57 protein-coding genes, 1 tRNA gene, 1 other RNA gene and 1 pseudogene (2 of these 60 cut by a window edge) are annotated in these 54,806 nt (G+C 67.3%); 27 read left to right on the top strand and 33 right to left on the bottom strand.

Annotated elements, in window-relative coordinates:
• Positions 1-354: the end of a TonB-dependent receptor domain-containing protein gene (locus AC5QAB_RS03840; protein WP_197561634.1), read on the top strand. It extends 2,565 nt beyond the left edge of the window; 354 of the gene's 2,919 nt are visible here — the last part of the coding sequence; its start codon lies beyond the left edge, outside the window; the stop codon is at positions 352-354.
• A 189-nt stretch (positions 355-543) separates the two neighbouring features.
• Here the strand turns inward: AC5QAB_RS03840 and AC5QAB_RS03835 are convergent, their stop codons facing one another.
• On the bottom strand, positions 544-801 hold the full coding sequence (locus tag AC5QAB_RS03835) for a DUF2789 domain-containing protein (protein ID WP_006390068.1): 258 nt from the start codon (positions 799-801) through the stop codon (positions 544-546).
• A gap of 106 nt (positions 802-907) precedes the next feature.
• Between AC5QAB_RS03835 and AC5QAB_RS03830 the strand changes: the two genes are divergently transcribed.
• The 5 genes from AC5QAB_RS03830 to AC5QAB_RS03810 are packed head-to-tail and all read left to right on the top strand — an operon-like array spanning position 908 to position 3,863.
• On the top strand, positions 908-1,495 hold the full coding sequence (locus AC5QAB_RS03830) for a biliverdin-producing heme oxygenase (protein ID WP_032956006.1): 588 nt from the start codon (positions 908-910) through the stop codon (positions 1,493-1,495).
• A 31-nt stretch (positions 1,496-1,526) separates the two neighbouring features.
• Positions 1,527-1,994: a YbaN family protein gene (locus AC5QAB_RS03825; RefSeq protein WP_014648319.1), complete on the top strand. Its 468-nt coding sequence runs from the start codon at positions 1,527-1,529 to the stop codon at positions 1,992-1,994.
• Complete coding sequence (exbB, locus tag AC5QAB_RS03820) at positions 1,981-2,709, top strand: tonB-system energizer ExbB (RefSeq protein ID WP_197561633.1); 729 nt, start codon at positions 1,981-1,983, stop codon at positions 2,707-2,709. Before AC5QAB_RS03825 ends, exbB begins: the two co-directional genes overlap by 14 nt.
• Positions 2,710-2,718: 9 nt before the next feature.
• Complete coding sequence (exbD, locus tag AC5QAB_RS03815; RefSeq protein ID WP_049407692.1) at positions 2,719-3,144, top strand: TonB system transport protein ExbD; 426 nt, start codon at positions 2,719-2,721, stop codon at positions 3,142-3,144.
• The gene (locus AC5QAB_RS03810; RefSeq protein ID WP_164110844.1) at positions 3,141-3,863 is read left to right on the top strand and encodes an energy transducer TonB; all 723 of its coding nucleotides are present in this window, start codon (positions 3,141-3,143) and stop codon (positions 3,861-3,863) included. Before exbD ends, AC5QAB_RS03810 begins: the two co-directional genes overlap by 4 nt.
• Positions 3,864-3,941: 78 nt before the next feature.
• Here AC5QAB_RS03810 and AC5QAB_RS03805 read toward each other — a convergent pair whose 3' ends face one another.
• Entirely contained in the window at positions 3,942-5,969 is a 2,028-nt protein-coding gene (locus AC5QAB_RS03805) for a sodium-translocating pyrophosphatase (RefSeq protein ID WP_032956016.1), read from the bottom strand.
• A gap of 355 nt (positions 5,970-6,324) precedes the next feature.
• On the opposite strand from AC5QAB_RS03805, the gene AC5QAB_RS03800 reads away from it, so the two are divergent.
• The gene (locus AC5QAB_RS03800; protein ID WP_014648314.1) at positions 6,325-6,828 is read left to right on the top strand and encodes a hypothetical protein; all 504 of its coding nucleotides are present in this window, start codon (positions 6,325-6,327) and stop codon (positions 6,826-6,828) included.
• A gap of 74 nt (positions 6,829-6,902) precedes the next feature.
• On the opposite strand, the gene AC5QAB_RS03795 is transcribed toward AC5QAB_RS03800, so the two are convergent.
• Entirely contained in the window at positions 6,903-7,292 is a 390-nt protein-coding gene (locus AC5QAB_RS03795; protein ID WP_014648313.1) for a DUF488 domain-containing protein, read from the bottom strand.
• A 117-nt stretch (positions 7,293-7,409) separates the two neighbouring features.
• Complete coding sequence (locus AC5QAB_RS03790; protein ID WP_014648312.1) at positions 7,410-8,666, bottom strand: 6-phosphofructokinase; 1,257 nt, start codon at positions 8,664-8,666, stop codon at positions 7,410-7,412.
• A 136-nt stretch (positions 8,667-8,802) separates the two neighbouring features.
• Between AC5QAB_RS03790 and AC5QAB_RS03785 the strand changes: the two genes are divergently transcribed.
• The 3 genes from AC5QAB_RS03785 to AC5QAB_RS03775 all read left to right on the top strand — a co-directional run bounded on the left by AC5QAB_RS03785 (position 8,803) and on the right by AC5QAB_RS03775 (position 11,637).
• Entirely contained in the window at positions 8,803-9,366 is a 564-nt protein-coding gene (locus tag AC5QAB_RS03785) for an adenylate kinase (RefSeq protein ID WP_032956019.1), read from the top strand.
• Between the two features lie 331 nt (positions 9,367-9,697).
• A complete protein-coding gene (gene mpl / locus AC5QAB_RS03780) occupies positions 9,698-11,062 on the top strand; it encodes a UDP-N-acetylmuramate:L-alanyl-gamma-D-glutamyl-meso-diaminopimelate ligase (protein ID WP_164110842.1) in 1,365 nt (454 codons plus the stop codon).
• Entirely contained in the window at positions 11,059-11,637 is a 579-nt protein-coding gene (locus AC5QAB_RS03775) for an LON peptidase substrate-binding domain-containing protein (RefSeq protein ID WP_495233164.1), read from the top strand. The genes mpl and AC5QAB_RS03775 overlap by 4 nt, the downstream gene beginning before the upstream one ends.
• Before the next feature lie 177 nt (positions 11,638-11,814).
• On the opposite strand, the gene AC5QAB_RS03770 is transcribed toward AC5QAB_RS03775, so the two are convergent.
• Positions 11,815-13,812, bottom strand: coding sequence for a bifunctional DedA family/phosphatase PAP2 family protein (locus AC5QAB_RS03770; protein WP_495233163.1), 1,998 nt, complete (start codon positions 13,810-13,812; stop codon positions 11,815-11,817).
• An 85-nt stretch (positions 13,813-13,897) separates the two neighbouring features.
• On the opposite strand from AC5QAB_RS03770, the gene AC5QAB_RS03765 reads away from it, so the two are divergent.
• The 6 genes and pseudogenes from AC5QAB_RS03765 to AC5QAB_RS03740 form a co-directional block, all read left to right on the top strand.
• Entirely contained in the window at positions 13,898-14,560 is a 663-nt protein-coding gene (locus AC5QAB_RS03765) for a serine/threonine-protein kinase (protein WP_032956028.1), read from the top strand.
• Entirely contained in the window at positions 14,557-15,063 is a 507-nt protein-coding gene (locus AC5QAB_RS03760; RefSeq protein WP_032956030.1) for a DUF2867 domain-containing protein, read from the top strand. The genes AC5QAB_RS03765 and AC5QAB_RS03760 overlap by 4 nt, the downstream gene beginning before the upstream one ends.
• Before the next feature lie 766 nt (positions 15,064-15,829).
• Complete coding sequence (locus AC5QAB_RS03755; protein WP_032956031.1) at positions 15,830-16,177, top strand: DUF6984 family protein; 348 nt, start codon at positions 15,830-15,832, stop codon at positions 16,175-16,177.
• Position 16,178: 1 nt separating this feature from the next.
• Entirely contained in the window at positions 16,179-16,742 is a 564-nt protein-coding gene (locus AC5QAB_RS03750) for a hypothetical protein (protein ID WP_032956033.1), read from the top strand.
• Between the two features lie 153 nt (positions 16,743-16,895).
• Complete coding sequence (locus AC5QAB_RS03745) at positions 16,896-17,219, top strand: hypothetical protein (RefSeq protein ID WP_495233162.1); 324 nt, start codon at positions 16,896-16,898, stop codon at positions 17,217-17,219.
• Positions 17,220-17,252: 33 nt separating this feature from the next.
• A pseudogene (locus AC5QAB_RS03740) lies at positions 17,253-17,474 on the top strand (DUF4288 domain-containing protein); the annotation flags it as partial.
• Positions 17,475-17,660: 186 nt separating this feature from the next.
• On the opposite strand, the gene AC5QAB_RS03735 reads toward AC5QAB_RS03740, so the two are convergent.
• Positions 17,661-18,344: a hypothetical protein gene (locus tag AC5QAB_RS03735; protein WP_069117940.1), complete on the bottom strand. Its 684-nt coding sequence runs from the start codon at positions 18,342-18,344 to the stop codon at positions 17,661-17,663.
• A 108-nt stretch (positions 18,345-18,452) separates the two neighbouring features.
• Between AC5QAB_RS03735 and AC5QAB_RS03730 the strand changes: the two genes are divergently transcribed.
• Positions 18,453-19,271, top strand: coding sequence for an SDR family oxidoreductase (locus AC5QAB_RS03730; RefSeq protein WP_014648303.1), 819 nt, complete (start codon positions 18,453-18,455; stop codon positions 19,269-19,271).
• 93 nt (positions 19,272-19,364) lie between these two features.
• Positions 19,365-20,357, top strand: coding sequence for a YiiG family protein (locus AC5QAB_RS03725; protein ID WP_100450565.1), 993 nt, complete (start codon positions 19,365-19,367; stop codon positions 20,355-20,357).
• Positions 20,358-20,412: 55 nt separating this feature from the next.
• Here the strand turns inward: AC5QAB_RS03725 and AC5QAB_RS03720 are convergent, their stop codons facing one another.
• Entirely contained in the window at positions 20,413-21,285 is an 873-nt protein-coding gene (locus AC5QAB_RS03720) for an ion transporter (protein ID WP_014648300.1), read from the bottom strand.
• Positions 21,286-21,348: 63 nt separating this feature from the next.
• On the opposite strand from AC5QAB_RS03720, the gene AC5QAB_RS03715 reads away from it, so the two are divergent.
• A complete protein-coding gene (locus AC5QAB_RS03715) occupies positions 21,349-22,575 on the top strand; it encodes an acetylornithine transaminase (RefSeq protein WP_134966335.1) in 1,227 nt (408 codons plus the stop codon).
• Positions 22,576-22,721: 146 nt separating this feature from the next.
• Here the strand turns inward: AC5QAB_RS03715 and AC5QAB_RS03710 are convergent, their stop codons facing one another.
• The gene (locus AC5QAB_RS03710; RefSeq protein WP_495233161.1) at positions 22,722-23,324 is read right to left on the bottom strand and encodes an HAD-IA family hydrolase; all 603 of its coding nucleotides are present in this window, start codon (positions 23,322-23,324) and stop codon (positions 22,722-22,724) included.
• A 123-nt stretch (positions 23,325-23,447) separates the two neighbouring features.
• On the opposite strand from AC5QAB_RS03710, the gene azu reads away from it, so the two are divergent.
• Positions 23,448-23,897: an azurin gene (azu, locus tag AC5QAB_RS03705; protein ID WP_032956045.1), complete on the top strand. Its 450-nt coding sequence runs from the start codon at positions 23,448-23,450 to the stop codon at positions 23,895-23,897.
• A gap of 73 nt (positions 23,898-23,970) precedes the next feature.
• Here azu and hemL read toward each other — a convergent pair whose 3' ends face one another.
• Both hemL and thiE read right to left on the bottom strand, forming a co-directional pair.
• A complete protein-coding gene (gene hemL / locus AC5QAB_RS03700; protein WP_049407023.1) occupies positions 23,971-25,260 on the bottom strand; it encodes a glutamate-1-semialdehyde 2,1-aminomutase in 1,290 nt (429 codons plus the stop codon).
• Between the two features lie 16 nt (positions 25,261-25,276).
• Positions 25,277-25,903 carry a thiamine phosphate synthase gene (thiE, locus tag AC5QAB_RS03695; protein ID WP_126411326.1) on the bottom strand — a complete coding sequence of 209 codons (627 nt, stop codon included), beginning with the start codon at positions 25,901-25,903 and terminating at the stop codon, positions 25,277-25,279.
• A gap of 34 nt (positions 25,904-25,937) precedes the next feature.
• Between thiE and AC5QAB_RS03690 the strand changes: the two genes are divergently transcribed.
• Entirely contained in the window at positions 25,938-26,162 is a 225-nt protein-coding gene (locus AC5QAB_RS03690) for a rubredoxin (RefSeq protein ID WP_075076014.1), read from the top strand.
• A 40-nt stretch (positions 26,163-26,202) separates the two neighbouring features.
• Here AC5QAB_RS03690 and AC5QAB_RS03685 read toward each other — a convergent pair whose 3' ends face one another.
• From AC5QAB_RS03685 to AC5QAB_RS03650, 8 genes are all read right to left on the bottom strand, one after another.
• On the bottom strand, positions 26,203-27,048 hold the full coding sequence (locus AC5QAB_RS03685) for a SirB1 family protein (RefSeq protein WP_024957828.1): 846 nt from the start codon (positions 27,046-27,048) through the stop codon (positions 26,203-26,205).
• A 158-nt stretch (positions 27,049-27,206) separates the two neighbouring features.
• Positions 27,207-27,653: a DUF192 domain-containing protein gene (locus AC5QAB_RS03680; protein WP_014648292.1), complete on the bottom strand. Its 447-nt coding sequence runs from the start codon at positions 27,651-27,653 to the stop codon at positions 27,207-27,209.
• 21 nt (positions 27,654-27,674) lie between these two features.
• Positions 27,675-28,322, bottom strand: a complete 648-nt coding sequence (gene rpiA, locus AC5QAB_RS03675; RefSeq protein ID WP_014648291.1) for a ribose-5-phosphate isomerase RpiA — start codon at positions 28,320-28,322, stop codon at positions 27,675-27,677.
• 22 nt (positions 28,323-28,344) lie between these two features.
• A complete protein-coding gene (locus tag AC5QAB_RS03670) occupies positions 28,345-28,824 on the bottom strand; it encodes an EVE domain-containing protein (RefSeq protein ID WP_014648290.1) in 480 nt (159 codons plus the stop codon).
• The gene (locus tag AC5QAB_RS03665; RefSeq protein WP_049440492.1) at positions 28,821-29,414 is read right to left on the bottom strand and encodes a 5-formyltetrahydrofolate cyclo-ligase; all 594 of its coding nucleotides are present in this window, start codon (positions 29,412-29,414) and stop codon (positions 28,821-28,823) included. The genes AC5QAB_RS03670 and AC5QAB_RS03665 overlap by 4 nt, the downstream gene beginning before the upstream one ends.
• A gap of 83 nt (positions 29,415-29,497) precedes the next feature.
• A non-coding RNA gene (gene ssrS / locus AC5QAB_RS03660) (6S RNA) lies at positions 29,498-29,683 on the bottom strand.
• Positions 29,684-29,836: 153 nt separating this feature from the next.
• Positions 29,837-30,133 carry a cell division protein ZapA gene (locus AC5QAB_RS03655; RefSeq protein ID WP_005410899.1) on the bottom strand — a complete coding sequence of 99 codons (297 nt, stop codon included), beginning with the start codon at positions 30,131-30,133 and terminating at the stop codon, positions 29,837-29,839.
• Positions 30,130-30,351, bottom strand: coding sequence for a TIGR02449 family protein (locus AC5QAB_RS03650; RefSeq protein ID WP_005410898.1), 222 nt, complete (start codon positions 30,349-30,351; stop codon positions 30,130-30,132). The genes AC5QAB_RS03655 and AC5QAB_RS03650 overlap by 4 nt, the downstream gene beginning before the upstream one ends.
• 154 nt (positions 30,352-30,505) lie before the next feature.
• Here AC5QAB_RS03650 and AC5QAB_RS03645 point away from each other — a divergent pair, with 154 nt between their 5' ends.
• A complete protein-coding gene (locus tag AC5QAB_RS03645; protein WP_014648288.1) occupies positions 30,506-31,054 on the top strand; it encodes a YecA/YgfB family protein in 549 nt (182 codons plus the stop codon).
• A 5-nt stretch (positions 31,055-31,059) separates the two neighbouring features.
• The gene (locus AC5QAB_RS03640) at positions 31,060-32,382 is read left to right on the top strand and encodes an aminopeptidase P N-terminal domain-containing protein (protein WP_180886890.1); all 1,323 of its coding nucleotides are present in this window, start codon (positions 31,060-31,062) and stop codon (positions 32,380-32,382) included.
• Positions 32,383-32,867: 485 nt separating this feature from the next.
• On the opposite strand, the gene pepQ is transcribed toward AC5QAB_RS03640, so the two are convergent.
• The 7 genes from pepQ to rph all read right to left on the bottom strand — a co-directional run bounded on the left by pepQ (position 32,868) and on the right by rph (position 40,116).
• Complete coding sequence (gene pepQ, locus AC5QAB_RS03635) at positions 32,868-34,199, bottom strand: Xaa-Pro dipeptidase (protein ID WP_053494771.1); 1,332 nt, start codon at positions 34,197-34,199, stop codon at positions 32,868-32,870.
• A gap of 75 nt (positions 34,200-34,274) precedes the next feature.
• Positions 34,275-34,649, bottom strand: coding sequence for a PilZ domain-containing protein (locus AC5QAB_RS03630; protein ID WP_014648285.1), 375 nt, complete (start codon positions 34,647-34,649; stop codon positions 34,275-34,277).
• Positions 34,646-36,925 (bottom strand): DUF1631 family protein, encoded by a 2,280-nt coding sequence (locus AC5QAB_RS03625; RefSeq protein ID WP_032956058.1) that lies wholly within the window; start codon positions 36,923-36,925, stop codon positions 34,646-34,648. Before AC5QAB_RS03625 ends, AC5QAB_RS03630 begins: the two co-directional genes overlap by 4 nt.
• 201 nt (positions 36,926-37,126) lie before the next feature.
• Positions 37,127-38,353: a radical SAM family heme chaperone HemW gene (gene hemW / locus AC5QAB_RS03620; RefSeq protein WP_495233160.1), complete on the bottom strand. Its 1,227-nt coding sequence runs from the start codon at positions 38,351-38,353 to the stop codon at positions 37,127-37,129.
• Between the two features lie 58 nt (positions 38,354-38,411).
• Positions 38,412-39,008 (bottom strand): RdgB/HAM1 family non-canonical purine NTP pyrophosphatase, encoded by a 597-nt coding sequence (gene rdgB / locus AC5QAB_RS03615; protein WP_134809243.1) that lies wholly within the window; start codon positions 39,006-39,008, stop codon positions 38,412-38,414.
• Entirely contained in the window at positions 39,005-39,394 is a 390-nt protein-coding gene (locus AC5QAB_RS03610) for a VOC family protein (protein WP_032956062.1), read from the bottom strand. Before AC5QAB_RS03610 ends, rdgB begins: the two co-directional genes overlap by 4 nt.
• Positions 39,391-40,116 (bottom strand): ribonuclease PH, encoded by a 726-nt coding sequence (rph, locus tag AC5QAB_RS03605; RefSeq protein WP_014648280.1) that lies wholly within the window; start codon positions 40,114-40,116, stop codon positions 39,391-39,393. The genes AC5QAB_RS03610 and rph overlap by 4 nt, the downstream gene beginning before the upstream one ends.
• A 124-nt stretch (positions 40,117-40,240) precedes the next feature.
• On the opposite strand from rph, the gene AC5QAB_RS03600 reads away from it, so the two are divergent.
• Complete coding sequence (locus AC5QAB_RS03600) at positions 40,241-41,101, top strand: YicC/YloC family endoribonuclease (RefSeq protein WP_005410888.1); 861 nt, start codon at positions 40,241-40,243, stop codon at positions 41,099-41,101.
• A 57-nt stretch (positions 41,102-41,158) separates the two neighbouring features.
• On the opposite strand, the gene selD is transcribed toward AC5QAB_RS03600, so the two are convergent.
• The 8 genes from selD to fdnG all read right to left on the bottom strand — a co-directional run bounded on the left by selD (position 41,159) and on the right by fdnG (position 51,596).
• On the bottom strand, positions 41,159-42,238 hold the full coding sequence (selD, locus tag AC5QAB_RS03595) for a selenide, water dikinase SelD (RefSeq protein ID WP_197562080.1): 1,080 nt from the start codon (positions 42,236-42,238) through the stop codon (positions 41,159-41,161).
• Between the two features lie 26 nt (positions 42,239-42,264).
• Positions 42,265-42,360 (bottom strand) — tRNA-Sec (locus tag AC5QAB_RS03590).
• Positions 42,361-42,384: 24 nt separating this feature from the next.
• On the bottom strand, positions 42,385-44,316 hold the full coding sequence (selB, locus tag AC5QAB_RS03585) for a selenocysteine-specific translation elongation factor (protein WP_197562079.1): 1,932 nt from the start codon (positions 44,314-44,316) through the stop codon (positions 42,385-42,387).
• Positions 44,313-45,737, bottom strand: a complete 1,425-nt coding sequence (gene selA / locus AC5QAB_RS03580; protein ID WP_197562078.1) for an L-seryl-tRNA(Sec) selenium transferase — start codon at positions 45,735-45,737, stop codon at positions 44,313-44,315. Before selA ends, selB begins: the two co-directional genes overlap by 4 nt.
• A 3-nt stretch (positions 45,738-45,740) precedes the next feature.
• On the bottom strand, positions 45,741-46,724 hold the full coding sequence (gene fdhE, locus AC5QAB_RS03575; protein WP_197562077.1) for a formate dehydrogenase accessory protein FdhE: 984 nt from the start codon (positions 46,722-46,724) through the stop codon (positions 45,741-45,743).
• Between the two features lie 231 nt (positions 46,725-46,955).
• Positions 46,956-47,603: a formate dehydrogenase subunit gamma gene (locus AC5QAB_RS03570; protein ID WP_049440476.1), complete on the bottom strand. Its 648-nt coding sequence runs from the start codon at positions 47,601-47,603 to the stop codon at positions 46,956-46,958.
• The gene (gene fdxH, locus AC5QAB_RS03565; RefSeq protein WP_014648273.1) at positions 47,600-48,517 is read right to left on the bottom strand and encodes a formate dehydrogenase subunit beta; all 918 of its coding nucleotides are present in this window, start codon (positions 48,515-48,517) and stop codon (positions 47,600-47,602) included. Before fdxH ends, AC5QAB_RS03570 begins: the two co-directional genes overlap by 4 nt.
• A 10-nt stretch (positions 48,518-48,527) precedes the next feature.
• Positions 48,528-51,596, bottom strand: coding sequence for a formate dehydrogenase-N subunit alpha (gene fdnG, locus AC5QAB_RS03560; protein WP_197561789.1), 3,069 nt, complete (start codon positions 51,594-51,596; stop codon positions 48,528-48,530).
• 290 nt (positions 51,597-51,886) lie between these two features.
• On the opposite strand from fdnG, the gene gmk reads away from it, so the two are divergent.
• The 3 genes from gmk to AC5QAB_RS03545 all read left to right on the top strand — a co-directional run.
• Positions 51,887-52,552, top strand: coding sequence for a guanylate kinase (gene gmk, locus AC5QAB_RS03555; RefSeq protein ID WP_032956072.1), 666 nt, complete (start codon positions 51,887-51,889; stop codon positions 52,550-52,552).
• A 110-nt stretch (positions 52,553-52,662) separates the two neighbouring features.
• Complete coding sequence (gene rpoZ / locus AC5QAB_RS03550) at positions 52,663-52,962, top strand: DNA-directed RNA polymerase subunit omega (RefSeq protein WP_005410877.1); 300 nt, start codon at positions 52,663-52,665, stop codon at positions 52,960-52,962.
• Between the two features lie 106 nt (positions 52,963-53,068).
• On the top strand, positions 53,069-54,806 hold the 5' portion of the coding sequence (locus AC5QAB_RS03545; RefSeq protein WP_005418955.1) for a RelA/SpoT family protein. It continues 425 nt past the right edge of the window; only the first 1,738 of its 2,163 coding nucleotides appear in the window; the start codon lies at positions 53,069-53,071; its stop codon lies beyond the right edge, outside the window.

Genomic DNA, 54,806 nt, shown 5'->3' with positions numbered 1-54,806 from the left:
GGCTTCGAGGGCTCGTACACCAATACCCAGAACCCGCCGCGCTACATGGTCAACCTGACCCTGGGCTCGCGCCTGTTCGAGGAGCGCCTGACCTTCGGCACCCGCGTGGTCCACAACGCTGGCCCGATCAGCAAGCTGGACAAGGACTGGAACGTGGGCCTGTCGGCGATCCAGCAGCTGTACCGGCCAACCACGCTGGTGGACCTGTTCGCCAGCTGGAGCTTCAACGACCAGCTCTCGGTGGAAGCCGGCGTGGACAACCTGACCGACCGCTACTACCTGGACCCGCTGGCCCTGGGCGTGATGCCGGCACCGGGCCGCACCGCGCGGCTGGCGCTGACCTGGAAGTACTGATCGGTCGCGGATGAGCGCTGGGGTCGGATCCCTTTCCTGCGGAAAGGGCGAGCGGCAGGGTCGGATCCCTTTCCTGCGGAAAGGGCGAGCGGCAGGGTCGGATCCCTTTCCTGCGGAAAGGGCGAGCGGCGGGGTCGGATCCCTTTCCTGCGGAAAGGGCTCTGACCCCAACAGCGCGGGATACCCCGCTTACAGCCCCGTCGCCGCCTTCACCGCGTCCTCGTGCAGCGACTCGTTCAGCTCATCCACCACGGTGGTCCATGCCGCATCGGCCTGCAGCGACTCGGACAGGAACTGGCGCTGCGCATCGTTCCAGTACGGCGCCTCGACCACTTCCACATCGGTGGCCAGCTGGTGCTCGCGGATGAAGCGGGCGATGCCCTCGGCGCTGGCGTCCAGGCCCAGCTGCAGGAACAGGTTGGTCATGCGCGGTTCGGTGGTGATCATCGTCGGTTCCTGCGGTAAGAAGGGATGCGCCATTATCGGCGCACATAGCCTTGGGGAAAGCCCCGTGGCGAACGTCTACAGCAGGACGACCCCCTTGGCATCCCCCATGAACGCACACATCGCCCCTGAAGACAGCCGCAGCCTGCGGCTCAAGGCCGCCACCCGCGACAGCCATGGCGCCCTGGACAAGCGCATCATGGCCGGTGACATCTTCGCCGACCGCAGCAACTTCGCCCGGTTCCTGCGCGTGCAGTACCGCTTCCATCGCAGCATCGATGCGCTGTATGCCAACCCTGCGCTGGACGCACTGCTGCCGGACCTGGGCGAGCGCCGCCGCTTGGCCCAAGTGGCGCGCGACCTGCAGGATCTGGAGCAGACGCTGCCCGGGGCCGACATCGCGGCGTTGCCGTCCGATCTGGAACTGCCCGCCGCGTTGGGGTGGCTGTATGTGGCCGAAGGGTCCAACCTCGGCGGCACCATTCTGTACAAGATGGCCGCCAGGCTCGGCCTGGATCGTGATTTCGGCGCCCGCCACCTGGCCGCGCATCCGGATGGCGCGGCGCGCCACTGGCGCGAGTTCACCGCTGCGCTGGACGCGGTACCGCTGAGTGCCAGGCAGGAGCAGCAGGTGATCAATGCGGCCGACGCCGCGTTCCGCAGCGTGCACGGCCACGTCGAAGTGGAATTCGCCTGATGCCTGGTGCCCGCCTGCGGATGCAGCGCTGATGCGTTGGCTCTGGTTCGCGCTGGGGTGGTTGATGGTCGTCCTCGGGGTGATCGGCGCGTTGCTGCCGGTGATGCCGACCACCATCTTCCTGATCCTCGCCGTGGGCTGCTTCGCACGCAGCTCGCCGAAGTTCGAGCAGCGCCTGCTGGCGCATCCGCGCTACGGCCCGTCACTGCGGCTGTGGCGTGAGCAGGGTGCGGTGTCGCGCAAGGGCAAGGCGTTCGCCAGTGCCGGCATGGCCGTGGGTTTTGCGCTGTTCTGCTGGGGAGCGCACCCGTCGTGGCGCCTGCTGCTGGGCGTGGGCCTGTTCTTCGCGGTCAGCGCCGGCTACGTGCTCAGCCGACCCGCGCCGCGGCTGCAGCCCCATCCGGTCGTGGAAGTGGACGACGCCAATGATCCGCGTGCGACCCGCCGTCGCGCAGCGACCCCTGATGCTGATGGAAACCGAGACGATGCTGCCTGCTGACCTGGCCCCTGTGGCCGCCCCCTCATTGACTCCGTGGGGCATGTACCTGGCCGCCGACGTGGTGGTGAAGGCCGTGATGATCGCGCTGGCACTGGCGTCGCTGGCCACCTGGACCGTGCTGCTGGCCAAGGGCTGGGAGCTGGCGCGGCAGGCCCGGCAGCTGCGTGCGGCACGCGCGCTGTTGCTGCAGTCCGCACAGCTGCCGACGCAGAGCGAAGAAGCGACCCTGCAACAGGGCGCCGCACTGACGATGCTGGATGCTGCACGCACCGAACTGCGCCTGTCGCAGGAGCTGGACAGCCACGACGGCATCAAGGAGCGCGTCGCCTCGCGCCTGGAGCGCATCGAGCTGGAAACCGCGCGCGTGCAGCGGCGCGGTATCGGCGCGCTCGCCAGCATCGGCGCGGTGGCGCCGTTCGTCGGCCTGTTCGGTACGGTGTGGGGCATCATGAACAGTTTCATCGGCATCGCCCACAGCAACACCACCAGCCTGGCGGTGGTTGCGCCCGGCATCGCCGAGGCCCTGTTGGCGACAGCGCTCGGCCTGGTCGCGGCGATTCCCGCGGTACTGGTCTACAACCATTTCAGCCGCGTGCTGGCCGGCCTGCGGGGGCTGCTCGGCGATCTGTCGGCGGCCGTGCAGCAGCTGGTGTCGCGCGATCTTGATCGTGCCGTCCCGCGTGCCGCTGCGGCGCCGCTGCGCGCGGTGCACTGAGGCGCGACGATGGCGATCAGGACCGCGTCCGACCGCGACGATGCCCCCGAAGAAGCGCACGAGATCAATGTCACGCCCTTCATCGACGTGATGCTGGTGCTGTTGATCATCTTCATGGTGGCCGCACCGCTGGCCACCGTGTCGGTGCCGGTGCAGCTGCCGGCCAGCAGCGCCAATGCCGCGCCGCCGGAACAGGCACCGGTGTACGTGACCGTGCAGGCCGACCTGTCGCTGCGCGTCGGCGAACAGGCGGTGGCGCGTGACGGGCTGGCGGCTGCACTGCAGGTGGCCACCCACAGCGATACCGCGCAACGCATCTTCCTGCGCGCCGACACCCGCGTGCCCTACGGCGAACTGATGGCCACTCTGGATGCGCTGCGTGCGGCGGGCTACCTGAAGGTGGCACTGGTCGGCCTGGAGCAGGGCACGCAATGAGCGGACTGCGGCGCTGGGCGACCAGCCTGGCGATCGTACTGCTGGTGCACGCGCTGTTGATCGGCGCGGCCTGCTGGTGGGTGGCCCGCGCACCGGTGCAGGCTGCTACGGCTCCCCCGGCAGCGCTGACGCTGGAGCTGGCGCCGATGGCGCAGGCACCGCCGGCGCCGCCGCGCGAGGTCGCCACCGGGCCGCTGCAGCAGCAACAGCAGCGGCAGCAGGCGCCAGCGCCAGCCGTGCGTGAGCAACCCAAGGCACCCGTGCAGCCGCAGGGTGAGCTGCCTCCGCCAGAAGCGCCGGAACCAGCGCCCGCGCCGGACAGCGCCGATGCCAACGTCGCGCAGACCAGCGCACCGCCGCAGGTGGCCGCCGACGCTGCCGCACGCTACACCGCGCCGCAGACCACGGCGGGTGAGCGCAGTCGTGCCGAGGCGACCTGGGAAGGACGCCTGCTCGGGCACCTGCAGCAGCACCGGCGCTATCCACGCCAGGCCGAGCGGCTGCGCCAGCAGGGCGTGGTCTACGTGCGCTTTGCCGTGGCCCGCGACGGTGTGGTTTCGGCGGTGGTGCTGGGCCGCAGCAGCGGCTTCGCGTTGCTCGACCAGGAGACGCTGGACACCGTGCAGCGGGCCAGCCCGGTCCCGGCGCCGCCGGCCGAGGTGGCTGGCGACCCGGTGCAGGTGATGGTGCCGGTGTCATTCTTCCTGCGCGGGCGGTGACCGCCATCGGGGTCGGATCCCTTTCCGCAGGAAAGGGCTCTGACCCCATCGAGGCCGTCATCCACGCATGGCGCGGATCTACAGCAGCGGCACCAGCAGCAGCGCCACGATGTTGATGATCTTGATCAGCGGATTGATCGCCGGGCCGGCGGTGTCCTTGTACGGGTCACCGACGGTATCGCCGGTCACCGCGGCCTTGTGCGCCTCGCTGCCCTTGCCGCCGAAGTGGCCGTCCTCGATGTACTTCTTGGCGTTGTCCCAGGCACCGCCGCCGGTGGTCATCGAAATGGCCACGAACAGGCCGGTCACGATGGTGCCGATCAGCAGGCCGCCCAGCGCGCGTGGCCCCAGCAGCAAGCCGACCACCACCGGCACCGCCACCGGCAGCAAGGACGGCACGATCATTTCGCGGATCGCCGAGCGGGTCAGCATGTCCACCGCCTTGTCGTACTGGGGCTTGCCGGTGCCCTGCATGATGCCGGGGATCTCGCGGAACTGGCGGCGCACTTCCTCCACCACCGCACCGGCGGCGCGGCCGACCGCTTCCATCGCCATCGCACCGAACAGGTAGGGAATCAGGCCGCCGATCAGCAGGCCGATGATCACCGTGTGGTCGCTGAGATCGAAGCGGAACTCCTGGCCGGGATTGGCCGCCTGCAGGTTGTGGGTGTAGTCGGCGAACAGCACCAGTGCGGCCAGCGCCGCCGATCCGATCGCATAGCCCTTGGTCACTGCCTTGGTGGTGTTGCCCACTGCATCCAGCGGATCGGTGATGTCGCGGATCTCCGAGGGCAGCTCGGCCATTTCGGCGATGCCACCGGCGTTGTCGGTGATCGGGCCGTAGGCATCGAGGGCGACAATCATGCCGGCCATCGACAGCATCGCAGTAGCGGCGATGGCGATGCCGTACAGGCCGCCCAGCGCGAAGGCTCCCCAGATCGCCGCACACACCGCCACCACCGGCAGCGCGGTGGACTTCATCGAAATGCCTAGGCCGGCGATGATGTTGGTGCCATGGCCGGTGGTCGAGGCCTGCGCCACATGCTGCACCGGCTTGTACTGGGTGCCGGTGTAGTACTCGGTGATCCACACGATCAGCCCGGTCAGCACCAACCCGATCAACGCGCAGCCATACAGCGCCATCGGCCCATGCACGTTGTCGGACATCAGCCCGGTGGTGATCGGATAGAACGCAATCGCCGCCAGCACGCCGGAGACGATCACGCCCTTGTACAGCGCACCCATGATCGAGCCGCCTGGCTTCACCTTGACGAACAGCGCACCGATGATCGAGGCGATGATCGATACGCCGCCCAGCACCAGCGGGTAGAGCACCGCGTTGGCGCCGGCCTCGGCCAGCATCAGGCTGCCCAGCAGCATGGTGGCGATCACGGTCACCGCGTAGGTCTCGAACAGGTCGGCGGCCATGCCGGCGCAGTCACCGACGTTGTCACCGACGTTGTCGGCGATCACCGCCGGGTTGCGCGGATCATCTTCGGGAATGCCGGCTTCGACCTTGCCGACCAGGTCAGCGCCGACGTCGGCTCCTTTGGTGAAGATGCCGCCGCCCAACCGCGCGAAGATCGAGATCAGCGACGAACCGAACGCCAGCCCGACCAGCGCGTGCAGCGCCTGCTCCATCGGCAGGCCCATGCGCAGCAGCAGTGCGTAGTAGCCTGCCACGCCCAGCAGGCCCAGCCCGACCACCAGCATGCCGGTGATCGCGCCGCCGCGGAAGGCGACGTCCATCGCCGCGCTGATGCCCTGGCGCGCCGCCTCCGCGGTGCGCACGTTGGCGCGCACCGACACGTTCATGCCGATGTAGCCGGCGGCGCCGGACAGCACCGCACCGACCGCGAAACCAATCGCGGTGTACCAGCTGAGGAACACCCCGACCAGCACGAACAGCACCACGCCGGCGATGCCGATGGTCAGGTACTGACGGTTGAGGTAGGCACGCGCACCTTCCTGGATCGCGGTGGCGATCGCAACCATGCGCTCATTGCCGGTGGGTTGGCGCAGGATCCAGCGCGCCGAGACGATTCCGAACAGGATCGCGAGAATGGCGCAGCCCAGCGCCAGTGACAGCCCGTGACGTTCCAGCATTAGACCCCTCCGCAGAATGGATGTAGGCATCCAGTGGCGATGAACGGCACCACGAGGGGGACGACGGGCTGCAGCCTGGAACCAACCCGTACCGACCTTGGTGGTCGTCCGACGTATGGCGGTGTTCAGCATTCCCTGGTGCCCGCAGTATGCGTGCCGCTCTTTGTAGAGTCGAGCCATGCTCGACTGGCCCGTGGGAGCCGCGCCGCATGACCCGTGGGCGCCCTGCCAATGAACGCGTCGACATGCGCGCGGACCCGCCGCCAGGCAAGGGCATGATTTGCGAGCCACCGGCCTTTGCACCCCGTTAAGCCAGCCTCTGCAAGCCTGCGCGGAGTCCCGATGGAGATCCCCCATGCGCCTGTCCCTGTTGATGCTCGCCGCCCTGGCCCCGGCCGTGCCGGCACTCGCTGCGGAAACCCCGGAGCTGCAGCGTGCCGTGGGCGCACCCCAGGCGGTGGGCGCGGTGCATACGCTGCGGCAGATTCCCGAGGCCTGCGCACGCCTGGAAGGTGCGTTCACCGGCGATGCCGCCGCCCCGTACCGCTTCTCCGCCGTGCGTACCAGCGAGCAGTGCCAGCCACGTGCGCGCTTCGTCGACTACACCAAGGCACAGCCGAGTGCCGACAAGGGCTGGAAGCTCAACGATGTGATCCGCGTGCCCAACGCGGCATGCCCGGCGCAGCAGGCGGTGGTGCGGGTGTGGCGCCTGCCGTCGAGCAACAAGGTCGAGCTGGATGGGCAGGGCCAGTCGCGCATCTATCTGGAAGAGGCCAAGAAGCAGGCGGCAGCCGGCCAGATTCCGCAGGTGACGATGTTCGCCGCGCAGCTGCAGATGGAAGGCAAGGCCTGCAATTGAGATGATGCGTGCGCTGCGCCCACGCAGTCGTCCACGGGTGGTAGTGCCGGCCGCTGGCCGGCATCCGGCTGATCTCACTCCGCCAGCGTCGCCCCGCGCGCCACCAGCAGCTCGCGCAACGCCCTGCGATGGCAGTGCGCTTCGTCCTCGCAGTAGCAGCCCACGCTGAGGTCGCTGTGCTGCGACATCGCGGCCAGCAGGTCCAGCGCGTGCGCGGCATCGGGCGCTTTCATCTCGGCCTTGTAGTGGCGGAAGAACGCAGTCCAGTCGGCGGCGGTCTTCGCCTCATGGGCCTGTTTCACCAGCTCCGCGCTGGGTGACAGAGTCGGGAACCAGACGTCGTACCAGTCCCGTTTCGCGAATTCGCTGCGGGGCACGCCGCGCGGTGGTCGCCGCACGGTGCCGATGCGCAGGCCCTCACCGGGTTGGCGCGGGCTGCCGAGACGAACAACACGCAGTGCCATGATGACCTCCATGAAAAGGGGACGGAGGGGATTAAGTCGTATCCGACCCACTGCTGATGCTGTTGGAGATGACAGAGGGGCGTATGCGACTTAATCCCCTCCGTCCCCTTTTTCAGGTCAGCCCTCGAAGGCCGGCAGCTTCTGCTTCACCGCCACGTTCTTCAGTGTCACGTACTTCGGCAGGCCGTCGGTGCCATAGGGAAGCGGCGCTTCGCCCTTGATCAGCGGCGACAGGTAGGCGCGCGCCTTGGCGGTGATGCCGAAGCCATCGCGGCGGATGAAGCCGGCTGGCATCTTCTTCTCGTGGTTGGCGATCTTCGACAGCGGGGCCGCTTCGATCTTCCAGCGATAGGGCGCATCGCTGCTGCGCACGATCACCGGCATCACGCCGTTCTGGCCCTTCAGTGCCAGCTGCACGGCGGCCTTGCCGACCGCCTGTGCCTGCTCCCAGTCGGTCCTGCTGGCCAGGTGGCGGGCCGAGCGCTGCAGGTAGTCGGGCAGCGCCCAGTGCACCTTCAGGCCCAGCTGGTCCTTGACCCGTGCAGCAAGGTGCGCGGCCACGCCGCCCAGCTGCGAGTGACCGAACGAGTCCTTGCCGCCGCCTGCGTCGGCGACGAAGCGGCCATCTGCGGTCGCGATACCTTCCGACGCCACCACCACGCAGTAGCCGACGCGCTCGACCACGGCCTTCACCTTGGCCAGGAACGCGGCCTCGTCGTAGGCGCGCTCGGGCAGCAGGATGATGTGCGGTGCTTCGTCATCACCGTTGCCAGCCAGGCCGGCGGCCGCGGCCAGCCAGCCGGCGTGGCGGCCCATCGCCTCGTAGATGAAGACGCGGGTGGAGGTCTCGGCCATCGCCGCAACGTCCAGCGCCGCCTCGCGCACCGAGACGGCGGTGTACTTGGCCGCCGAGCCGAAGCCGGGGCAGGTGTCGGTCACCGCCAGATCGTTGTCGATGGTCTTGGGCACGCCAATGCAGGTCAGGTCGTAGCCGGAGGCCTTGGCCAGCTGCGAGACCTTCAGCGCGGTATCGGCCGAGTCGTTGCCGCCGTTGTAGAGGAACCAGCGCACGTCGTGCGCGCGCAGCACCTCCAGCAGGCGGTCGTAGCGGGCACGGTCGGCGTCCAGCGATTTCAGCTTGACCCGGCACGAGCCGAAGGCACCGCCCGGGGTATGGGCCAGCGCGCGGATGGCCGCGGCACTCTCCTTGCTGGTGTCGATCAGCTCCTCGCGCAGGGCGCCGAGGATGCCGTTGCGGGCGGCCAGGACCTTGATGCCCTTGGCCCGCGCCTGCTCGATCACCGCCGCCGCCGTGGCGTTGATGACGGCGGTGACACCGCCGGACTGGGCATAAAGGAGAGTACCGTTGCGCATGCTTCTACCTGCTCGGGGGAGGGGACATTGCAGGGACATTACCCGGATGCGGTAAAGTGGCGCTATTGCGGTGCAGCGATACCGGACCGTCCGGGACGCGAACCTTCTTTGTTTTCAACACGTTGGAGTCAGGTCAATGCGATTGGTTCTGTTGGGACCGCCCGGTTCGGGCAAGGGGACACAGGCGACGCGCCTGAAGGAAAAGCTGGGCATCGCCCACATTTCGACCGGTGACATGCTGCGCGCGGAAATCGCCGCCGGCACCGAGCTGGGCAAGCAGGCCAAGACGGTGATGGATGCCGGCAACCTGGTGTCGGACGACATCCTGCTGGGCATGCTGGAGTCGCGCCTGACCCAGGCTGATGTCGCCAAGGGCTTCATCCTCGATGGCTACCCGCGCAACGTGGCCCAGGCCAATGCGATGGATGGCCTGCTGGCCAAGATCGGCCAGCCGCTGGACGCCGTGGTGCAGCTGGACGTGGCCACCGAGCTGCTGGTGGATCGCATCGCTGGTCGTGCCAAGGAGCAGGGCCGCGCCGATGACAATCCGGAAGCGGTGCGCCAGCGCCTGCAGGTCTACAACGAGCAGACCGCCCCGGTGGTCGATTTCTACGCCGGCCGTGGCACCCTGGCCCGCGTCGATGGCGTCGGTGAGCTGGACGAGATCGAAGCCCGCATCCTGGCGGCGATCAAGGCCTGATCCGGCCGGGCCGGCGCGAATTGCCGGCTCCCCGGGCGCAAAAAAACACAGGCCTGGTCCGTGAGGATCAGGCCTGTGTCGTTTGACAGGCGCCAGCGAAGGGCTTGCTCAGGGCCCCGCAGCATGAGCTCCCTTGGGGATGGCCTCTTGGGGAGTAGGACCGGTTCGGGTACTGCGGCTGGCAGTTCGAATTGTGTCCGGGTTCACAGAACATCGCTATCGGGAATTCCCTGACAGCTGATTGGAGTTTTCTCACATCCCGTGTAGGGGTTGTCTTACCCGATAGCGGACATTGGCCCTATACAGCCGTCATCGGTCACAATCCTCGGTCATGAGCAGCGTACATATCCTTGCAATTGCCGGCACCTTCATGGGCGGCGTGGCCGCCCTGGCGCGGGAACTCGGGCATTCCGTCAGCGGCAGCGACCAGGCCATCTACCCGCCGATGTCGACCCAGCTCGAACAGCTGGGCATCACCCTGGACCAGGGCTACCGTGCCGACAGCGTGCCGGCCGGCACCGACGAGGTGGTGATCGGCAACGCGCTGTCGCGCGGCAATGCCGCCGTGGAAGCCGTGCTCGATGCCGGCCAGCGCTATATATCCGGCGCGCAGTGGCTGTCCGAGCAGGTGCTGCCGGGCCGCGACACGCTGGCCGTGGCCGGTACCCATGGCAAGACCACCACCACCACCATCCTGACCTGGCTGCTGGAAAGTGCAGGGCGCTCGCCGGGCTTCCTGATCGGCGGTGTCGCCGAGGATTTCGGAGTCTCCGCGCGCCTGGGCCAGGGCCGCGAGTTCGTGGTCGAAGCCGATGAGTACGACACGGCCTTCTTCGACAAGCGCAGCAAGTTCGTGCACTACCGGCCGCTGGTGGCCATCCTCAACAATCTTGAATACGACCACGCCGACATCTTCCCGGACGTGGCGGCGATCCAGCGCCAGTTCCATCACCTGGTGCGCACGGTGCCGGCGCGTGGCCGCCTGATCGTCAACGGCGAGGATCAGCACCTGGCCGAAGTGCTGGCGATGGGCTGCTGGACCCCGGTCGAGCGGTTTGGTTTCGATCCGTCGCTGGAGTGGCATGCCGAGCTGCTGGCCGCCGATGGCAGCGCGTTCCGCGTGCACCATCGTGGGCAGGCGCTGGGCGACGTGCAGTGGTCGCTGCTGGGCCGCCACAACGTGCTCAACGGGCTGGCCGCGCTGGCCGCTGCGCATGCAGTGGGCGTGGCGCCGGCCACGGTGATCCCGGCGCTGGCGCGCTTCCGCAGCGTCAAGCGCCGCATGGAAGTGATCGGCAGCCATGGCGGCATCACCGTCTACGATGATTTCGCCCATCACCCCACCGCGATCGCCACCACGCTGGAAGGCCTGCGCGCCAGGGTGGGCGATGCGCGCATCGTGGTTGCGATGGAACCGCGCAGCAACTCGATGCGGTTGGGCGCACATGCGCAGGCGCTGGCACCGTCGCTGGCGCTGGCCGATGAAGTGGTGTTCCTGCATCGCCCGGAACTGGCCTGGGATGCCGCTGCGGTGATCGCTGCGGTACGTGGTGACGCCCACGCGGTGCCGGATACCGACGCGTTGCTGGAACAGCTGCAGGCCAGCGCGCGCAGCGGCGACCACGTGGTGTTCATGTCCAACGGTGGCTTCGACGGCGCCCCGCGCCGCTTCCTCGCCGCGTTGCAGGCCCGATGAGCGTCGACAGCCCGCTGCCGCTGTTTCCGCTGCACACCACGCTGGTGCCGGGTGCGGCGGCGGGCCTGCGTGTTTTCGAGCGCCGCTATCTGGACCTGGTCCGCGACAGCGGCCGCAGTGGTGAGGGGTTCGGTGTCTGCCTGATCCTCGATGGCGAGGAAGTCGGCGCACCGGCGACGCCGGCGGCCTATGGTGTGCAGGTGCGCATCGAAGACTTCGATGTCGGTGCCGATGGCGTGCTGCAGCTTCGCCTGCGCGGCACCCGTCGCTTCCATGTCGAGCGTACCCGCGTGCGCGACAACGGCCTGGTGGTGGCCGACGTGCGCTGGTGCGAGGAAGATCCGGACGACGAACTGCGACCACAGCACGCGCTGCTGGCCACGGTGCTGGGGCACATCATCGAACAGGCCGGCGAGGCTTATGCGCCGTCCAACCCGGCGTTGCTGGACCAGGCCAGCTGGGTCGGCTGGCGGCTGGCCGAGCTGTTGCCGCTGAGCGAGCAGCAGCGCCTGCAGCTGCTGCAGATGGACGACCCGCACCAGCGATTGCAGCAGTTGCTGGGCTGGATGCCGTAGCAGCCTGCCTTGGGTGGGTGTGCACCTTGGTGCATACGCTGGGGCATGCGTGGAATGCCATCCACGCACGGCGTGGATCTACTGTAGAGCCGAGCCTATGCTCGGCTTGATGGTTCCCGCGAAGAGCAGCCGAGCATGGGCTCGGCTCTACAGTGGGTGATCGCGCACCGGTGCCGGTCAGGGCGTCGTGGTCTTCAACCGCAGCACCGGCAACGCGGTTTCGCTGTGCACGTCCTCGCGCTGCGGCAGGTCCTGCACGGCGTCCTTCACTGCGTTGAGCGCCGGGTCGACGCCACGCAGCGGGTGCCACATGCCGATCCACTCGAAATGACGCTCGTAGCGCAGGGTCTGCGCACTGCCCAGCCATAGCGGCGTATTGCCCGGTTGCAACTGCGCAGGGGCTGGCCACAGGCGCAGTACGTAGCGCTCATCGCGGTGTGTACCCGGGCGCACCATCAACAGCGCTTCCACGCGCGTGTCCAGCGTGGCTGGCAGCACCGGCAGTTCGTCGGCACCCGTGTTCTTGTCCAGCATCAGCAGCGCCTGCTGCCAGCCGGCCTGTTCCTGCCGCTTCCAGCCGCGTGCTTCCAGCTGCGCCTGCAGCGGGGCCAGCGGGCCCGCCACCTGCACGTCCAGCGGCCAGCGCTGGTCGTCGTCGAACTCGTTGCGGCGCGCCGGCAGTGTCGCCCAGTCGTGCTGCCACCAGGCCTGCATGTCCATCGCCTGCGCCGCCGGCAGGGTCGGCTCGAAGCGTTCCAGCTTCACCGGAATGTGGCGCGGCGCGTACCACATCGCCGCCACGGCGAAGACACCGTAGAACAGCCACGCCACCGGCTTCACCCAGAACGAGCGGTTGAAGCGGCGGCGGTAGGCGATGCCCAGCACCAGCAGCCAGAACGTGCCGAACAGCATGCCGCCGATCACATCGCTCAGCCAGTGCGCGCCCAGGTACAGGCGCGAGAAGCCGATCAGGCTGACCACGATGCCCGACACCAGGTACGGCCAGACACGGGTGCGGCCAGGCATCTCGCGGGCGATCAGCACCGCGAAGAAGCCGAAGGTGATGGTGGCCATGGTCACCGACACCGACGGGAAGCCAAAGCCACTGCTGGCATCGACCGGTCGCACCACATCCACCGTTGCGCCGAGCAGCATGGTCAACGCCAGGCCGAAAGCAAGCGCGGCCAGCCAGTGCGCGGCTGCCATCCAGCGGCGGCGCCAGATCAGGTAGCCCATCGCTGCAGCGGTGGCCGGCAACAACACCTGCCAGGCGCCCAGCGATGCCAGCGCGGCCATCGGGTAATCGGCCAGCGGATTGCGCAGCGCCAGCATGGCCTGGTGCACCAGCAGGTCGATCGCCAGCGGCTCGCCATGGGCGACCACCACGGTCAGCAGCGCGAACCAGCCCCAGCCCAGCACCAGCAGCATCAGCGCCAGCATCGCCAGCGGCACCGACTCGCGGCGCTTCGGGTCCAGCACACCGACGGTGTAGCGGCCCAGCGTCGGGTGCCGGTTGGACCAGTCCAGCAGCCGCGCCAGCCAGTTGTCCATGCGCGCGGCCGACCAGCGGTAGCCGTACAGCACGATGGCCCAGACCAGGCCGAGGATCACTGCCAGCAGGCCGACCACCACCACCAGTCGCCCTGCGACGGCGGCCACCGCGTCGTAGGCCTCGCCGAGCACCCAGCCCGGTGCCAGGAACAGCACCGCCCACGAAATGCTGGCGATGCCACTGGCCTGCATGTAGCGGCTGGCCGGCATTTTCATCATGCCCGCGATGGCCGGCACGAACGGCCGGATCGCGCCCACGTAGCGTGCTACCAGGATGCTCTTGAAGGCATTGCGGCGGAACAGGTTTTCGCCGCGGTCGAGCAGCTGCGGGTAACGGCTGAAGGGCCACACGCCACGCAGGCGGTCACCCCAGCGGCGGCCGATCCAGTAACTGATGCCATCACCGGCGAATGCGCCCAGTGCGGCTGCGGCCACCGCGTACGGCCCGGAGATCTGGCCCAGCCCGATGAACACGCCCACCGCGAACAGCAGCGGCAGGGCCGGCACGATGGCACCGAGAATGATCACCGCATCGCAGAAGGCGATGAGGAAGATAACGGCACCCGCCAGCACGGGGTGAGCGGCAATCCACGCGAGGGTGGCGTCGATCCATGAAGAGTCCATTGCCCGATTATAGGGGCGTGAAGGTGACTGGTTCCCAGCCGCTTGGTGACCGTTTGCAACGGGCGCCATCGCCTAGAATGGGCACATGCCGCATTCGCCAGACACGCCCTCGCACGCCCTGAAGGCCGACAGCTTCGGTCGCATCCTCCTTGTGGAAGGGCCGGCCGGCCCCTTTGTACGCCGTGATCTGGGCGCCACACCACTGTGGTTGCGGCTGCCAGCCTGGTGGCTGGCCCGCCGTGAAGCACGCGCACTGCGCCACATCCACGGCATGGCCGATGTGCCGCAGCTGCTGGCGTGGGATGGACGTCATCTCGACCGCAGCTTCATGGCCGGCGACGCCATGTACCAGCGTCCGCCTCGCGGTGACCTGGCCTGGTTCCGCGCCGCGCGTCGCCTGCTGCAGCAGCTGCATCGCAATGGCGTGGCCCACAACGATCTGGCCAAGGAAGCCAACTGGCTGGTCACCGACGATGGCCGCCCGGCGCTGATCGACTTCCAGCTGGCGGTGATCGGCAACCCGCGTTCGCGCTGGATGCGCCTGCTGGCCCGTGAGGACCTGCGCCACCTGCTCAAGCACAAGCGCATGTACTGCCGCGAGTCGCTCACCCCGGTGGAAAAGCGGGTGCTCAAGCGCACCTCGTGGGTGCGCGAACTGTGGTTCGCCACCGGCAAGCCGGTCTACCGCTTCGTCACCCGCCGCATCCTGCATTGGGAAGACAACGAGGGGCAGGGGCCGAAGCCGTGAGCCGTGCGCAGGTGGTGACCGGCCCGCCGAGCGCGGGCAGCGTCCTGCGCCCACAGCTGGCCGGTGCCGACTTCGTGCACGCCTGCCAGGCGACGACCCGTCGCGATGGGCGCTCGGCCTTGCAGGCCTATCGCGACATGGCGGCGACCATTCCCGGCTGGTTCGATGGGCTGATGGCGCTGCGCAATCGCGGCATGCGCCTGCTCGGCATGAAGCACCTGGGCTCGTTGCGCGCGGTGCAGGACATCGCGCAGCCGCGTCCGGGGCAACGGCTGGGCATCTTCACCCTGCAGTCGCTGGATGACGATGCCATCGTGCTGGAAGACGACGACCGCCACCTGCGTGTGCAGCTGGCCCTGCAGTGGCAGGGCGATGTGCTGGAAGTGGCGACGGTGGTGCATACGCACAACGCGTTCGGGCGTGTGTACATGCTGCCGGTCGCCCCGGTGCATCGGCTGATCGTGCCGCATCTGCTGAGGAAGCAGGTGCAGGCGTACCGGTAGATCCACGCCATGCGTGGATGAATTAAGCAATTCAATGGTCGCGTGCAAGTGAGTTTGCCGTCACCGATGTCAGCCTGCCAGGCAACAACGCGGAGCTGTGAGCGGCGGGGTCGGAGGCGCGTTGATCGGTGCCATTGGTCGAGGGACAGTTACAGTGGGAGGAGCTGTCGCGATTCAAGCGGTGACCAACGCCTTCACGGGGGCGGGCAGTGTTCTTGCTCAGAATGCCTAGGAAGGAAAGCCCACGTCCGGTGCGGAGCTTGCGTCAGCGATGGCGGGTAGTGTCGGCGGCGGTCTAGTTGCGAGCGGAATTGGTGTGGCTGCTGGTGATTTTGCGGGAGCTGCGGCCAAAGGGAATCTACAAAGGATGGTCGCCTCCTCTGCACCCGGGGTGCCAAATATGGCCCATGCGACCGCGTCAACTGCAGCAGCTATTCCGAAGCAGAGCTTGGGGCAGGCCACCATGTCACAGACTGCCCAGGCATCAGCTCAGATGGCGACTGCGGCAGCACAGAAGGAACTGGAGAAAAGGAAGTGAAGACATCAACGCGTTCTTTGTTAGTTTATGAGATAGGAGGGGTGCTGTTCTTTGCGCTGATCTACGTCATCCTTGACTACAGAGGGATTGGCAACGCGGCTCGAATTGCTCTTTACCCTTTTTTTGTGTTTCAAGCCTTTCTGCTGTCGTCATATTTTGTAGATGCCTTGAAGGGTAGATGGCGTCGCTGAGTTTGGAAGCGGGCAACAGAACGAAATGAGCAACCCAATGCATACCGTTTCCAGCGTTGAAAGAGCGCTGATTGAAGCTGTGGCAGTCTGCCTGCCTGCGGCCTCTGCTTCGCAGCTTCAAGCCGACCTGGCTTCCGCAAGCGCTGTGGAAACCAGTCTGGGTGGAGCTCGGGTGGGATTCGTCATTTCTGGATATGAGCGTCCGCCGTATCTAGGGCAGCACGCATATCCCGTCGAGCTGCAGATGCAGGACGCAGATGGTGCTGAACTCACGCCGATTCTTCATGCGGACGCAAACGACCGGCTACTGGAGCTGGAGATCATTCGTTGGGATGGTGGCGAGCTGATATCTCCGCAGATCGAGAGCGTGGTCTGCTATGCATGAGGTGGCGAAGAAGGATTCTGGTGACGACAAGGGCAATGTGCAGAATGCCAGCCTCGAAGAGCCAGTGGATGTCGCGGAAGCGCTTGCGATGTATCAGCGCTTGATGCTTGAACGAAGCGATGCGGCGTTCGTCGCCGACTTCATGGTGTTCTGTTGGCAGGCCGTTGATCCCGGGCGCGTCGCCGCATTGGACTTGCCTGGGGACGTTGTGGATGCGTGCGCTGATCAGCTATCCCTGCTGATGCGGATGGAGGATCAGCAGGATCAGCAGGATCAGCAGCGCGCGGCGCCAGCTTTCTGGAAGCGCTACATCGAGTGGGCGGACTACGCCATCGATTTCCCGCTTGATGAACGCAAGCGGTTCATCTGTGAGGCACCTGGCTACCTGGAGCCAGCATTTTCTGTGTTCGTGGCCACTGGCGGTGCTGAGATGAGGTCTGAGGCGATGGAGCTCCTGGCTGAGTACTCCGGGTCTGGCACAGCGAGGGCTGCCTATGTCAGATCGGTGATCGAGAGTCGGCTCAGCTCTGAAGGGTCATATGGTCATCAATCCGTCGGTGGCTGATGGCTGTCAAAGGGGTCTGCCCATCACAACGGAAAGTGGTCGACGTGCAACGGTTTGAATAGAGCACTTGGTATATCCCTGCTGCTGGCAGCGGGTGGGACGGGTCTGGTTCCCGCCTTTTCCAGAGACAAGCATCCAGGCATCTGCCAAGGAATGAGTGGGTCGCGCAATGATGTGCAGTCCTGCCAGACACCGCTGCAGGCGCTTCTTGCGAACTCGGGCGGCTATGATGGCGGGCACTTTGCTGCGTTCGGCTACCTGCTCCATGAGGGTGGAAGCAGTGATGCCCTCGGCCCCTCCGCCGATGCGCTGGTCGATCTGAGTGGCGCGGAGTACGAGGACTCCGTGCGTGGCATCGAGCCAGGCCTGTACTTTGTCATGCTCCAGGGGATGTATTACGCGGGGGGGGGCAGTGAACGGTGCCTGCGTGGGCGAACTGAGGGCGCCTTTCATATCGTGCACATCAAAGGTCGATGAGGTTGATTGACCAGAGTGCTGTTGAGGTAATGCATGTGGGACTGCGCACACGCCATCCTCTATTACGAGAGCCAAGGGCAGGACTCGCTCCTGGTGCATGAGAACGTGTACCTGATCAGTGCCGATAACGACGAGCGCGCTCTTGAGAATGCAAACGCGCTTGCTCGCGGGTATGAGGATCCGAGCGGCCGCCTGATGGGTGAAGACGGTAGAGCGCCCCTCTATCGATGCGCCGGAATCCGCAAGCTGATATCAGTAGAGACTGATGAGGACCTTGCCGAGGGACGCCTGCACTCCGGTGTGGAGGTCACGTACTCCGTCATGGCGGTGGATACGTTGGATCAGGTGAGACGTCTTGCCCGTGGTGATGGCGTGGAAGTGCTGTACCAGGAATGGAAATGTAGAGCCGAGCATGGCTCGGCTCTACAGAGGCGGGTGACCTTACGGCGTCGCCGGCACCACCTGCTGGCCAATGAAGTTGCGCTTGGCGTCGAAGTCGTACGCGATCTGCAGCTGGCCCACATCCGGGCAGGCGTGGCAGTCGCGCAGCGGCGTGCGGTACATCACGCGGATGCCGTCGTTCTCCAGCGGCGTGGCCCCGGCCGACTGCGCCGGTGCGAACGGCGTGGCCTGCGGGTGGTCCTTAAGCAGGGCCTGCACGGTGGGATCGGCACGCAGGGTGTCGTCCAGCTGCACGGCATCCACATCAATGCGCTTGCCGGTGGCGTCGACCAGGCGGGTGCCCTCGTTGGTGTTGGCGCGGAACGGATATTCGACCGTGGCAATGCCCAGGCCTTCGTTCTCGTGCCAGGCCGTCACGTAGGCCAGCTCGCCGCCGGTGGACAGCTGTTCGGCGGCGGTGATCGCATCGGCGCTGGCGCCGCCGGCGCGCATCGCATCGCGCAGGCAATCACGCGTGGCCGCGTTCTCGCCCTGGCGGCAGGCGTTGAGGTCGCCATCCCACACCACTGCCTCGCTCCAGCGCAGCTTGCCGTCGGCGGCGGCCTTCTCTGCGCTGGGGGTGTCACCGGCAGGCGGCTCCTTGCCGGGTTCCGGCGAACGGCCCTGGCAGGCAGTCAGCAGGGCAAGCCCCAGGGCAGGCAGCAACAGGCGGGAACGGCGCATGGCGTGGACCTCGTGCGTTGACTGGAGGCCCGAGTATCGTCAAGGCCGGGTGAACTCCACGTCGGCGCGGCATACTAGCGGCTCATTGCATACGCTGGAGTGTGGAACGTGGGCAGTCTGCAGGGCAAAACGCTTTTCATCACCGGTGCCTCGCGCGGCATCGGCCTGGCCATCGCACTGCGCGCTGCGCGCGACGGCGCCAATGTGGCCATTGCGGCCAAGTCATCGGTGCCGAATCCGAAGCTGCCAGGCACCATCCATACCGCGGCCGAAGCGGTAACAGCAGCGGGCGGCCAGGGGCTGGCGCTGAAGTGCGACATCCGCGAGGAAGAGCAGGTGCACGCGGCGGTTGCGGCCACGGTCGACACCTTCGGTGGCATCGACATCCTGGTCAACAATGCCAGCGCGATCTGGCTGCGTGGCACGCTGGATACGCCGATGAAGCGCTTCGACCTGATGCAGCAGGTCAATTCGCGCGGCAGCTTCCTGTGCGCGCAGGCCTGCCTGCCATACCTGCTGCAGGCGCCGAACCCGCACATCCTCACTCTCGCGCCGCCGCCGAGCCTGGAACCGAAGTGGTGGGGCGCGCATACCGGCTACACGCTGGCGAAGATGGGCATGAGCTTCGTCACGCTCGGCCTGGCCGCGGAATTCGGCCCGCAGGGTGTGGCGGTGAACGCGCTGTGGCCGCGCACGGTGATCGCCACCGATGCGATCAACATGATTCCGGGCGTCGATGCGGCCGGCTGCCGCACGCCGCAGATCATGGCCGATGCTGCGCACGCGGTGCTGGTGCGCGAGGCGGCCGGTTTCCACGGCCAGTTTCTGATCGACGATGACGTGCTGGCGCAGGCGGGTATCACCGATCTGTCCGGCTATGCGGTGGATCCATCGCGTCCGTTGTTGCCGGATCTGTTCCTGGAGTGATCGCGCGTCGCCGGCAGAGGCCGAGGGCTGCGACCTTCGGCCTGCTGCGCTAGAATGCGAGGCTGTAATCGTTTTCAACAAGGACGTGAACCCATGTCACGCACTCTTTCCGTCGCGGCGCTGGCCGCTTCGCTGTCGATTGTCCTGGCTGCCTGCGGCGGCAAGGCACCCGCAACCACTGGCGACGCCGGCCCTTCCAGCACGCCCGACGCCAGCGCGGCGCCGTCCGACGCACAGCAGCAGTTGACCGCCAAGCTCAACGCCTACATCGGCTGCTTCAACACGCTGGATTCGAAGACCCACGGCAGCATCGAGTCCTATACGCGCTGGATCAAGGACGTCGAGGCCGGCCCGAGCGGGCGCGAGACCCAGGTGTACGGTCCGTTCGAGATCAGCGACTACGACATGAAGCAGTGCGATGGCCCCGTGACCGAGGCGATGGCTGCCAAGCCGGCGCTGGCCGAGCTCGATGCCGCTGCTGGCCATTACCAGCAGGCGCTGAAGGCACTGGTGCCGCTCAGCAAGGACGCGCACGACTATTACGATCGCCAGGACTACGAAGACGACCAGTTCGCCAAGGGAAAGCAGCTGCACGCGCCCTTGATGGCCGCCTTCAAGGAGTTCGTGGCTGCCAGCGAAACGTTCAACGCCGAGCTGGAGCGCCAGAACGACGCCGCCCAGCGCGAGCAGCTCAAGGTATTGGAACAGGCCGAGGGACGCACGCGCGAGTACTACCGTCTGGCAATGATGCTGGAAGCCAAGGCCATCATGGATCTGATGAGTGAGGATGACTTCGATCAGGCCAAGGCGCGCGAGCGTCTGGATGCGTTCAACCGCATTTCCGACGAAGCGCATGCGAAGGTGGCTGATCAGGAGCCGGGCAAGCTGGACTGGAACAGCTTCGAGCGTGAAGCCGAGAACTTCCGGCGCGAAGGCAAGGAGCGGCTGCAGCGCGTCAGCGAGAAAAAGCCTTACAGCGATTTCGAACGGCGCATGCTGGATTCGCCGTCGATGGCGCCGCGTGGCTCCGCCAACAAGCTGATGCAGGAATACAACTCGCTGGTTTTCCAGAGCAACCGCCAGTAGCGCTCCCGCTCATGGCGTGATCAGCGAGCGCCGGTGTACATCGCCGGCGCTCGCATCAATGACTGAACGCATCCGGTAGTTCACCCCCGCACTTGCGGCAATGCCGTGCATCCGGCTCGTGGCCTTCCAGCCCGCAGTGCGGGCAGCCACGCGCATCGCGGCGCGCGGCCAGCTCGGCTTCACGCATGGTGCTGGCCAGCTCCGCGGTGTAGATGCCGGTGGGCACGGCGATGATGCTGTAGCCGATCAGGATCAGCACCGACGTGACGAAGCGGCCAAGCACGGTCTGCGGCACGATGTCGCCGAAGCCGACCGTGGCCATGGTCACCACCGCCCAGTACATGCTGGCCGGGATGTTGGTGAAGCCGTGTTCGGGGCCCTCGATCACGTACATCAGCGCGCCGGCGATGATGGTGATGGTGATCACCGTGAACAGGAACACCAGCACCTTGCGCCTGCTGCGCCACAGCGACGTCATCAGCACGCCGCTTTCCTCGATGTAGCGGGTCAGCTTGAGGATGCGGAACACGCGCAGGATGCGCAGCGCGCGTACCACCAGCAGGCTCTGCGCGCCGGGGATGAACATCGACAGGTAGGCGGGCAGGATCGACAGCAGGTCGATGATGCCCCAGATGCTCACCGCGTAACGCAGCGGGCGCTTGACCACGGCCAGCCGCAGCAGGTACTCGGCGGTGAAGATGATCGTGAAAGCCCATTCCAGGATGTACAGGCCGGTGGACCATTCGGCATGCAGGTGCTGCACGCTGTCGATCATCACCACCAGGATGCTGGCGACGATCGCCACTACCAGGATCAGGTCGAAATTGCGCGAGGGCCGCGAGTCGTGGCGGTAGATGATGTCGAACCACCGGCGGCGCCAGCCGGTCTCGGTGGCGGGGTTCAGCTGGGGGGCAGAAAACGGTCGCATGGGCGCATTGTGCCGCAGGGGTTCCGGCGCGAGAATGGGGATTCCTGAACCCTGCCGACTGCCATGACCGCCGCTACCGATCCGCTGATCTCCCTTTCGCACTATTACCTGCCGGTCTACAAGCCCCGCCAGGTGGTACTGGAGCGAGGCCAGGGCGCCCGCGTGTGGGACAGCCAGGGCCGTGAGTTCATCGACCTGGCTGCCGGCATCGCCGTGTGCGGCCTGGGCCACAACGATCCGGACCTGGTGGCCGCACTGGTCGAGCAGGCCGGCAAGCTCTGGCACACCAGCAACGTGTTCTACAGTGCGCCGCCGCTGCACCTGGCCGAGGAGCTGGTGAAGGCCAGCCGCTTCGCCGAGCGCGTGTTCCTGTGCAACTCCGGCGCCGAAGCCAACGAAGTGGCGATCAAGATGGTCCGCAAGTGGGCCTCCAGCCAGGGCCGCCCGGCCGACAAGCGGGTGATCATCACCTTCCGTGGCAGTTTCCACGGCCGCACCCTGGGCGCGGTGACCGCCACTGCCCAGCCGAAGTACCAGGAAGGCTATGAGCCGCTGCCCGGCGGCTTCCGCTACATCGATTTCAACGATGAAGTACAGCTGGAAACCGCGATGGCCGCCGGCGACGTGGCGGCGGTGATGCTGGAGCCGATCCAGGGCGAGGGCGGCGTGATGCCGGCCAAGTCCGGTTTCCTCAAGCGCGTGCGCGAACTGTGCGACCAGCACAACGCACTGCTGGTGCTGGACGAGATCCAGGCCGGCATGGGCCGCACCGGCACGCTGTTCGCGCACTGGCAGGACGACGTGGTGCCGGACATGGTTACCCTGGCCAAGGCACTCGGTGGCGGCTTCCCGATCGGCGCGATGCTGGCCGGCCCGAAGGTGGCCGAGACCATGCAGTTCGGCGCGCACGGCACAACCTTTGGTGGCAACCCGCTGGCTGCTGCGGTGGCCCGCGTGGCGCTGCGCAAGCTGGCCTCGGCGGAGATCGCCGCCAACGTCAGCCGCCAGTCCAAGGGGCTGCGCGATGGCTTCGCCCGCATCAACGACGAGTTCGGTGTGTTCAGCGACGTGCGTGGTCGTGGCCTGATGCTGGGCGCGGTGCTGAGCAAGGACTTCGCCGGCCAGGCCGGTGCGATCCTCGACCACGCCGCCGAGCAGGGCCTGCTGACCCTGCAGGCCGGCCCGGACGTGCTGCGCTTCGTGCCGTCGCTGAACATCACCGACGAAGAAGTGGCCGAAGGCCTGAAGCGCCTGCGCGCGGCGATTGCCGCGTTCATCGCCGCGCGCTGAGGCCATCGTGCCGGGGGTCGGATTCCCTCTCCTGCGGAGAGGGCTCTGACCCCGTTGCTGAGGAATGCCCGTAGAGCCGAGCCCATGCTCGGTTCATCGCGATGCCAGGCCACAGCAGCCGAGCATGGGCTCGGCTCTACAGTGGTTCACGCAATCCGGTAACGCTTCAACACCTTGCCCAATCCCCGGCCATCGCGCACGGTTTCCGCGTGCAGGCCGGCAGCGCGCGCGCCACGCACATTGGCGAACAGGTCATCGACGAACAGCGTGCGCGATGGCGCCACGTCCAGCGCTTCCAGCGTGCGCAGAAACACCGCCGGCGCAGGTTTGCGCAGGCCGAAATCCGCACTGCAGAACACGCGCGCCTGCAGGGCAGGAAACAGTTCCGGCAGCAGGGTGGGCAATGCCTGCTGCATCAGCGCGCCGTTGTTGGTCAGCACCGCGATTGGCAGTTGCAGGGCCTGCAATCGTTGCAACACGGCCGCCTGAGGATGGCTGGCGGCCCGTCGCGCCGCGGTCCATGCAGCCACATCGACAGTCGTGCCCAGAAGCTCTCCCAACTGCGCCAGATAGGCCGGGCCATCCAGCGTGCCATTGTCATGCGCTGCTTCCAGACCGCTGTCGTACAGCGCGGCCTGTACGGCGTGCGTCGGAACCTGCAGTGTCCGGGCCAGATGCAGCACGCGTTGCCCGCGCTGGTACTGCACCAGCACGCCATCCACATCCAGCAGCAACAGGTCGATCCGCATCGGCTGAGCATGCCATTGCGATGAGTGCGCGGGAAACCCTGGAGCTGGCATGCGACAGACGGTCGCAGACGGCGCCGCAGGGGGCTGCCTAGAATGGCGCTTGAATCCGCAGGAGATGCAACGATGAAGGCTTGGAGGGTGGCAGTGGGACTGGGTGCGCTGATGCTGGCGCCGTCGGCGATGGCGCGGGTGTGTGCGGTGAGCATCGACAGCACCGACCAGATGAGCTTCAGCAGCCGCGAGATCAAGGTTGCCGCTGATTGCACCGCCGTGGACCTGACCCTGCGCCATACCGGCAAGCTGGCGGTCACCGCGATGGGCCACAACTGGGTGCTGACCCGCAGCGCTGATTACCAGCCGGTGGCGATGGCGGGCATGCGCATGACCCTGGCTGACAGCTACCTGCCGAAGGCCGACAAGCGCGTGCTGGCGCACACCAAGGTGATCGGCGGCGGCGAGACCACGCGCGTGCGTTTCTCTACCCAGGGCCTGCAGAAAGGTGGCGACTACACCTTCTTCTGTTCGTTCCCCGGCCACTTCGCGATGATGAAGGGCAAGTTCCTCTTCGGTTAGAAAAAAAAGGGGACGGAGGGGATTAAGTCGTTTGTGCACAAACGACTTAATCCCCTCCGTCCCCTTTTTGCGATCAGCCCTTGGTGGCCTTGAACGCCACGCGTGCAGCGGCGAGGGTGGCCTCGATCACCGCATCGTCGTGCGCGCTGGACAGGAAACCGGCTTCGTACGCCGACGGCGCCAGGAACACGCCCTGGTCCAGCATCGCATGGAAGAAGCGGTTGAACGCCGGGATGTCACAGGCAGTGGCCTGCGCATAGGTCTCCACCTTCTCGCTGGTGAAGAACAGCCCGAACATCGCGCCCACGCGGGTGGTGGTCACGGCCACGCCGGCTTCGGCGGCGGCCGCTTCCAGGCCGGCACACAGGCGCGCGGTGCGCTCGGCCAGGTCGGCGTGGAAGCCCGGCTGCTGGATCAGTTCCAGCATCGCCAGGCCGGCGGCCATCGCCACCGGGTTGCCGCTCAGCGTACCTGCCTGGTAGATCGGGCCGGCCGGGGCGATCTGCTGCATCAGCTCGCGGCGGCCGCCGTAGGCCCCGACCGGCATGCCGCCGCCAATGATCTTGCCGAAGGTGGTCAGGTCCGGGGTGATGCCGTAGTGCGCCTGTGCGCCGCCGAGGGCGACGCGGAAGCCGGTCATCACCTCGTCGAAGATCAGCAGCGCGCCATGCTTCGTGCACAGTTCGCGCAGGTGCTGCAGGTAGCCCTCGCGCGGCGGGATGCAGTTGGCGTTGCCGACCACCGGCTCGATGATCAGGCCGGCAATGTCGTCACCCTGCTGCGCGAACAGCGCAGTGGCCGCTTCGAAATCGTTGTAGGGCAGGGTCAGGGTCAGTTCGCTCAGCCCGGCCGGGACGCCCGGCGAGGTCGGCACGCCCAGGGTCAGCATGCCGCTGCCGGCCTTGACCAGGAACGAGTCGCCATGGCCGTGATAGCAGCCTTCGAACTTCACGATGCGGTTGCGGCCGGTCGCACCACGCGCCAGGCGGATCGCCGACAGCGTGGCCTCGGTGCCGGAGTTGACCATGCGCACCATCTCGCACGACGGCACCAGGCGGGTGATGGTCTCGGCCATGGTCACTTCGGCTGCGCACGGCGCGCCGAAGGACAGGCCGTTGTCGATCGCCTTCTTCACCGCCTGGCGCACGGCCGGGTGGTTGTGGCCGACGATCATCGGGCCCCAGGAACCGACGTAGTCGATGTAGCGGTTGCCGTCGACGTCGTACAGGTAGGCGCCGTCGGCGCGCTCGACGAAGAACGGTTCGCCACCGACCGATTTGAACGCGCGTACCGGCGAATTGACGCCGCCCGGCAGCAGTTGCTGGGCGCGGGAGAACAGGGCGTGGGACTGGTCGTGGTTCATGGGGCTTTCCTGGGCGTTACGCGAACTGGGCGAGGTAGGCGCGCTGGGTCGCGACCGGGTCTTCGGCGGCGAACACGCTGCTGACCACGGCGACCAGATCGGCGCCGGCGTCGATGATGGGACCGACATTGTCCGGCGTCAGGCCGCCGATCGCCACCCGCGGCACGCCCAGTGCGGCGCTTTGCCGCAGCAGGCCGGTATGCGCGCGGCTGCTGGTGACCTTGGTCGTGGTGGGGAAGAACGCGCCGAAGGCCACGTAGCTGGCGCCGGCGGCCACGGCCTTCTCTGCATTGGCCAGCTGGTCGTAGCAGGAGGCGCCGATGATGGCCTCGGCACCGAGCAGGGCGCGTGCGCTGGGGATGTCACCGTCGGTGCCGCCGAGGTGCACCCCCGCCGCGCCAACGGCTTTGGCCAGCGCCGGGTCGTCGTTGACGATCAGCGGCACGCCGTGTTCCGCGCACAGCGCCTGCAGGGCGGTGGCCTGCTCCCGCCGCAGCGCGTCACTGGCGGTCTTGTTGCGGTACTGCAGCCAGGTGGCGCCAGCGGCCAGCAGCGGCGCGGTACGGGCCAGCAGGCGTGCGGTATCGGGCTCGTCCGGGGTGATCAGGTAGACGCCGCGGGGCGCCGGGGAAGCAGAAGTCATCGATGGCTACCGGTGAGTGGACCGCGATGGGACAATGGCGGCCCGTGAATCCAGCCCTGATTATCCGATGAGCGATGCCACCCCCACCACCTTGCGCACCTGGATGTGCGTGGTCTGCGGCTTCCTGTACAACGAAGCGGAGGGCCTGCCGGAGGAGGGCATCGCGCCGGGGACGCGCTGGGAGGACATTCCGGAGACCTGGACCTGCCCGGACTGCGGGGTCACCAAGGCCGATTTCGAGATGGTCGAGGTCGATTGATGAGGGTAGGTGTGGACTGTTGGTCCACACCCCGGCACCCTCAATGCAGCCGCGGCATCGGTCCGCCGAGGTCGATCAGCTTCTCGCGCAGCCATTGCGCATCACTGGCTTCCGGGTTGCGCTTCAGGTACTGCCCCAGATCGTGGCGGGCACCGGCCAGGTACTCCAGTTGCAGGTAGGCCAGGCCGCGGTCACGCAGCGCATCGTCCTGCTCCGGGGCGAGCTTCAGCAGGCGGTCGGCACTGCGCGCGGCGCGGTCCCATTCGCCGGCCTCGGCATACACGCCGTGCAGGTTGCGCAGCATGCGCATCAGGATCGCGCGCGCCGGCGCCGGGTCCAGAATCTGCGCCAGCACCTGGTCGTCGGGCATCTGCCCGCCCAGGTGTGACTTGGCGCGTTCGCGCAGTTCGTCCACGTCCAGCGGGCGACCACCATTGAACGGGTCCATCACCAGCACGCCGTCGTCCACCGGCAGGCGCACCAGGAAGTGGCCGGGGAAGGACACGCCGTCGAGCGGAATGCCCAGCCGCCGCGCGACTTCCATCTGCACCAGCGCCAGCGAGATCGGGTTGCCCAGCCGGCGCTCGAATACCTGGTTGAGGTAGCTGTTGCGCGGGTCGTAATACTCGTCGTGGTCGCCGCTGTAGCCCAGCTCGTCGAACAGGTGGCGGTTGATCGCCGCCATCTTCAATGGACTGTTGTCGATGCTCTCCACTTCCGAGCGGAGGTGGTCGACGTGGCTCTGGATCAGCGCATCGTAGGTCGACGGCTGCAGATCGGGGTATTCATCGCGCGCGATCAGCAGCGCGGTCGGCAACAGTGGCAGCGCCTCGTCTTCGAGGTCGGCCAGTGCATCCCAGTCGGGGAGTGTGATCCGGTCCTGCATGGCCACAGACTGGCGTCATTCGCAGGCCGTTTCAAGCGGTGCCGCGTGAAAAATGCAGGGGTCAGATCTCTTTCGCGTGCGAAAGGGATCTGACCCCTGCAGGGGTGCCGGCCAGCGGCCGGCACTACTGCGGGTGCCGGGCGCAGCCCGGCCGTACCTTACTTTTCGATGCCCGGGCCGAATTTCAGCTCCGTGCCGTCCTTCAACTGCAGCTTCTCGGCCTGGCCGGCGTTGAGTTCCAGCACGTAGCGCGCCGGGCCACCGCTGGGGTAGGGCGGGCACATGTCGCCGGCCGAGCACGGCGGTACGTCGCGCTGCTGGCTGACCAGCCTGCGCTGGCTGTCGAAGTACAGGATGTCCAGCGCGATCCTGGTGTTCTTCATCCAGTACGCCTGCATTTCTTCGCGGTCGTGGATGAACAGCATGCCGTGGTCGGCCGCCATCTGGTCGCGGAACATCAGCCCGCGCGCGCGGGTTTCATCGTTGGTGGCCAGCTCCACCTGGTAGCGGGCGCCATCCAGTTCGACCCAATGGCGGGCCGCGTCGGTGGCACAGCCGGCCAGGGCCAGCAGCGGAAGCATCAGCAGCGAACGCAACAGCGACATCGTCAGGATCCTTCGGAAGGGTCAGAGCACGACCGGCGGCTCGCCGCCGACGATCACCACGTCGGCGCGACGGCGCGCGAACAGGCCCACGCAGACCACGCCCGGCAGTTGGTTGAGCTCGCGCTCCAGCTTTTCCGGATCGGTGATCTGCAGGTTGTGGATGTCCAGGATCTGGTTGCCATTGTCGGTGACCACGCCTTCGCGCCAGGTCGGCTGGCCGCCGGTCATGTCGCGGATCTGGCGGGCGACCAGGCTGCGCGCCATCGGGATCACTTCCACCGGCAGCGGGAACCTGCCCAGCACCGGCACCTGCTTGCTCGGGTCGACGATGCAGATGAAGCGCTCGCTGGCCTCGGCGATGATCTTCTCGCGGGTCAGTGCGGCGCCGCCGCCCTTGATCAGGCACTTGTTCGGATCGCACTCATCGGCGCCGTCCACGTACAGCGACAGGTTGCCGCTGTGGTTCAGCTCGATCACTTCGATGCCGTGCTGCTTCAGGCGCGCGGTGCTCTGCTCGGAGCTGGACACGGCGCCCTTGATGCGGTGCTGGATGCGGGCCAGGGCATCGATGAAATAGGCCACGGTGGAACCGGTGCCGACACCGACGATCATGCCGTCTTCGACGTATTCGATGGCTTTCTCGGCGGCCAGGCGCTTGGCTTCGGACATGGGAGAACTCTCAGGCAGGGAATCAGGATTTCTTTTCCAGCGACAGCAGCAGCTTCCACTGCGCGGCGGTCACCGGGAACACCGACAAGCGGTTGCCCTTGGCAACCAGCGGGAAGCCTTCGCCCAGTTCCTCGGCGTGCAGCTTGATCTCGTCCAGCGCGATCACCTGCTTCAGCTTGCGGTCGAAGGCCACGTCCACCAGCATCCAGCGCGGGTTCTCGCGCGTGCTCTTGGGGTCGTAGTAGTCGGATTTTGGATCGAACTGGGTGTCGTCCGGATAGGCGGTGCTGGCCACCGTGGCCAGGCCGACGATGCCCGGCACCTTGGTATTGGAGTGGTAGAACAGGATGCCGTCGCCCACCTGCATGCCATCGCGCATGAAGTTGCGTGCCTGGTAGTTGCGCACCCCGTTCCAAGGTTCGACCTTGACCTTGGCCAGGTCATCGATGGAGAAGGCGTCCGGTTCGGACTTCATCAGCCAGTAGCGCTTGCGGGCGGTCATGCGTTCACGGGGGCAGCGGAGGGGAACAGGGTGCCGTCTTCGGTGCAGATCGCATCCACCGGCACGTCCCACGACGCCACCGGCAAGGACTCGACCTGCTGCACCGCGAACGCAGCACCGACCAGCCAGGGCGGCGCCGGCCGGTCATGGCGGAAGGCGAAGCTGCGATCATACCAGCCGCCCCCCATGCCCAGCCGCCGGCACTGTGCGTCGAAGCCCACCAGCGGGGCCACCACCAGCGCCATCTGCGCCGGTTCCAGCGTATCGTCCAGCGCTACGTCCGGTTCGGGAATGCCGTAGCGGTTGCTGGTCAGCGCCTGCCCCGGCCGCCACGGCGCGAAGCGCAGCACGTCGCCGGCCAGCACCGGCAGGCAGTAGGTGAGCCCTTCGGGCAGTTGCAGCTGCCAGCGGTGCAGCGCGATTTCGCCATCCAGCGCCCAGTAGCCGGCCACGGCGCCTTCGCGTGGGGCGAACGGCAGGGCGAGCAGGGCATCGGCAAGGGATTCGGCGGCAGCAATGCGCTCACCGGCGGAAAGGTCGCGGCGGCGTTGCCGCAGGTCGTGGCGCAGGGCCTGGCGCGGGTCGGTCATGGCAGCGTGCGGCAAGGATCAGCCGCCATTGTGCCGGAAAGAACAAGGGCGACGCCCGAAGACGCCGCCCTTGCTGGAATATTGCATTCTCCGCAATGTCGATGCATGCGAAACGACCTTGAACCCGGGGGCTCAAGTGGGAACGCTGGAGAACCATCGGGCTTCCCGCTACAAGGCGGACCTGCACTCCCGGCGCTGTCGCGCTCCCGGTGTCGTTCTTAAGGGACAAGGCGAATGTTTGCACATGCCGTCGAGTACCGCAGAGAACGCGTGGCCATTATAGCCAGCGTGCAGGATCTGGATAGGCCGTTCGTCGGCAACAGTCCGTGCCAATTCAGATATGCGAAAAGGGGACGGAGGGGATTAAGACGTTTCCGGCACGGATGGGGCGAATGCGCCTTAATCCCCTCCGTCCCCTTTTTCTAGGGGGTGCCGTCGATCGCGCGGTCGAGGCGCCTGTTCAGGTCGGCCAGCGTCTGCTGCAGGGCCACGGCCTGGCGGGCGTTCTCGTCGCGCAGCAGCTGCAGTTCGTGGGCCAGGTTCAGTGCGGCCAGCACGGCGACGCGGTCGACGGCGGCCATGCGGTTGCTGCCGCGGATTTCGCGCATGCGCGCATCGAGCAGGCGCGCGGCGGCCATCAGGCTGTCGCGTTCATCGCCGCCGACACCCACCGTGTATTCACGATCGAGGATGCGGACACTGACCGGTTCGGCGCTCATGTGTGCTGCTCCAGGGATTTGAGCCGGCTGATCATTGCTTCCACCCGCGAGCGTGCCTGCTCGTTCTTGGCCAGCAGCGTGGAACGCTCGGCCACCAGCTGTTCCTGCTGGTGGCGCAGGCTGCGGTTCTCCTCGGCCAGGCGCTGGTTGCGTTCGAGCAACGCTTCCACGCGGGCGGCGAAGTCCTGCAGCTGGGCAAGGGGATCGGCGGGTTCCATGCGGGCACGATAGGCAAGCCGGGCAAGGGCGGTCAAGCGTTGTCGCAGCAAGGCCTGGCGGCCGCAGAGAGGACGCCGCCGGGTTGCTACACTACGGGGTCTCACGGGCGCGCGCGTGCGCGCCCCGGGTTTCCTTCTCCGAACGAGCCGCACGATGACCGAACTTCCCTCCGTCGACGACGTTACCCGCGCCAGCCAGGAACTGGGCCTGGGCGCTACCGCTGCCGAGCTGCACGGTGCGCTGTGTGGCTGGCTGGCCGCCGGTGGCGCCCCCGGCAACGACTGGCCGGCACGGGTGCTGGCCGACGACAACCTGCCGCCGGTGGCTGCCGACAGCGTGCTGGGGCAGCTGCTGCAGGCGACCATCAAGCAGCTGGAAGACCGCGACTTCGCCTTCGAACTGCTGCTGACAGACGGCGACGATGTGTCCGCGCAGGCCGATGCCATGTTCAGCTGGACCCGCTCGTTCCTGGGTGGTTTCGGCCTGGGCAGCGGTGGCCGTCGCCCGACCTTGTCCGAAGAGGGTGAAGAAGCGCTGACCGACATGGCCAGCCTGGCGCGCGCCTCCAGCGAGGATTTCGAAGCGGGTGGCGATGATGACGACGAAGCCCTGTCGGAGATCGAGGAGTTCATCCGCGTGGCGGTACTGCTGCTGCACGGTGACGTGGTGCTGGCCTCGCGCCATCGGCAGCGCCTGAACTGATGGACATCAAGCAGCGCACCGGCATCGCGGCGGGCGAATACAAGCGTCGGCGCCGCCAGCTGATGGACATGGCCGGCGAGGACGCGATCCTGGTGCTGCCGGCCGCGGCCGAGAAGGTGCGCAGCCTCGATACCCATTACCCGTTCCGCCAGGACTCGGACTTCCAGTACCTGAGCGGTTTCCCGGAGCCGGAGGCGGTATTGGTGCTGATCCCGGGCCGGCGCCACGGCGAGGCCATCCTGTTCTGCCGCGAACGTGATGCCGAGCGCGAAGCCTGGGACGGCAGCCGTGCCGGCCAGGAAGGCGCGGTGGCGCAGTACGGCATGGACGATGCGTACCCGATCGATGATCTGGACGACATCCTGCCGGGCCTGTTGGAAGGCCGTTCGCGCGTCTACTACCACTTCGGTCGCGACGCCGATTTCGACCTGAAGCTGATCGGCTGGGTCAACCGCGTGCGTTCGCAGGTGCGCCACGGCGCGCAGCCGCCGCATGAATTCCTTGAACTGGGCCATCTGCTGCACGAGCAGCGCCTGTTCAAGTCCGGCGCGGAAGTGGCGCTGATGCACCACGCTGCGCAGATCAGCGTGCGTGCACATCTGGCGGCGATGAAGGCTGCCAGGGCCGGCATCCACGAATACGAGCTGCAGGCCGAGCTGGAACGCGTGTTCCGCGCCAGCGATGCGGTGCCGGCGTATTGCAGCATCGTCGGTGCGGGCCGCAACGGTTGCATCCTGCATTACCGGGACAACAACGCGCGTTCGCGCGACGGCGAGCTGGTGCTGATCGACGCCGGTGCCGAGTACCGTGGCTACGCCAGCGACATCACCCGCACGTTTCCGGTGAATGGCCGCTTCAGCGCCGAGCAGCGTGCACTGCACGACCTGGTCGGCGATGCACAGGCCGCCGCGCTGGCCCAGGCCAGGCCGGGCGTGCCGTACGAGGCCGGTCACCTGGCCGCGGTGCAGACCCTGACCGAGGGCCTGCTGCGGCTGGGCCTGCTGAAGGGGACGCTGGAAAAGAACCTGGCTGAAGGCCTGTACCAGCGCTTCTACCGGCACAAGACCGGGCACTGGATCGGGCTGGACGTGCACGATGTGGGCGATTACCGCCTGGCGGGCGATTCGCGGCTGCTGGAGCCGGGCATGGCATTCACCATCGAGCCGGGGCTGTACATCGGCGTGGACGATACGGCGGTGGAACCGCGCTGGCGCGGCATCGGCATCCGTACCGAGGATGATGTGCTGATCACCGACGACGGTCATCGCGTGCTGACCGAAGGTCTGGCGCGCAGCGCCGACGAGATCGAAGCGGTGATGGCGGGGTAAGGGGTGTTCTGCAGGGCTTGCAGCCCTGCACCCGCAGAGGCAACAGCAACAGCAACAGCAACAGCGCGCATTCCGTGGGATGGCGGGGCACTGTGGGTGTGCGGGGACGCCGTGAACCCATCCATGGGGGCTTGGTCGCGGCATCCATGCCGCTCACACCCCGCAAACCCACAGTACCCCGCCTTCGACAGGTTCACGCGGCTGTTGGCAACCGCGGTTATTGGCACGCGCGGCTGTTGGTAGGTGTCGACCTTGGTCGGCACGGAGCGAGCGCAGCGAGCGACCCGCTTCTGCTTTTCTTTCTTCTTTTTCCGTGGTTGGACGCGGCAGGAAACTGTCAAAGGACGGGCGGGGTGGGTTTGCAGGACCGTTGGCGCCATGGATGGCGCCATCGAGCCCCCATGGATGGGTTTACGGCGTGTCCTGCAAACCCACCCCGCCCGGCCAAGCGCGGCCTTTGATATCAGCGCCCGACCACGAGGGGCTCAGCCGTTGGCCGCCGCAAACGCCGGCCGCGTCAGGTTGTCCGCCTCGCCCTCGGTGCACAGCACTTCGTCTTCAATGCGGATGCCACCATACGGACGGAAGAAATCCACGCGGTCCCAGTTGATCGCATCACCATGGCCGGCATCCTTCACTTCGTTCAACAGCATGTCGATGAAGTACAGGCCCGGTTCAATGGTCACCACCATGCCCGGTTGTAGTACGCGAGTCAGGCGCAGGTACGGGTGGCCCGCCGGGCGCTCGATGCGGCCGCCCTCGTCGCTGGCCGCGAAACCGGCCACGTCGTGCACCTGCAGGCCGATCAGGTGGCCGATGCCGTGCGGGAAGAACGCGGCGCTGACGCCGGTCTCCAGCGCGGTCTGCGGCGAGACCTTGATCACGCCGAAGTCCTTCAGCACGCCCATCAGCGAAAGATGTGCGTCCACGTGCAGCTGCCTGTAGTCGAAGCCCGGGCGCACCGCTGCGCACATCTGCTGCTGGGCGGCGTCGACGGCAGCAATCATCGCAGCGAATTCATCGTGGCCCTGCGCGGCGTAGGTACGGGTGATGTCGCTGGCGTAGCCGTGCGCGCTGGCGCCGGCATCGATCAGGAAGCTGCGCAGCGGCTGCGGCGCCTTGCGGCCCAGCTCGGTGTAATGCAGCACGGCGGCATGTTCATTGAGCGCCACGATGTTGCCGTAGGGCAGCTCGTTGGCATCCTGGCCCACTGCCTGGCAGTACGCCATGTGGATGCTGAATTCGTCGGCGCCGTTGCGGAACGCGGCTTCGGCGGCGCGGTGGCCGCGCACGCCCAGCACCTGCGCCTGGCGCATCAGCGCGATCTCATACGGCGTCTTGCTGCCGCGGTGCCATTCCAGGTAGTTCACCACCGGTGCCGGGTTGTTCGGCACGTAGCTGCCCAGCGCGCTCTGCGGCTCGCCGAGGATCGCGCAGCGCGACGGGTCGGCCGGCAGCAGGGCCAGCGCCTCTTCGGGCTTGCGGATGATGTGGATGTCGAAGTGCTCCACCCACCAGCCACTCGGTGCGTCCGGTACCACGTGCCAGTAATCGAAGGGCTGGTGGAAAATCACCGCCGGGCGCTTGCCCGGGGTGAACACGATCCAGCTGTTGGGCACCCGGGTCAGCGGCAGCCAGGCCTTGAACTGCGGATTGACCGCGTACGGGTAGTCGCGATCGTCGAACACCTGGTAGTGCAGGGTGCCGCTGGGCACGACCAGATGGTCGAAGCCGCCGCGGGCCAACGCCTGTTCGGCACGTCGGCACAGCACGGCCAGGTGGTCGGGGTACAGGGCGCCGGGGTCTTGCTGGATCATTGCGGTGGCTCGACACGGAAAACGGCCCTAGATTCTGCCGCATACCGGGAAAAACCGCTGTGCTGGAACCGGCACTCAGGCCGTCGAAACCGGTGCCTCGTCGCTGTCTTCGCCTATCCACTGGCGCAGCAGCTGCCGATGTTCGCGTGACAGGGTGAGGAAGCGGAAACCGGTCCAGCTCTGGCCGGGCACATGCGCCGGCTCGCTCCACAGCAGGTGCACGCCCACGTCAATGGCCTCGTGGCGGCCGTCACCGATCGGCAACGGGAAGCGGAACTGGTACAGCGCGTCCTCGCGCAGCGGGGTGCTGGCCAGCATCAACATGCCAGTCTCGGAGACATTGCCGAGCCGGCCCACCACGCATTCGCGCATCTGGTCGGTGACCGGTACCAGGTCCGAGACCTGGCGACGCGGCGCGCGGCGGGTGTCCTGCGGCGGTTGCACGTTCAAACGGACGCCTCCCTGTAACGGCCGCCGGCCAGCGCACGCAGCGCACCGAGGCTGGCCTGCCATGCGCGATCGACCAGCCGCCCCTTGTCTTCGGTGACCAGCTGCGCGCGTCCGGCGCTGAGCTGCCGGGCCAGCGTATCAAGGTCGGTATCGGCGATCTTCTGCCCGCGCGGATTGACGAACAGGGCGTGGCCGGTCAGCAGGCTGTACCAGGACAGGCGCTGGCGGCGCAGGGTGCCGTCACCGTTGTCGATGTCGAACCAGCTGCCAAAGGGCAGGGTCACCAGCTGCTGGTAGGCCGCCTCTTCGGCGCTGCTGCGCGGCGTGCGCGGGGCGTCGGCGCTGCCGCTGGCAGCATGTTCGCCCAGTCGTGCACGTGCCTTCAGGCGCGCACTGAGCTCGGTGCGCGAGGTGCTTTCATCCTCGCCTCCTGGCGTGGCCAGGCGGCGCGCAACGGCGGCGGCTTCCTCGGCGTGATAGCCGACCTGCACGAGCGCCGATTCCACCTCGCTGGCCAGCACTGCATCGGTGCCACCGTTGGCATCGACGGCCTGCGCGGTCACCGCGGCGATGCGCTCGGTCTGTAGCAGGCGTTCCTGCCACTGCGGCGAATCGTCGCCATGGCGCAGGCGGGTGAGGGTGAGTGCATCGGCCCAGGCCTGGCGCAGCAGGGTCTGCACGAAGCGCGGCGGCGCCTGCGTGTCGCAGCACTGGTCGATCTGCGCATTGGCCTGGCGACGCGCCAGTTCCAGCCGTTCCTTGCCACGCGCGGCCTCGACGTGGCGGCGCTCGGCCAGTTCGGCACGATGGGCCGCCGCGCGCTGATGCTGCTGCACGTCCTCGTTGGCGGTGGCGAAGGCCTCGGGCGAGCGTGCATCCTGGCCGAGCAGACCCTGCACGCTCTGCGCCATGCGCTGCAGCAGCTGGGGGTCCACGTCATCGTCGCCCAGCCAGTTGGCGCCGACTTCGGCAATCTGGTTGAGCAGTTCGCGTGCAGGGTGTTCGTCGCGCACGAAGAAGCCGGGGTCGGCCATCGCCGCACGCGCCAGCGGTACCTGCAGGCGCGCCAGCAGGGCGGCCGGCACCGGGTCGGGGCGCTGCTGTTGCTGCACCTGCTGCATCAGCAGGCGCAGCAGGTCGAGGTTGTCGCGGTCGTGGCTGCCCAGCTGGGCCTGCGCGCCGTGCTCGCTGCGCAGCTGGGCGACCACCGCGGCCTGCAGGTCGGCGACGCCGGTAGCCGCGCTGGACTGGGCCTGCAGCCGCGCGAGGACCGCATCGACGGCCGCACTGGGCACGGCAGCGGTGTCCGCAGGAGGGGCAGTGGCATGGCGGGCCTGCTGCAGCAATTCATGCAGCGCACTGCCGGTGGACGTGGTCACGCCAGCGGTGGCTGCGCCCGGCGTACCCGCGTCGTTGAATGCGTCCTGCACCAGGTTCGACCAGGAACCGGCCGGAGCGGAGCCGTTCCAGCCGGTCAACGGCGCGGCGGAACGCTTGGCAGGCTGGGTTGTGCGGCCGCCGCCCACCGACTGGGTGATGATCCGCCGGGTGCTCGACGAGCGTGCCAGGTACGGGGTGTAGACCAGGCCCGGCAGCACGCCATGCTGGGCCAGCAGCGCATTGGCGCGGTCCAGCACATCGCCCAGGCGTTCCAGCACCTGCCGCTCGAAGCTGCGGTACAGCGCAAGCTGCACCTCCACGCCAAGGGCGTCCTGTTCGGCGATCCGGCGCACCATCGCGCACAGGGCCTGCGGTGCCAGTGGCAGGGTGTCGGCCTCGAACGCCGGCGCCGCCGCGAGCACGCCCAGGCGCTGTCCCAGCAGGTTCAACGTATTGGTTGAACGCAGGGTCTCGCGCCGGATCATTTCGGTCAGCAGCAGGTCGCGATCCACCTCGTGCTCATCGACCAGCGACAGGCCGAGCGTGCCCGGTAGCGGCGGCGGCGAAGCAGGGGCCGCAGCGGCGGTGGACGGCTCGCGCAGGCCCGCCAGCGCTTCGGCCACGGCATCGAGCATGCGGTCGGCGAAATGGCCGGCGAACGCGTGCAGCTGGCCACGCTGGGCCATCAGGTCCGCCTGCTGCATCGGATTGCGTGCACGGTCGGCGTCGTGCAGCAGCGTCTGCTCCAGCGCTTCGACGGTCAGGATCAGGGGCGCGGCCAGCGTTTGCCGGCACAGGCCGATCAACGCACCCAGCAGTTCACGCACCCGCGATGGCAGGTCGCTGGCGGCCAGGCGTGCTTTGTCGGCAGAGGTGATGGAAAAGACAGCTGACATCGGCGAGCGGTACCCGGATTCCCGCGGATCGATCCTGTGAATCTACCGTGTCGGCCGCAGTCGGCGCTACTTTAGGCTGAACGTGTCTCACGTTCATCGGGCAGGGCCGATGGATGAACGGTAGTGCCTGCCGCTGGCCGGCAGCGCTGTCTTTACCAGAGTGCCGGCCAGCGGCCGGCACTACCCGGTATGGCGGAAGGCTTATTCCTCCAGGAACAGGCTCACCACATCGTTGGTGAACCGGCGGCCCAGCTCGGTCGGCTGCACATGACCCTCCGCCACCTCCAGCCAGCCGCGCTGGACGGCCTCGGCCAACGGAGCGTCCAGCACGCCGCGCGGCAGCCCGGTGCGCGACTCGAAATCGCGAAGGCTGAACCCTTCGTGCAGGCGCAGCAGGTTGAGCATGTACTCGAACGGCAGGCGCTCGGCTGCGATCACATCGTCACCCCCGAAAGAGGCCGGCGTGCCAGCGCTGTCCAGGTAGGCCTGCGGATGCTTCAGCTTCCAGCGGCGCAGCACGTGTTCTTCGGCGCCCGAGCTGATCTTGCCGTGCGCACCGGCACCGATGCCCAGGTAATCGCCGAAACGCCAGTAGTTCAGGTTGTGCGCGCTTTGCCGGCCGGGGCGCGCATAGGCGCTGACCTCGTACTGGCCGAAACCAGCCTGTGCCAGCAATGCCTGGCAGTGTTCCTGCATGTCCCAGGCGTTGTCTTCGTCGGGAATGCCCTGCGGCGGCCGCGCGAAGAACACCGTGTTCGGTTCCAGGGTCAGCTGGTAGTGCGAGATGTGCGCCGGCTGCAGCGCGAACGCACGCTCCAGGTCGGCCTCGGCGCCGGCCAGGGTCTGTTCCGGCAGCGCATACATCAGGTCGATGTTGAAATTGTCGTAGCCCGCGTCCTGCGCCATCTTCACCGCGCGCTCGGCTTCGCCACTGTCGTGGATGCGGCCGAGGCGCTTGAGCATGGCGTCGTCGAAACTCTGGATGCCGAAGCTGAGGCGGTTCACGCCGGCCGCGCGGTAGCGGTCGAAACGGCCATGCTCGGCGGTGCCCGGGTTGGTCTCCAGGGTGATCTCGGCATTGGGTGCGAAGCGCAGGCGCGCGCTGGCCTGCTGCAGGAAGCGGTCGATCGCCTCCGGCGGGAACAGGCTGGGCGTACCGCCGCCGAAGAACACGCTGTGCACCACCCGGCCCCAGACCAGCGGCAGGTCCTGGTCCAGGTCGCGCAGCAGTGCATCGATGTAGGCCTCGAACGGCAACTCGCCCTTGGCCTGGTGCGAATTGAAATCGCAGTACGGGCATTTGCGCACGCACCACGGCAGGTGCACGTACAGCGACAGCGGTGGCGGCACCAGCCGCGGTGCGCCGTCGTGGTCAGCGGAGCAGGCTTCGCCGGGCAGGTGGTTGCAGTGGTCGTGGGCGTGCGGCATGGGCTTCATCGGTAGTGCCGGCCGTTGGCCGGCTTCCCTGGTTCGATCAGGTCGGGCGTCAGTACAGCGTCGCCAGCTGTTGCTTGAGCTGCTGCAGGGCAACGGCACGGTGGCTGATGGCGTTCTTCAACGCCGGCTCCATTTCCGCGGCGGTCAGGCCGTGGGTGGTGTCCAGGAACACCGGGTTGTAGCCGAAACCATTCGTGCCACGCAGCTCACGGATGATCTGCCCTTCCCAGCGGCCTTCGCAGATCAGCGGCTGCGGGTCGGTGGCGTGGCGCAGCAGCACGATCACCGCATAGAAGCGGGCACTGCGCTGACCATCGGGAATACCGGCCATCGCGTCCAGCAGCTTGGCGTTGTTGGCAGCGGCGTTGGTCGGGTGGCCGGCATAGCGCGCGCTGTACAGGCCCGGTGCACCACCCAGGGCATCGACGATCAGGCCGGAATCATCGGCCAGCGCCGGCAGGCCGGTCGCTTCGCAGGCGGCGCGTGCCTTCAGCAGCGCGTTCTCGACGAAGGTCAGGCCGGTCTCTTCCACGTCGCCCAGGCCCAGCTCGGCGGCCGAGGTGATCTGCAGCGGCAGGTCGGCGAGGATCTCCTGCATCTCCACCAGCTTGCCGGCATTGTGGCTGGCCAGTACCAGTTTCTTCATTGACGGGGCTCCAACAGGTCCCAAGTGTTGCCATACAGGTCGCGGAATACCGCGACCGTTGCATAGGGTTCTTCGCGCGGTGCTTCCAGGAACTCGACGCCGGCGGCCAGCATCGCCGCGTGGTCGCGGTGGAAGTCGTCGGTGTTGAGGAAGAAGGCAACGCGGCCACCGGTCTGGTTGCCGATGCGGCTGCGCTGTTCCTCGTCGCTGGCACGGGCCAGCAGCAGGGCGGCGGCGCTGCCGTCGGTCGGGCCGACCACCACCCAGCGCTTGTGCCCCTGGTCGATGTCTTCGAGCAATGCGAAGCCGAGCTTGCCGGTGTACCAGGCAATGGCTTCGTCATAGTCGGCAACCACCAGGGTGGTCAGGGCGATGCGCCGGTTCATGCCGACAGCGCCGCCTGCTGCGCGGCCAGCAGCTCGGCCACGCCCTTCTCGGCCAGGCCCAGCAGCGCGTCCAGTTCATCGCGACGGAAGGCGTGGCCTTCGGCGGTGCCCTGCAGCTCGATGAAGCCGCCACCGTCGTTCATCACCACGTTCATGTCAGTGTCGCAGTCGCTGTCTTCGGCGTAGTCCAGGTCCAGCACCGGGGTGCCGCGGTACACGCCCACCGACACTGCTGCAACTGCGCCCAGGACCGGGTTGCGCTTGATGTCGCCACGCTTCATCAGCACGTTCACCGCATCGACCAGGGCCACATAGGCGCCGGTGATGGCGGCGGTGCGGGTGCCACCGTCGGCCTGCAGCACGTCGCAGTCGAGGGTGATGGTGCGTTCGCCCAGCGCATTGCGGTCCACGCAGGCACGCAGGCTGCGGCCGATCAGGCGCTGGATCTCCAGTGTGCGACCGCCCTGCTTGCCACGGGCCGCTTCGCGGTCGCTGCGGGTATGGGTGGCGCGCGGCAGCATGCCGTACTCGGCGGTGACCCAGCCTTCGCCCTTGCCGCGCAGGAAGCCCGGCACGCGGTTCTCGACGCTGGCGGTGCACAGCACGCGGGTTTCACCGAAGCACACCAGCACCGAACCTTCGGCGTGGCGGGTGAAGCCGCGTTGGATGACGACCGGGCGGAGCTGGTCGGGCTGGCGGCCGCTGGGGCGGGAGTCGGACATGGTGCGGGTTCCGTAATGGCGAGGGAGTACGCCGCCACGCCCGCGGCCTTCACGGGGCGGGCAAGGGGGCTCTGGTGAGGGCGCTAGGGTACCATTCCCCCTTTGCACGCACCGGACACATTCCATGATTCGAAGCATGACCGCCTATGCCGGCGGCGAGCGGGTCACCCCGTGGGGCACGCTGGGCTGCGAGCTGCGCTCGGTCAACCACCGCTTCCTGGAGGTCGGCACCCGCCTGCCCGAGGAACTGCGGGCGCTCGAACCGCAGCTGCGCGAGCGTATCGCCGCGCGCTTGAGCCGCGGCAAGCTGGATCTGGTGATGCGCCTGCGCGCGCCGGAGGCGGCTGCCAACCTGCAGGTGGACGAGGCCCTGCTGGGCCAGCTGGGCCGCCTGGCCCACCGCCTGACCTCCGATTTCCCGAACCTGCAGGTCAGCTTCACCGATCTGCTGCAGTTGCCGGGCGTGACCCGCGGCGAGGCAACGGATGCCGCCGCCCTGCAGGTCGAGGCGCTGGCCCTGCTGGACCAGGTGCTGGACGGCTTCGTCGAAGCGCGTGAGCGCGAAGGCGGCAAGCTGGCTGCGGCCATCAGCGAACGCGTGGACGGCATCGAACGCATCGCCACCGAAGTGCGCACCTTGATTCCGGCCATTCGCGACGGCCAGCGCGCCAAGCTGGCCGCCCGTCTGGCTGACCTGCCGCACCCGGTCGACCCGGGCCGTGCGGAGCAGGAGCTGGTCCTGTGGCTGCAGAAGCTGGACGTGGATGAAGAGCTGGACCGCCTCGGCAGCCACATCGTCGAGATCCGCCGCGTGCTCAAGCAGCGCGAGCCGGTCGGTCGCCGCCTGGACTTCCTGCTGCAGGAGTTCAACCGCGAAGCCAATACGCTGGGCTCGAAGTCGGTGGACAGCCGCACGTCCAATGCCGCGGTGGAGCTGAAGGTGCTGATCGACCAGATCCGCGAGCAGGTGCAGAACATCGAGTGATGTTGCGTGCAGCGATACAGCAGGGGCGCCTTCGGGCGCCCTTGTCGTTCCAGCGCATCAGCGCACGCTGACGCCCGGCGCCCCTTCACCCAATCGCCCGACCACGGCCGCCTGGCCGAACCCTGCGTCGTGGAAGCAGGCCAGCACCGCATTCACTGCCTCCGGGGCGCAGGACACCAACAGCCCGCCACTGGTCTGCGGATCGGTCAGCAGTGGCTGCCAGTGGCCGGCCAAGCGTTCGGCGAAGCGCACTTCGGCGCCATACGAGGCCCAGTTGCGGGCGGAGGCGCCGGTCACGCAGCCGCGCTGCAGCAGCTCCAGCGCCTGCGGCAGCAGCGGCACCTGTGCACTGTCCACTTCGGCAGCGACGCCGCTGGCGCGGCACACTTCCAGCAGGTGGCCGAGCAGGCCGAAGCCGGTGACGTCGGTCATCGCGTGCACGCCGTCCAGCGCGGCCAGCGGCACACCCACGCTGTTCAGGCAGGTGGTCGACGCGATCATCTGCCGGTAGCCCTCTGCATCCAGCACTTCCTTCTTCAGCGCCGACGAGTACACGCCCACGCCCAACGGCTTGCCCAGCACCAGCACGTCGCCGGCGCGGGCATCAGCATTGCGCTTGAGCCGCTGCGGGTCGAGCACGCCGATCGCGGCCAGGCCGTAGATGGGTTCCACCGAATCGATGCTGTGGCCGCCGGCCACCACGATGCCGGCGTCGGCGCAGGCACGCTCGCCGCCCTGCAGGATGCCGCGGATGGTGTCCTGCGGCAGGGAGTTGATCGGCATGCCGACGATGGCCAGCGCGAACAGCGGGCGCGCGCCCATCGCATACAGGTCCGACAGCGCGTTGGTGGCCGCGATGCGGCCGAAGTCGAACGGGTCGTCGACGATCGGCATGAAGAAGTCGGTGGTGGCGACGATTGCCTGGCGGTCATCGAGGCGGTACACCGCGGCGTCGTCGCTGGTCTCGCGGCCCACCAGCAGTTCGGCCGGTGCGGGAAGTGCTGGAACGCCGCGCAGCAGTTCGCTCAGCACGCCCGGCGCGATCTTGCAGCCGCAGCCGCCGCCATGCGCGAGAGAGGTCAGTCGTTGCGGGGCATCGGCCGTGGATGGGGCGGGTGACTGCGCGTGCGTGGCCATGCCGACATCTCCTGCGGAAACACGAATGGCGGAAGGCAGCAGGAGTCGAACCTACCAGGGAACGATCGACGCCCCCTACTGGGTTTGAAGCCCAGCCACATGCCCGGATGCGCATGCCTTCCGAAAGTACGGCGGTACCGGTGGGCTCAGTCGCGGGCTGCGTTCCACTGCAGGTCGCCGCGCGGCCGATGCTGGTCACCGACGCGTCGAGTGTAGCCAACGCGATTGAAGAACTCCAAGATCTGGATGCTGCGTTTGCGGCCCAGGCCGATGGCATCGCGGAAGGCCGCCGCATCCATCGCGCCGCTGGCCTGTGACAGCTGCGCGACCATCGCGGCGAGTTCCGCAATGCGTGCGGGTGCATAGAACAGGTCCGGCACCACCTGGAACAGTTCGCCACGTGCGGCGGCGCGGCGCAGGACGGCGCGGACTTCGTCCTCGGCCAAGCCGATCTCGGCAGCAAGGGTGCGCACCCACGGCGGATCGAAGCCACCGGCGTGCAGTTGCGGCAGCACGCGTTCCAGCAGCAGGCGCTCGCGTTCCGGTGGCGCATGGTCATGGCCGGGCAGGCGCCACCAGGCGCCCACGCGTTGCACGCTGCCGTCGTCCAGCAGGTCCTGCAGCAGCGCATTCCAGAGCCCCGTCGCAAGCGCGGGCAGGGTGCTGCGTTGCAGGCGCCCGCTGTCGACACCGGGTTCGTCCGGGCGTCGCTCATGCCAGCTATGCAGCGATGTGATCACCTGCTCGCGCAGCACCTGCCAGTGCGAGGCGAGGATGACCACCGTATCATCGCGGGTGGCGATGCGCTGTGCGTCTGCAGGAAGATCGATCCGGTCGGCCGCGCGCCGGCAGTAGCGTTGCAGCGCGGCCATGGCAATGCCGAAGGGCGCCTGCTGCAACAGCGGGCCGATTCCCGCACCTGTGGCCAGCTGCTCCAGTGCGCCCAGCCAGGCGAGCCGTGCCGGGCTGCGCCGGCGCCGCTGTGGCGGGTCCGGGTCGAGCACGACGCCACCGCCCAGCGTGTGGGTCGCGGCGGAATCGCGGGCGATGAAGCGATCACCACACATCGCACAGACCGGTGCATCGAACACCAGCTGCACCAACTGCCCATCACCTTGGTCACGGTCCTCCAGCAGCACCACATGGGCCTGCCGGTGCATCGTGCCCCAGTGGATGTGCAGGGGTGCCCAGTCGCGCAGTGGTGCTGCCCGTGCGGACAGGCGCAGGCGCACATCGACGCGGGTGGTGGCCAGCAGCGCGCGCGGGTCGGCAATCCAGTCGCCACGATGAATCTCGTCGCGGGCGATGGCGGCCAGGTTCAACGCGCAGCGCTGCCCGGCCATGGCGTGGTCACTGGCCTGGTTCTGCGCGTGGATGCTGCGCACGCGCACATCGGTGGCGGCGGGCATCAGTTGGAGGTGCTCGCCCACCGTGGCGCCGCCGCCATGCACCGCGCCGGTCACCAATGTGCCGTGGCCCGCCAACGAGAACACGCGGTCCACCGGCATGCGGAACAACTCGTTGCGCAGCGCGGCCTGGCGCGCGTTGGCCTCGCCGGCGGCCCATGCGTGCAGGTGGGTGCGCAGGGCGTTGATGCCTGCGTCATCGGGGGACGTGCTGTTGCAGGCGAATACGGGGGAATCCTGCAGCGGCGTTCCGGCCAGCAAAGCGGCAATCTCGATCTCGACCCGGGCGATGCGCGCGGCGTCCACGCGGTCGATCTTGGTCAGCGCCACCGCGCCGCGATCCACGCCCAGCAGCTGCAGGATCGCCAGATGCTCGCGGGTCTGCGGCATCACGCCGTCGTCGGCGGCGACGACCAGCAGGGCGACATCGATACCGGTGGCGCCGGCCACCATCGTGTGGACGAAGCGCTCATGACCCGGCACATCGACGAAACCCAGCGTTGCGGCGGGGCCCGCGCCGTTCGCGCTTTCCACCGGGACATAGGCATAGCCCAGTTCAATGGAGATGCCGCGCGTGCGTTCTTCCTGCAGGCGATCGGTTTCGATGCCGGTCAGTGCCCGCACCAGGCGCGTCTTGCCATGGTCGATATGCCCGGCGGTGCCGACGATCATGGTTGCAGCGTGCTCCATTGGGCGAGGAAGTCCGCTTCGTCGGCCGGTTCCAGGCAACGCAGGTCCAGCCACAATGCGTCCTCGCCGATGCGGCCCAGCACCGGTCGCGGCAGCTGGCGCAGGCGCTTGGCCAGGCGGTCCAGGCCGCCACGCTGCGCAGTGGTGATGCGCAGGCCGGCACTGCCGAGCTGCGCCTGTGGCTGCGCACCACTGCCGATCTGGCTGTGCATCCGTGCCTGTTCAAGCATGTAGCCGGCCGGCAGCGCCGAGCGCATCAGCGGCAGCAGGCGCTGGGCCTGCGCATCCATGTCATCCTGTGTCCGCGACAGCGTACGCAGTGTCGGCAGCCGCTGGGCCAGCAGTTCCGGCTCGCGGTACAGGGCCAGCACCGCCGCCAGCGCGGCCAGGCCCATCTTGTCCATGCGCAGCGCGCGCTTGAGCGGGTTGCGGTTGATCCGCGCGATCAGGTCGGCGCGGCCGGCGATGATGCCGGCCTGCGGCCCGCCCAGCAGCTTGTCGCCACTGAACGAGACCAGATCGGCGCCCGCCGCCAGCGTTTCCTGCACGGTCGGCTCGTGCGGCAGGCCGAAGGCCGCCAGGTCGCACAGGCTGCCACTGCCCAGGTCCACCACCAGCGGCAGGCCATGGTCGTGCGCGAGGGCTGCCATCGTCGTGGTGTTGACCTTGGCGGTGAAGCCGGTGATCGCGTAGTTGCTGGCATGCACCTCCATCAACAGCGCGGTGCGAGCGCCGATGGCATGGGTGAAATCGGCGGGATGGGTGCGGTTGGTGGTGCCCACTTCGAGCAACCGTGCGCCGGCGCTGCGCATCACATCGGGAATGCGGAAGGCGCCACCGATCTCCACCAGTTCGCCGCGCGACACCACCACCTCGCGGCGGTTGGCCAGGCTGTTGAGCAGCAGCAGGACCGCCGCCGCATTGTTGTTGACCACGGTGGCCGCTTCGGCGCCGGTCAGCTCGCAGACCAGCGCCTGCACCCGCGCATCGCGGTCGCCGCGGCGGCCGCGGGCGATGTCGAATTCCAGGTCAACCGACGCGGTCATCGCGCGGGTGACCGCCTGCACGGCGGCATCGGGCAACAGCGCGCGGCCCAGGTTGGTGTGCAGCACGGTGCCGGTCAGGTTGAACATCGGCTGCAGGTCCAGCCGTGCATCGGCGGCAAGGGCGGCGTCGAGCGCCGCGACCAGTGCCGGGCCTTCAATGGCCTGCCGCAGCTGCCCGGCCGAGATTTGTGCGGCACCGATGCGCTCACGCAGCGCCTGCAGATGCACGCGCAGCAGCTGGGTGATGCGGCTGCGACCGTGATCTTCGATCAGTGCCGACAGCGCCGGCAGGCGCAGCAGCTTGTCCAGCGAGGGCAGGGCGGCGGCCGATGCCGGGGCGGCGGAGGTGCGTGGCATCGGTCAGTCGTCGTCGGATTGCCACAGCAGCGGATTCTGGCTGGCTCGCGCGTAGCCTTCCTCGCCCAGCAGCAGGTCCAGCGCCAGCGTGCCGAGGTCGTCGGCCACCGGTTCCAGCGCCGGGTCCTTTTCCAGGTACAGGATCTTGCGGTAGCTGTGGCAGTGGTCGCAGGTCTCGGCGCGCACCGCGCTCTCGCGCACGGCCTGGGCGGCATCGCCGTCGGCATCGGCCAGGGCGCGGTAGGCGATGTCCTTGCCAGCGGCGCCACACTGGCTGCATTGCACGCGCACGTAGTGCCACTGGCAGGCGCACAGCGAGCACGACATATAGCGGTATGAAGCATAGGGCGGGCGGGCCTGCACCACGCTGGCCACCGGCAGGGTGCCGCACAGCGGGCACAGCCCTGGCGCATCGGCCAGCGGCTTCAGGTCGCTGGGGCGGAAGCTGGCCGCCAGTACCGCCCAATACACCTGCAACGCGTTCATCACCAGCAGCGCAGCGACCGCGTCGACCGGGGGCGCGTCATCGCGTTCCAGCACGGCGTGGGCCTGCGCATCCAGCCAGGTGTCGTCGGCGGCGGCGACGCGCAGCAATTCCTGCCGTGTTTCCGCCGGTAGCCCCGCTTCGTCGGCGCAGTGCCGGCACAGCGTGCGCAGCCAGTCGCGCCAGCGCCCGTCCAGATAAAGCGTGTTGGCGGGCCGCAATGGCATGCCGGCGCTGGCGGCCGCGCTGGACTGCTGCGCGCGCGCGTGGTCCTGCAGCGCCTCGCGTTGCTGGGGTGTCAATTCCTCCAGCAGCGCCTGCTGTGCATCGGCCAATGCCGCCAGCAGCTGCAGGTAACCGCCGATGGCGCTGTGCGCGGCCAGGCTGCGCAGGCGCGCCGCGCGTGTGGCGAACAGCGACCCGGTATCAGGCAGGATGATGCGCGGCACGTCGCGCGAGGCGAGCGTCTCGATCTCACCGGGTTCAAGGATGCGTTGCGCCATGCAGGGCCAGCCAGAAGAACCAGCCTCCATCCTCGCCGTTGTCGGCGCTGGCGTCCAGCGCACTGTAGGCCATTTGAAATGGTCGGGGTCAGATCCGTTTTCCACAGGAAAACGGATCTGACCCCATCGGTTGTTGCCGTGTTCATCGTGTCGACCAAGGTCGACACCTACCAAAAGCACCGGGGAACTGTCGAAGGCGCCTCTGCAGGTGCAGGGCCGCAGGCCCTGCCGTTACCCCTCTTCCCGACGTCCGCGCAGGATGTCGCGGAACCACTGCCGGTGGTGCTTGTACGCCCACCCATAGGTCACCTTGCCCTGGGTCATCGCCCGCACCGAGCCCTTGATCCAGAGCGCCGCATAGATGTGCACCACGATCGCGCACACCAGCACCCAACCGAACAACGCATGGGCCAGCACCGAGAAGCGGATCAGCCCGATCGGGAAGAGATGGCTGAAGTATTGCCGCCAGATCACGAAGCCGGTCAGCAGCAGTGCCGACAGGCAACCAATGATCGCCCAGAACAGGAGCTTCTGGCCGGCATTGAAGCGGCCCACCGGCGGCAGCTTCTCATCCTCGTTGCGCAGTACATCGCGCATGCCGCGCATCCATGCGCGATCGTCGGCCGTCGGCAGATTGTCGCGCCACATGCGGAACGCCAGAAACGCAAAGCCGACCACCATGGCCAGCCCGATGAATGGATGCAGGATGCGCGTCCACGGGCCGCCACCGAACAGCTGGGTCAGCGGAAACAGGGCGGGATGGAACAGTGCCAGCCCGGACAGCGCCGTCAGCACGAAGCAGATCGCCACGATCCAGTGATTGATGCGGGTCGGCGCGCGGTAGCGGATGATCTGCCGCGGGTGCGGGGCGTACTTCATGGCCGCTGCTCCTCTTCGATCTTCTTCGCCTCGTGTTCGGCTTCCTCTTCTTCCTCGTCATTGACCGTGTTGCGGCCGATGCCGATGTAATGCAGGAAGCCGGCGAAGGCGGTGGCGGCGATCGCCAGCACGCCCAGCGGCTTGGCCACTCCCTTCCAGACTTCCACCATCGGGCTGATCCGCGGGTCCTTGGGCAGGTCGGCATACAGCTCCGGCTTGTCCACATGCTGCAGCACGTACATCACGTGGGTGCCACCCACGCCCTGCGGGTCGTACAGGCCGGCGTTCCCGTAGCCGCGCGATTTCAGGTCTTCCACGCGGCCGGCCGCGTGCTCGGTCATCGCCTGCTTGCTGCCGAAGGTGATCGCCCCGGTCGGGCAGGTCTTCACGCAGGCCGGTTCCTGGCCCACCGCCACCCGGTCCGAACACAGCGTGCACTTGTAGGCCTTGTGGTCCTTCTTGGAAATGCGCGGCACGTCGAACGGGCAACCGGTCACGCAGTAGCCGCAGCCGATGCAGTTCTCTTCCTGGAAGTCGACGATGCCGTTGGCGTACTGGATGATCGCGCCCGGCGACGGGCAGGCCTTCAGGCAGCCCGGGTCGCTGCAGTGCATGCAGCCCTCCTTGCGGATCAGCCACTCCAGCTTGCCCTTCTCGTCCTCGTACTCGCGGAACTTCATCACCGTCCACGACTGGTCGCTCAGGTCGGGCGGGTTGTCATAGCTGCCAACGCAGCTGCCGACCTCGTCGCGCAGGTCGTTCCATTCCATGCAGGCGACCTGGCAGGCCTTGCAGCCGATGCATTTGCTCACATCGATCAGCTTGGCGACCTGGCCGGTGTGCGCACCGCGCGCTTCCGGCGAGGGCGTGGTGGTGGCCGAGCGGCGGATGATGTCCAGCGATTGCAGTGACATGGCGTGTCTCCTACACCTTCTCGACCTTGACCAGGATGCACTTCGATTCGGGCGTCTGCGAGTTGCCGTCACCGATGGCGTTGGTCAGCGTATTGGCGATGTATCCGGGTTTGGCCGCACCGAGGAAGCCCCAGTGGATCGGCACGCCCACCTGGTGCACGGTCCGGCCATCGATCTGCAGGGCCTTGATGCGCTTGGTCACCATCGCTACCGCTTCGATGTGTCCACGCTTGGAACTGACCCGCACGCGGCTGCCGTTGCTGATGCCCAGCTCGTCGGCCAGGGCCGCGCCGATCTCGACGAACTGCTCGGGCTGGATGATGGCGTTCAACTTGCCGTGCTTGGTCCAGAAGTGGAAGTGCTCGGTCAGGCGGTAGGTGGTGGCCACATGCGGGAACTCGTCCGGCGAACCGATCTGTGCGCGATCGCTGGCGAATACGCGGGCGGCCGGGTTGTTCAGCGTCAGTGCCTGGCCGGGGCTGAGCGGATTGCTGCGCAGTGGCGTGTCGAATGGCTCGTAGTGCTCCGGGAACGGCCCTTCGGCCATGCCGGCCTTGGCGAAGAAGCGGGCGATGCCTTCCGGGTTCATGATGAACGGGCCCATCCCGCCGGCGGGATCTTCGTCGGCCTTGAAGTCCGGTACGTCCACGCTGCCCCAGTTCTTGCCGTTCCAGGCCAGCAGCGTGCGGCGCGGGTCGAACGGCTGGCCGGCCACGTCGCACGACGCGCGGTTGTACATCACGCGGCGATTGGCCGGCCACGCCCAGGCCCAGCCCAGCGTGTTGCCGATGCCGGTGGGGTCGCTGTTGTCACGCCGCGCCATCATGTTGCCGGTCGGGCCCCAGGCACCGATGTAGATCCAGCAGCCCGACGCGGTGCTGCCATCGTCGCGCAGGTCGCCGAATGCGGCCAGCTGCTCGCCGGCCTTGCGCACCAGCCTGGTCGGGTCCTTGGGATCGAACACGTCGGCCAGCGCCTTGCCGTTGTATTCCATCGCCAGCTCTTCCGGCGTCGGCAGCTCCGGGTTGGAATACTTCCAGGCCAGGTCGCGCACCGGATCCCACCACGCACCGCCGTCCTTCTCGTACATCGCCTTGATGCGATGGAACAGCTCGGACATGATCTCGATGTCGCTGCGCGCTTCACCCGGCGGATTGGCGCCCTTCCAGTGCCACTGCAGCCAGCGCGAGGAATTGACCACCGCGCCGTTCTCCTCGGCGAAGGACGTGGTGGGCAGGCGGAATACTTCGGTCTGGATCGTGCTCGGGTCGACGTCGTTCAACGCGCCGTGGTTCTGCCAGAAGGCGATGGTCTCGGTTTCCAGCGGGTCCATGCTGACCATGAACTTCAGCTTGGAGAACGCGCTGATCAGCTTGCCCTTGTTAGGCGCCGAGGCCAGCGGGTTGAAACCCTGGCAGATGTAGCCGTGGATCTTGCCCTCGTTCATCAGCTCGTACGCCTGCAGCATGTCGTACGGCTTGTCGAGCTTGGGCAGGTAATCGAAGCACCAGTTGTTGTCGGCGGTGGCGGCATCGCCCCACCACGATTTCATCAGGCTGACGTGGAACTTCGGATAGTTCTGCCAGAACGACATCTGGTTGGCGCGCAGCGGCTTCTGCGTGCGCTTGGCGATGTAGGCGTCGTAGTCCTGCTCGTCCTGCCTCGGCAGCGTCAGGTAGCCGGGCAGCAGGTCGGACATCAGGCCGATGTCGGTCAGGCCCTGGATGTTGGAATGCCCGCGCAGCGCGTTCATGCCGCCACCGGCCACGCCGATGTTGCCCAGCAGCAGCTGCACCATGGTGCCGGCACGCACGTTCTGTGCGCCGATCGAGTGCTGCGTCCATCCCAGCGCGTACAGGATGGTCATCGCCTTGTCCTTGCCGGCGGTGGACGCGATCATGTCCCAGATCTGGCGGATGCTGTCGGCCGGCGTGCCGCAGATGCGCTCGACCATCTCCACGGTGTAGCGCGCGTAGTGTTGTTTCAGCAGGTTGTAGACGCAGCGCGGGTCCTTCAGCGTCGGGTCGCTGCGTACGTAGCCGTCGTCACCGTAGGCGTAGTCCCAGCTGGAACGGTCGTAGCTGCGCTTCTCTTCGTTGTAACCCGAATACAGGCCGTCCTTGAAGGCGAATTCGTCCTTCACCAGGAACGGCATGTCGGTGTAGTTCAGCACGTACTCGTGCTGGATGCGGTCCTCGGTCAGCAGGTAGTTGATCAGGCCGCCCAGGAACACGATATCGGTACCGGTGCGGATCGGCGCGTACACGTCGGCCACCGCGGCCGAGCGGTTGAAGCGCGGATCGACCACGATCAGCCGGGCCTTGTTGTGTGCCTTGGCCTCGGTCACCCATTTGAACCCGCACGGGTGCGCCTCGGCGGCATTGCCACCCATGATCAGGATCAGGTCGGCATTCTTGATGTCGACCCAGTGGTTCGTCATCGCACCACGGCCTAGCGTCGGGGCAAGACCTGCCACCGTCGGGCCGTGTCAGACACGTGCCTGGTTGTCGAATGCCAGCATGCCAAGGGAGCGGACGACCTTGTGGGTCAGCACCGCGGTTTCATTGCTGGTGGCCGAGGCCGCCAGCATGCCGGTGGTCAGCCAGCGGTTGACTGTCTGCCCGGCTTCGTTCTTCTGCACGAAGTTGGCATCGCGGTCTTCCTTCATCAGCCGCGCGATGCGGTCCAGCGCATCGTCCCAGCTCAGCCGCTTCCACTCGTTGGAGCCCGGTGCCCGGTACTCAGGGTAGAGCAGGCGCGACTTGCTGTGGATGATGTCGGCCAGGCCGGCGCCCTTCGGGCACAGCGTGCCGCGGTTGACCGGATGGTCCGGGTCACCCTCGATATGGAAGATGCTCGGCTCGGCGTTCTTGGCGCCGTCGCCGAGGCTGTACATCAGGATGCCGCAGGCCACCGAACAGTAGGTACAGGTGTTGCGGGTCTCGGTCGCGCGGGTCAGCTTGTACTGCCTGACCTCCGCGAGCGCGATGCCGGGCGCGAAGCCCATCAATGCCAGGCTGGAGCCGACCAGGGTTGTCCCGGTCACTTTCAGGAACTGGCGGCGGCTCATCGATGGCATGCCGTTCTCCTGGGATGGCGGGGAGGCACGGGCCTCCGGGCTGTCGTTGGGTACGGCCCGGTTATAGCACAGGCCCCCGCACGCCCATGTGGCACAAGGCCCGGCGCCGGCGGGGCGGGCGCGCAACGGGGCCGCTCTGGTAAAGTTGCGTGCCCGCCCCCCGGGGAAGCGTCTGCCGGGCCTGGTTCCAGGATGTTCCGCGCAGCCCCCGCCGTCCTGGCGCGATCCTCCGCGCCGGATCTGGAACACCGAGGAAAAATTTTGCGAAATCAACCAGTTGGGTTCCGCGCATGAGCGCCCCGTCGAAGCCGTCGGACGCCGTTGCGCGCGGCACGCTGTACATCGTTGCCGCCCCCTCCGGCGCCGGCAAGAGCAGCATCGTCAATGCCACCCTGGCGCGTGACCCGCAGATCGCGCTGTCGATCTCCTTCACCTCGCGCGCGATGCGCCCGGGGGAAGTGAACGGCCAGCACTACCATTTCGTCTCTGCGGAAAGGTTCGAAGAAATGATCGCCGCCGGCGACTTCTTCGAGCATGCGTGGGTGCACGGCGACTGGAAGGGCACGGCCCGGCAGTCGGTGGAGCCGCAGCTGGCCGCCGGCCAGGACGTGCTGCTGGAAATCGACTGGCAGGGCGCGCAGCAGGTGCGCCAGCTGGTGCCGGGCACGGTCACCGTGTTCATCCTGCCGCCGTCCAAGCAGGCCCTGCAGGATCGCATGCGCAAGCGCGGCCAGGACAGCGAGGCGGTCATCGCCCAGCGCCTGGGCGCGGCGCGCGATGAAATGCTGCACTTCAACGAGTTCGACTACGTCATCGTCAACGAGGTGTTCGACACCGCCGTGGACGAGTTGTGCGCCATCTTCACCGCCAGCCGCCTGCGCCGGGAGGCCCAGAAGGTCCGCCACGCCGGCCTGATCCAGGCCCTGCTGACTCCCGATCCGGGCGCAACTGACTGATTCCAAAAGAATCGGGTAGGGGTTGGCTTGATTTTGTCCAGCCCCTGCCAGTACACTCCGTCCCCTTTCCCTCATTCGACTGAGCGGCCGACCGGTCGCCGGGAGCCCGTATGGCCCGCATCACCGTAGAAGATTGCCTGGAAGTCGTTAACAACCGTTTCGAACTGGTCATGATGGCATCCAAGCGTGCCCGCCAGCTCGCCAACGGCGTGCAGGCCACGCTGGACAACAGCGAGACCGAGGACAAGCCGACCGTGCTGGCGCTGCGCGAAATCGCCGCCCGCAAGATCGACAACGCGCTGATCGACGAAGTCGAGAAGGCCGAGCGTGAGCGCGCCGAGCGCGAAGCGCTGGAGTGGGCTGCCGCCGAAGTGGTCGCTGACGAAGACATGTCCAAGAACGACGATTGATCGCATCGATCAACGTAATCGTTGGATACACCGAACAGCCCGCCCCGTGCGGGCTGTTTCGCATTCAGGATTTGCCGTAAACGTCGCGCTGGAATAGGCTGCGGGCATGAACCCAGGCCCCACTGCCAAGGTCGCCGCAGCCCCCACTGCCGCCGTACCCGACTACGTCCTCCAGCTTGAACGCGCCGCCCATTACCTGCCGCCGGAACAGCTGCCGCTGTTGCGCCGTGCCTGGGAAGTCGGAGCCTCCGCGCACGCTGGGCAGACGCGCAAGTCGGGTGAGCCCTATATCACCCACCCGGTGGCGGTGGCCCAGGTGCTGGCCGAGCTCGGCCTGGACGTGGAAGCGCTGATCGCCGCGATCCTGCACGACACCATCGAAGACACGCCGCTGACCCGCGAGGCGCTGGCCGCCGAGTTCGGCGAAGCCGTGGCCGAACTGGTCGACGGCGTCACCAAGCTGGACAAGCTGAAGTTCCGCGACCGTCAGGAGGCGGCCGCCGAGAGCTTCCGCAAGATGCTGCTGGCGATGTCGCGCGACCTGCGCGTGATCATGATCAAGCTGGCCGACCGCCTGCACAACATGCGCACGCTGGGTGCGCAGAGCCGCGAAGCGCGCGGCCGCATCGCCCGCGAGACGCTGGAGATCTACGCGCCCATCGCCCAGCGCCTGGGCATGAGCCTGGTCAAGAGCGAGCTGCAGAACCTCGGTTTCAAGGCGCTGTACCCGTGGCGCCACGCCATCATCGAGAAACACATCCGCAGCCAGCCGGTGGTGCGTCGCGAGGCGATGGCGCAGGTGGAAGTGCAGCTGTCGCAGCGCCTGGCCAAGGAGGGGATCGAGCATCGGCTGATCAGCCGCATCAAGACCCCGTGGAGCATCTACAACAAGATGCGCGACGAGAACAAATCCTTCGACCAGGTGATGGATGTGTTCGGCTTCCGCCTGGTCGTGCGCAGCGTGCCCAGCTGCTACCACGCGCTGGGTTCGGTGCATGCCACCTTCAAGCCGCTGGATGGCCGCTTCCGCGACTTCATCGCCATTCCCAAGGCCAACGGCTACCAGTCGCTGCACACGGTGCTGTTCGGGCCGTATGGCTCGCCGATCGAAGTGCAGATCCGTACCGAGGAAATGGACCTGATCGCCGAACGCGGCGTGGCCGCGCACTGGACCTACAAGTTCGGCGGCGATTCGCCCAACAGCGCACAGAGCCGTGCCCACGCGTGGATCGTCGAGCTGATCGACTCGCAGCGTGCCGCCGGTTCCTCGCTGGAGTTCCTGGACAACGTCAAGGTCGACCTGTTCCCGGACGAGGTCTACCTGTTCACCCCGAAGGGCAAGATCCTGGCCCTGCCGCGCAATTCCACCGCGCTCGATTTCGCCTACGCCGTGCATACCGACGTCGGCAACATGGCGGTGGCCTCGCGCGTGGACAAGAAACTGGTGCCGCTGCGCACCAAGCTGGTGTCGGGGCAGTCGGTGGAGATCATCACCGCACGCTCGGCCACGCCGAAACCGCAGTGGCTGGAATTCGTGGTTACCAGCAAGGCGCGCACCGCCATCCGCCACCAGCTCAAGCAGCTGGAGCACGAGGATGCCGTGCAGCTGGGCCACCGCATGCTCGACCGTGCGCTGGAGGCGATGGATTCGTCGCTGGAGCGGCTGCCGAAGGGGCGTCTGGATGCGTTCCTGGCCGAACACCGCTTCCCGCGCCTGGAAGCCCTGCTGGCCGAGGTCGCACTGGGCAACTGGATGCCGACCCAGGCCGCGCAGGCGCTGATGGCCTACGCCGAACTGCGTGGCGGCCCGCATTCGCGCCACCACTCGCAGGAAAAGATCCTGA

The sequence above is a fragment of the Stenotrophomonas sp. YJH_SMC_127 genome, assembly GCF_059372445.1.
The sequence above is the reverse complement of the archived record's forward strand: the minus strand, read 5'-3'. Positions and strand labels throughout refer to the sequence as shown.

Coding starts and splice junctions, on each gene's coding strand:
- AC5QAB_RS03835 (WP_006390068.1), bottom strand. CDS start 801: ATGATCACCACCGAACCGCGCATGACCAACCTGTTCCTGCAGCTGGGC.
- AC5QAB_RS03830 (WP_032956006.1), top strand. CDS start 908: ATGAACGCACACATCGCCCCTGAAGACAGCCGCAGCCTGCGGCTCAAG.
- AC5QAB_RS03825 (WP_014648319.1), top strand. CDS start 1,527: ATGCGTTGGCTCTGGTTCGCGCTGGGGTGGTTGATGGTCGTCCTCGGG.
- exbB (WP_197561633.1), top strand. CDS start 1,981: ATGCTGCCTGCTGACCTGGCCCCTGTGGCCGCCCCCTCATTGACTCCG.
- exbD (WP_049407692.1), top strand. CDS start 2,719: ATGGCGATCAGGACCGCGTCCGACCGCGACGATGCCCCCGAAGAAGCG.
- AC5QAB_RS03810 (WP_164110844.1), top strand. CDS start 3,141: ATGAGCGGACTGCGGCGCTGGGCGACCAGCCTGGCGATCGTACTGCTG.
- AC5QAB_RS03805 (WP_032956016.1), bottom strand. CDS start 5,969: ATGCTGGAACGTCACGGGCTGTCACTGGCGCTGGGCTGCGCCATTCTC.
- AC5QAB_RS03800 (WP_014648314.1), top strand. CDS start 6,325: ATGCGCCTGTCCCTGTTGATGCTCGCCGCCCTGGCCCCGGCCGTGCCG.
- AC5QAB_RS03795 (WP_014648313.1), bottom strand. CDS start 7,292: ATGGCACTGCGTGTTGTTCGTCTCGGCAGCCCGCGCCAACCCGGTGAG.
- AC5QAB_RS03790 (WP_014648312.1), bottom strand. CDS start 8,666: ATGCGCAACGGTACTCTCCTTTATGCCCAGTCCGGCGGTGTCACCGCC.
- AC5QAB_RS03785 (WP_032956019.1), top strand. CDS start 8,803: ATGCGATTGGTTCTGTTGGGACCGCCCGGTTCGGGCAAGGGGACACAG.
- mpl (WP_164110842.1), top strand. CDS start 9,698: ATGAGCAGCGTACATATCCTTGCAATTGCCGGCACCTTCATGGGCGGC.
- AC5QAB_RS03775 (WP_495233164.1), top strand. CDS start 11,059: ATGAGCGTCGACAGCCCGCTGCCGCTGTTTCCGCTGCACACCACGCTG.
- AC5QAB_RS03770 (WP_495233163.1), bottom strand. CDS start 13,812: ATGGACTCTTCATGGATCGACGCCACCCTCGCGTGGATTGCCGCTCAC.
- AC5QAB_RS03765 (WP_032956028.1), top strand. CDS start 13,898: ATGCCGCATTCGCCAGACACGCCCTCGCACGCCCTGAAGGCCGACAGC.
- AC5QAB_RS03755 (WP_032956031.1), top strand. CDS start 15,830: ATGCATACCGTTTCCAGCGTTGAAAGAGCGCTGATTGAAGCTGTGGCA.
- AC5QAB_RS03745 (WP_495233162.1), top strand. CDS start 16,896: ATGAGTGGGTCGCGCAATGATGTGCAGTCCTGCCAGACACCGCTGCAG.
- AC5QAB_RS03735 (WP_069117940.1), bottom strand. CDS start 18,344: ATGCGCCGTTCCCGCCTGTTGCTGCCTGCCCTGGGGCTTGCCCTGCTG.
- AC5QAB_RS03725 (WP_100450565.1), top strand. CDS start 19,365: ATGTCACGCACTCTTTCCGTCGCGGCGCTGGCCGCTTCGCTGTCGATT.
- AC5QAB_RS03720 (WP_014648300.1), bottom strand. CDS start 21,285: ATGCGACCGTTTTCTGCCCCCCAGCTGAACCCCGCCACCGAGACCGGC.
- AC5QAB_RS03715 (WP_134966335.1), top strand. CDS start 21,349: ATGACCGCCGCTACCGATCCGCTGATCTCCCTTTCGCACTATTACCTG.
- AC5QAB_RS03710 (WP_495233161.1), bottom strand. CDS start 23,324: ATGCGGATCGACCTGTTGCTGCTGGATGTGGATGGCGTGCTGGTGCAG.
- azu (WP_032956045.1), top strand. CDS start 23,448: ATGAAGGCTTGGAGGGTGGCAGTGGGACTGGGTGCGCTGATGCTGGCG.
- hemL (WP_049407023.1), bottom strand. CDS start 25,260: ATGAACCACGACCAGTCCCACGCCCTGTTCTCCCGCGCCCAGCAACTG.
- thiE (WP_126411326.1), bottom strand. CDS start 25,903: ATGACTTCTGCTTCCCCGGCGCCCCGCGGCGTCTACCTGATCACCCCG.
- AC5QAB_RS03690 (WP_075076014.1), top strand. CDS start 25,938: ATGGCGGCCCGTGAATCCAGCCCTGATTATCCGATGAGCGATGCCACC.
- AC5QAB_RS03685 (WP_024957828.1), bottom strand. CDS start 27,048: ATGCAGGACCGGATCACACTCCCCGACTGGGATGCACTGGCCGACCTC.
- AC5QAB_RS03680 (WP_014648292.1), bottom strand. CDS start 27,653: ATGTCGCTGTTGCGTTCGCTGCTGATGCTTCCGCTGCTGGCCCTGGCC.
- rpiA (WP_014648291.1), bottom strand. CDS start 28,322: ATGTCCGAAGCCAAGCGCCTGGCCGCCGAGAAAGCCATCGAATACGTC.
- AC5QAB_RS03670 (WP_014648290.1), bottom strand. CDS start 28,824: ATGACCGCCCGCAAGCGCTACTGGCTGATGAAGTCCGAACCGGACGCC.
- AC5QAB_RS03665 (WP_049440492.1), bottom strand. CDS start 29,414: ATGACCGACCCGCGCCAGGCCCTGCGCCACGACCTGCGGCAACGCCGC.
- AC5QAB_RS03655 (WP_005410899.1), bottom strand. CDS start 30,133: ATGAGCGCCGAACCGGTCAGTGTCCGCATCCTCGATCGTGAATACACG.
- AC5QAB_RS03650 (WP_005410898.1), bottom strand. CDS start 30,351: ATGGAACCCGCCGATCCCCTTGCCCAGCTGCAGGACTTCGCCGCCCGC.
- AC5QAB_RS03645 (WP_014648288.1), top strand. CDS start 30,506: ATGACCGAACTTCCCTCCGTCGACGACGTTACCCGCGCCAGCCAGGAA.
- pepQ (WP_053494771.1), bottom strand. CDS start 34,199: ATGATCCAGCAAGACCCCGGCGCCCTGTACCCCGACCACCTGGCCGTG.
- AC5QAB_RS03625 (WP_032956058.1), bottom strand. CDS start 36,925: ATGTCAGCTGTCTTTTCCATCACCTCTGCCGACAAAGCACGCCTGGCC.
- hemW (WP_495233160.1), bottom strand. CDS start 38,353: ATGCCGCACGCCCACGACCACTGCAACCACCTGCCCGGCGAAGCCTGC.
- rdgB (WP_134809243.1), bottom strand. CDS start 39,008: ATGAAGAAACTGGTACTGGCCAGCCACAATGCCGGCAAGCTGGTGGAG.
- AC5QAB_RS03610 (WP_032956062.1), bottom strand. CDS start 39,394: ATGAACCGGCGCATCGCCCTGACCACCCTGGTGGTTGCCGACTATGAC.
- rph (WP_014648280.1), bottom strand. CDS start 40,116: ATGTCCGACTCCCGCCCCAGCGGCCGCCAGCCCGACCAGCTCCGCCCG.
- AC5QAB_RS03600 (WP_005410888.1), top strand. CDS start 40,241: ATGATTCGAAGCATGACCGCCTATGCCGGCGGCGAGCGGGTCACCCCG.
- selD (WP_197562080.1), bottom strand. CDS start 42,238: ATGGCCACGCACGCGCAGTCACCCGCCCCATCCACGGCCGATGCCCCG.
- selB (WP_197562079.1), bottom strand. CDS start 44,316: ATGATCGTCGGCACCGCCGGGCATATCGACCATGGCAAGACGCGCCTG.
- selA (WP_197562078.1), bottom strand. CDS start 45,737: ATGCCACGCACCTCCGCCGCCCCGGCATCGGCCGCCGCCCTGCCCTCG.
- fdhE (WP_197562077.1), bottom strand. CDS start 46,724: ATGGCGCAACGCATCCTTGAACCCGGTGAGATCGAGACGCTCGCCTCG.
- AC5QAB_RS03570 (WP_049440476.1), bottom strand. CDS start 47,603: ATGAAGTACGCCCCGCACCCGCGGCAGATCATCCGCTACCGCGCGCCG.
- fdxH (WP_014648273.1), bottom strand. CDS start 48,517: ATGTCACTGCAATCGCTGGACATCATCCGCCGCTCGGCCACCACCACG.
- gmk (WP_032956072.1), top strand. CDS start 51,887: ATGAGCGCCCCGTCGAAGCCGTCGGACGCCGTTGCGCGCGGCACGCTG.
- rpoZ (WP_005410877.1), top strand. CDS start 52,663: ATGGCCCGCATCACCGTAGAAGATTGCCTGGAAGTCGTTAACAACCGT.